This window comes from Streptomyces sp. cmx-4-9 (assembly GCF_046548835.1).
In the GTDB taxonomy this organism is placed as follows: domain Bacteria; phylum Actinomycetota; class Actinomycetes; order Streptomycetales; family Streptomycetaceae; genus Streptomyces.
On sequence record NZ_JAEBEE010000001.1, the window covers coordinates 279205 to 334899 of the forward strand.

Annotated in this window: 51 protein-coding genes (2 of these 51 cut by a window edge); 21 read left to right on the plus strand and 30 right to left on the minus strand. The window is 72.8% G+C overall.

Annotation, left to right across the window (positions count from 1 at the left end):
* The 3 genes in view from mqnP to ACLJTM_RS01400 are tightly spaced (each overlapping or abutting the next) and all read right to left on the minus strand, a layout consistent with a single transcriptional unit that may run on beyond the window.
* Positions 1-565, minus strand: the 5' portion of a protein-coding gene (mqnP, locus tag ACLJTM_RS01390) for a menaquinone biosynthesis prenyltransferase MqnP (protein WP_411102239.1). 356 nt of this gene lie to the left of the window's left edge; the window shows 565 of its 921 coding nt (coding positions 1-565); it begins with the start codon at positions 563-565; its stop codon lies beyond the left edge, outside the window.
* Positions 565-1035: a hypothetical protein gene (locus tag ACLJTM_RS01395; RefSeq protein WP_411101468.1), complete on the minus strand. Its 471-nt coding sequence runs from the start codon at positions 1033-1035 to the stop codon at positions 565-567. The genes mqnP and ACLJTM_RS01395 overlap by 1 nt, the downstream gene beginning before the upstream one ends.
* Positions 1032-2486, minus strand: a complete 1455-nt coding sequence (locus ACLJTM_RS01400) for a menaquinone biosynthesis decarboxylase (RefSeq protein ID WP_411101469.1) — start codon at positions 2484-2486, stop codon at positions 1032-1034. Before ACLJTM_RS01400 ends, ACLJTM_RS01395 begins: the two co-directional genes overlap by 4 nt.
* Before the next feature lie 88 nt (positions 2487-2574).
* Between ACLJTM_RS01400 and ACLJTM_RS01405 the strand changes: the two genes are divergently transcribed.
* Positions 2575-2895 (plus strand): PLD nuclease N-terminal domain-containing protein, encoded by a 321-nt coding sequence (locus ACLJTM_RS01405; protein ID WP_411101470.1) that lies wholly within the window; start codon positions 2575-2577, stop codon positions 2893-2895.
* Here ACLJTM_RS01405 and ACLJTM_RS01410 read toward each other — a convergent pair.
* The 8 genes from ACLJTM_RS01410 to hemL form a co-directional block, all read right to left on the minus strand.
* Positions 2892-3293: a hypothetical protein gene (locus ACLJTM_RS01410; protein ID WP_411101471.1), complete on the minus strand. Its 402-nt coding sequence runs from the start codon at positions 3291-3293 to the stop codon at positions 2892-2894. The genes ACLJTM_RS01405 and ACLJTM_RS01410 overlap by 4 nt on opposite strands.
* A gap of 143 nt (positions 3294-3436) precedes the next feature.
* On the minus strand, positions 3437-4534 hold the full coding sequence (ccsB, locus tag ACLJTM_RS01415) for a c-type cytochrome biogenesis protein CcsB (protein ID WP_411101472.1): 1098 nt from the start codon (positions 4532-4534) through the stop codon (positions 3437-3439).
* The gene (locus ACLJTM_RS01420; RefSeq protein WP_411101473.1) at positions 4531-6258 is read right to left on the minus strand and encodes a cytochrome c biogenesis protein ResB; all 1728 of its coding nucleotides are present in this window, start codon (positions 6256-6258) and stop codon (positions 4531-4533) included. The genes ccsB and ACLJTM_RS01420 overlap by 4 nt, the downstream gene beginning before the upstream one ends.
* A gap of 13 nt (positions 6259-6271) precedes the next feature.
* Positions 6272-7033, minus strand: coding sequence for a cytochrome c biogenesis CcdA family protein (locus tag ACLJTM_RS01425; RefSeq protein ID WP_411102240.1), 762 nt, complete (start codon positions 7031-7033; stop codon positions 6272-6274).
* Between the two features lie 38 nt (positions 7034-7071).
* On the minus strand, positions 7072-7716 hold the full coding sequence (locus ACLJTM_RS01430) for a TlpA family protein disulfide reductase (RefSeq protein ID WP_411101474.1): 645 nt from the start codon (positions 7714-7716) through the stop codon (positions 7072-7074).
* 134 nt (positions 7717-7850) lie between these two features.
* Positions 7851-9089, minus strand: coding sequence for a hypothetical protein (locus ACLJTM_RS01435; protein WP_411101475.1), 1239 nt, complete (start codon positions 9087-9089; stop codon positions 7851-7853).
* A gap of 216 nt (positions 9090-9305) precedes the next feature.
* Complete coding sequence (locus ACLJTM_RS01440) at positions 9306-10049, minus strand: histidine phosphatase family protein (protein ID WP_411101476.1); 744 nt, start codon at positions 10047-10049, stop codon at positions 9306-9308.
* Positions 10046-11368, minus strand: a complete 1323-nt coding sequence (gene hemL, locus ACLJTM_RS01445; protein WP_411101477.1) for a glutamate-1-semialdehyde 2,1-aminomutase — start codon at positions 11366-11368, stop codon at positions 10046-10048. The genes ACLJTM_RS01440 and hemL overlap by 4 nt, the downstream gene beginning before the upstream one ends.
* 292 nt (positions 11369-11660) lie before the next feature.
* Here hemL and ACLJTM_RS01450 point away from each other — a divergent pair, with 292 nt between their 5' ends.
* The 4 genes from ACLJTM_RS01450 to ACLJTM_RS01465 all read left to right on the plus strand — a co-directional run bounded on the left by ACLJTM_RS01450 (position 11661) and on the right by ACLJTM_RS01465 (position 14692).
* Entirely contained in the window at positions 11661-12098 is a 438-nt protein-coding gene (locus ACLJTM_RS01450) for a hypothetical protein (protein WP_362739923.1), read from the plus strand.
* 44 nt (positions 12099-12142) lie between these two features.
* Positions 12143-12730, plus strand: a complete 588-nt coding sequence (locus ACLJTM_RS01455; protein WP_411101478.1) for a GNAT family N-acetyltransferase — start codon at positions 12143-12145, stop codon at positions 12728-12730.
* Positions 12731-12933: 203 nt separating this feature from the next.
* On the plus strand, positions 12934-13695 hold the full coding sequence (locus ACLJTM_RS01460) for an SDR family oxidoreductase (RefSeq protein ID WP_411101479.1): 762 nt from the start codon (positions 12934-12936) through the stop codon (positions 13693-13695).
* Between the two features lie 220 nt (positions 13696-13915).
* Entirely contained in the window at positions 13916-14692 is a 777-nt protein-coding gene (locus ACLJTM_RS01465; RefSeq protein WP_411101480.1) for a Mut7-C RNAse domain-containing protein, read from the plus strand.
* A gap of 73 nt (positions 14693-14765) precedes the next feature.
* On the opposite strand, the gene ACLJTM_RS01470 is transcribed toward ACLJTM_RS01465, so the two are convergent.
* Positions 14766-15236 (minus strand): hypothetical protein, encoded by a 471-nt coding sequence (locus tag ACLJTM_RS01470; RefSeq protein WP_411101481.1) that lies wholly within the window; start codon positions 15234-15236, stop codon positions 14766-14768.
* 127 nt (positions 15237-15363) lie between these two features.
* Between ACLJTM_RS01470 and ACLJTM_RS01475 the strand changes: the two genes are divergently transcribed.
* Both ACLJTM_RS01475 and ACLJTM_RS01480 read left to right on the plus strand, forming a co-directional pair.
* On the plus strand, positions 15364-15699 hold the full coding sequence (locus ACLJTM_RS01475; RefSeq protein WP_411101482.1) for a YnfA family protein: 336 nt from the start codon (positions 15364-15366) through the stop codon (positions 15697-15699).
* Between the two features lie 52 nt (positions 15700-15751).
* The gene (locus ACLJTM_RS01480) at positions 15752-16516 is read left to right on the plus strand and encodes an SDR family NAD(P)-dependent oxidoreductase (protein WP_411101483.1); all 765 of its coding nucleotides are present in this window, start codon (positions 15752-15754) and stop codon (positions 16514-16516) included.
* Between the two features lie 96 nt (positions 16517-16612).
* On the opposite strand, the gene ACLJTM_RS01485 is transcribed toward ACLJTM_RS01480, so the two are convergent.
* Positions 16613-17806: an RtcB family protein gene (locus ACLJTM_RS01485; protein WP_411101484.1), complete on the minus strand. Its 1194-nt coding sequence runs from the start codon at positions 17804-17806 to the stop codon at positions 16613-16615.
* A 192-nt stretch (positions 17807-17998) separates the two neighbouring features.
* Here ACLJTM_RS01485 and ACLJTM_RS01490 point away from each other — a divergent pair, with 192 nt between their 5' ends.
* From ACLJTM_RS01490 to ACLJTM_RS01500, 3 genes are all read left to right on the plus strand, one after another.
* Entirely contained in the window at positions 17999-18892 is an 894-nt protein-coding gene (locus ACLJTM_RS01490) for a DUF3558 domain-containing protein (RefSeq protein ID WP_411101485.1), read from the plus strand.
* Positions 18893-19005: 113 nt separating this feature from the next.
* Complete coding sequence (locus ACLJTM_RS01495) at positions 19006-19797, plus strand: DUF3558 family protein (protein WP_411101486.1); 792 nt, start codon at positions 19006-19008, stop codon at positions 19795-19797.
* A 152-nt stretch (positions 19798-19949) separates the two neighbouring features.
* Entirely contained in the window at positions 19950-21497 is a 1548-nt protein-coding gene (locus ACLJTM_RS01500; protein WP_411101487.1) for a DUF2637 domain-containing protein, read from the plus strand.
* 108 nt (positions 21498-21605) lie between these two features.
* Here the strand turns inward: ACLJTM_RS01500 and lysS are convergent, their stop codons facing one another.
* Positions 21606-23336, minus strand: a complete 1731-nt coding sequence (gene lysS / locus ACLJTM_RS01505; protein WP_411101488.1) for a lysine--tRNA ligase — start codon at positions 23334-23336, stop codon at positions 21606-21608.
* Between the two features lie 177 nt (positions 23337-23513).
* Between lysS and argS the strand changes: the two genes are divergently transcribed.
* From argS to ACLJTM_RS01520, 3 genes are all read left to right on the plus strand, one after another.
* A complete protein-coding gene (gene argS, locus ACLJTM_RS01510; protein WP_411101489.1) occupies positions 23514-25286 on the plus strand; it encodes an arginine--tRNA ligase in 1773 nt (590 codons plus the stop codon).
* 310 nt (positions 25287-25596) lie between these two features.
* On the plus strand, positions 25597-27663 hold the full coding sequence (locus ACLJTM_RS01515; RefSeq protein ID WP_411101490.1) for a hypothetical protein: 2067 nt from the start codon (positions 25597-25599) through the stop codon (positions 27661-27663).
* Positions 27664-27780: 117 nt separating this feature from the next.
* Positions 27781-28578 (plus strand): VOC family protein, encoded by a 798-nt coding sequence (locus ACLJTM_RS01520; RefSeq protein WP_411102241.1) that lies wholly within the window; start codon positions 27781-27783, stop codon positions 28576-28578.
* Positions 28579-28631: 53 nt separating this feature from the next.
* Here the strand turns inward: ACLJTM_RS01520 and ACLJTM_RS01525 are convergent, their stop codons facing one another.
* Positions 28632-29033, minus strand: a complete 402-nt coding sequence (locus tag ACLJTM_RS01525) for an ATP-binding protein (protein WP_411101491.1) — start codon at positions 29031-29033, stop codon at positions 28632-28634.
* Between the two features lie 156 nt (positions 29034-29189).
* Here ACLJTM_RS01525 and ACLJTM_RS01530 point away from each other — a divergent pair, with 156 nt between their 5' ends.
* Positions 29190-29969: a helix-turn-helix domain-containing protein gene (locus tag ACLJTM_RS01530; RefSeq protein WP_411101492.1), complete on the plus strand. Its 780-nt coding sequence runs from the start codon at positions 29190-29192 to the stop codon at positions 29967-29969.
* Positions 29966-30145, plus strand: coding sequence for a DUF397 domain-containing protein (locus ACLJTM_RS01535; protein ID WP_411101493.1), 180 nt, complete (start codon positions 29966-29968; stop codon positions 30143-30145). Before ACLJTM_RS01530 ends, ACLJTM_RS01535 begins: the two co-directional genes overlap by 4 nt.
* Here ACLJTM_RS01535 and ACLJTM_RS01540 read toward each other — a convergent pair.
* Positions 30123-30890 (minus strand): TetR/AcrR family transcriptional regulator, encoded by a 768-nt coding sequence (locus ACLJTM_RS01540; RefSeq protein ID WP_411101494.1) that lies wholly within the window; start codon positions 30888-30890, stop codon positions 30123-30125. The two genes, ACLJTM_RS01535 and ACLJTM_RS01540, sit on opposite strands and share 23 nt — an antisense overlap.
* Positions 30891-30991: 101 nt before the next feature.
* Between ACLJTM_RS01540 and ACLJTM_RS01545 the strand changes: the two genes are divergently transcribed.
* Positions 30992-31918, plus strand: a complete 927-nt coding sequence (locus ACLJTM_RS01545; RefSeq protein WP_411101495.1) for an ATP-binding cassette domain-containing protein — start codon at positions 30992-30994, stop codon at positions 31916-31918.
* Positions 31915-32664, plus strand: coding sequence for an ABC transporter permease (locus ACLJTM_RS01550; RefSeq protein WP_411101496.1), 750 nt, complete (start codon positions 31915-31917; stop codon positions 32662-32664). Before ACLJTM_RS01545 ends, ACLJTM_RS01550 begins: the two co-directional genes overlap by 4 nt.
* A gap of 130 nt (positions 32665-32794) precedes the next feature.
* On the opposite strand, the gene ACLJTM_RS01555 is transcribed toward ACLJTM_RS01550, so the two are convergent.
* The 3 genes from ACLJTM_RS01555 to ACLJTM_RS01565 all read right to left on the minus strand — a co-directional run bounded on the left by ACLJTM_RS01555 (position 32795) and on the right by ACLJTM_RS01565 (position 35272).
* Positions 32795-33067: a DUF1876 domain-containing protein gene (locus tag ACLJTM_RS01555; RefSeq protein WP_411101497.1), complete on the minus strand. Its 273-nt coding sequence runs from the start codon at positions 33065-33067 to the stop codon at positions 32795-32797.
* Positions 33068-33183: 116 nt separating this feature from the next.
* On the minus strand, positions 33184-34149 hold the full coding sequence (locus ACLJTM_RS01560; protein WP_411101498.1) for an alpha/beta fold hydrolase: 966 nt from the start codon (positions 34147-34149) through the stop codon (positions 33184-33186).
* Positions 34150-34579: 430 nt separating this feature from the next.
* Positions 34580-35272: a metal-dependent transcriptional regulator gene (locus tag ACLJTM_RS01565; protein ID WP_411101499.1), complete on the minus strand. Its 693-nt coding sequence runs from the start codon at positions 35270-35272 to the stop codon at positions 34580-34582.
* A gap of 211 nt (positions 35273-35483) precedes the next feature.
* Here ACLJTM_RS01565 and ACLJTM_RS01570 point away from each other — a divergent pair, with 211 nt between their 5' ends.
* Both ACLJTM_RS01570 and ACLJTM_RS01575 read left to right on the plus strand, forming a co-directional pair.
* Positions 35484-36239, plus strand: coding sequence for an SIS domain-containing protein (locus tag ACLJTM_RS01570; protein ID WP_411101500.1), 756 nt, complete (start codon positions 35484-35486; stop codon positions 36237-36239).
* A gap of 83 nt (positions 36240-36322) precedes the next feature.
* Positions 36323-37612, plus strand: a complete 1290-nt coding sequence (locus ACLJTM_RS01575; RefSeq protein WP_411101501.1) for a serine hydrolase domain-containing protein — start codon at positions 36323-36325, stop codon at positions 37610-37612.
* A gap of 34 nt (positions 37613-37646) precedes the next feature.
* On the opposite strand, the gene ACLJTM_RS01580 is transcribed toward ACLJTM_RS01575, so the two are convergent.
* Together ACLJTM_RS01580 and pdxH are read right to left on the minus strand one after the other, a co-directional pair.
* Positions 37647-38957 (minus strand): PAS domain-containing protein, encoded by a 1311-nt coding sequence (locus ACLJTM_RS01580; RefSeq protein WP_411101502.1) that lies wholly within the window; start codon positions 38955-38957, stop codon positions 37647-37649.
* A 487-nt stretch (positions 38958-39444) separates the two neighbouring features.
* Positions 39445-40116: a pyridoxamine 5'-phosphate oxidase gene (pdxH, locus tag ACLJTM_RS01585; protein ID WP_411101503.1), complete on the minus strand. Its 672-nt coding sequence runs from the start codon at positions 40114-40116 to the stop codon at positions 39445-39447.
* 200 nt (positions 40117-40316) lie between these two features.
* On the opposite strand from pdxH, the gene ACLJTM_RS01590 reads away from it, so the two are divergent.
* Positions 40317-41423 (plus strand): citrate synthase 2, encoded by a 1107-nt coding sequence (locus ACLJTM_RS01590; RefSeq protein ID WP_411101504.1) that lies wholly within the window; start codon positions 40317-40319, stop codon positions 41421-41423.
* Positions 41424-41568: 145 nt separating this feature from the next.
* Here the strand turns inward: ACLJTM_RS01590 and ACLJTM_RS01595 are convergent, their stop codons facing one another.
* The 7 genes from ACLJTM_RS01595 to ACLJTM_RS01625 all read right to left on the minus strand — a co-directional run bounded on the left by ACLJTM_RS01595 (position 41569) and on the right by ACLJTM_RS01625 (position 51028).
* A complete protein-coding gene (locus ACLJTM_RS01595; RefSeq protein WP_411101505.1) occupies positions 41569-42162 on the minus strand; it encodes a TetR/AcrR family transcriptional regulator in 594 nt (197 codons plus the stop codon).
* Positions 42150-42893, minus strand: coding sequence for an enoyl-CoA hydratase family protein (locus ACLJTM_RS01600; RefSeq protein WP_411101506.1), 744 nt, complete (start codon positions 42891-42893; stop codon positions 42150-42152). Before ACLJTM_RS01600 ends, ACLJTM_RS01595 begins: the two co-directional genes overlap by 13 nt.
* An 885-nt stretch (positions 42894-43778) precedes the next feature.
* Positions 43779-44939: an acyl-CoA dehydrogenase family protein gene (locus tag ACLJTM_RS01605; protein WP_411101507.1), complete on the minus strand. Its 1161-nt coding sequence runs from the start codon at positions 44937-44939 to the stop codon at positions 43779-43781.
* The gene (locus ACLJTM_RS01610) at positions 44936-46861 is read right to left on the minus strand and encodes a biotin carboxylase N-terminal domain-containing protein (protein ID WP_411101508.1); all 1926 of its coding nucleotides are present in this window, start codon (positions 46859-46861) and stop codon (positions 44936-44938) included. The genes ACLJTM_RS01605 and ACLJTM_RS01610 overlap by 4 nt, the downstream gene beginning before the upstream one ends.
* An 8-nt stretch (positions 46862-46869) precedes the next feature.
* Entirely contained in the window at positions 46870-48468 is a 1599-nt protein-coding gene (locus ACLJTM_RS01615; protein WP_411101509.1) for an acyl-CoA carboxylase subunit beta, read from the minus strand.
* A complete protein-coding gene (locus ACLJTM_RS01620) occupies positions 48465-50255 on the minus strand; it encodes an acyclic terpene utilization AtuA family protein (protein ID WP_411101510.1) in 1791 nt (596 codons plus the stop codon). The genes ACLJTM_RS01615 and ACLJTM_RS01620 overlap by 4 nt, the downstream gene beginning before the upstream one ends.
* The gene (locus ACLJTM_RS01625) at positions 50252-51028 is read right to left on the minus strand and encodes a TIGR03084 family metal-binding protein (protein ID WP_411102242.1); all 777 of its coding nucleotides are present in this window, start codon (positions 51026-51028) and stop codon (positions 50252-50254) included. The genes ACLJTM_RS01620 and ACLJTM_RS01625 overlap by 4 nt, the downstream gene beginning before the upstream one ends.
* 424 nt (positions 51029-51452) lie before the next feature.
* Here ACLJTM_RS01625 and ACLJTM_RS01630 point away from each other — a divergent pair, with 424 nt between their 5' ends.
* Positions 51453-53075 carry a CocE/NonD family hydrolase gene (locus ACLJTM_RS01630; RefSeq protein WP_411101511.1) on the plus strand — a complete coding sequence of 541 codons (1623 nt, stop codon included), beginning with the start codon at positions 51453-51455 and terminating at the stop codon, positions 53073-53075.
* 738 nt (positions 53076-53813) lie between these two features.
* Here ACLJTM_RS01630 and ACLJTM_RS01635 read toward each other — a convergent pair.
* A complete protein-coding gene (locus tag ACLJTM_RS01635; RefSeq protein ID WP_411101512.1) occupies positions 53814-54755 on the minus strand; it encodes an EamA family transporter in 942 nt (313 codons plus the stop codon).
* A 58-nt stretch (positions 54756-54813) separates the two neighbouring features.
* Positions 54814-55695, minus strand: the 3' end of a protein-coding gene (locus ACLJTM_RS01640; protein WP_411102243.1) for an FAD-binding and (Fe-S)-binding domain-containing protein. It continues 2010 nt past the right edge of the window; only the last 882 of its 2892 coding nucleotides appear in the window; its start codon lies beyond the right edge, outside the window; its stop codon occupies positions 54814-54816.

The following is a 55695-nucleotide window of genomic DNA, read 5'->3' on the forward strand; positions in this document are numbered from 1 at the left end:
ACACACCGACGGCGAGCCCGAGGACCACCGCGTCCCACGACCAGGCGCCGGTGACGGCCAGCCAGGCCCCGATCGGCCCGATGGCCTGGGCCAGGCCCAGGATGGCGTGCGGGAAGTCGGTGAACCGCTTGCCGTACGGGTACACCACCATCGGCACCACGGCGAGCGGCGCCAGCGCGAAGCACAGCGGATTGAGCAGCCAGGCCGAGCCGAGGAAGAAGACGAGCGCCACCCCGGCGCCGGTCCAGGCGGTGCGCACCGACACCGCGCCGGTCACCAGTTCACGGCCCGCCGTACGGGGATTGCGGGAGTCGATCTCGCGGTCGATGATCCGGTTCGCGGCCATCGCGAAGGTCCGCAGGCCGACCATGCACACGGTGACGAGCAGCAGCGTGTCCCAGTGCACGCTCCCGTCGAGCCGGAACATGGCGGTGAGCGCGGCAATGTAGGCGAAGGGCAGCGCGAAGACGGAGTGCTCGATCATCACGAGCCGCAGGAACGCCTTCACCTTGCCGGCGGACCGGGGCGCGGGGCCGGGCCCGACCACTTCGTCGGCGGTGGTCATCATGCGAGGCTCCTGCGGAAGGCTTCGAGGTGGTCCGTCAGCTCCCCGGTGGGCACGGATCCGATCTCCAGGTCGATCGGGCGGGCCTCCTCGCCCTCCGGCGGGGTGACCCGGACCGAGAAGGCGTACCCCTCGCCGGTCGGGCGGGCGTCGAGGGCCAGGACCGAGCCCGCCTCCAGGGTGAACGGCCCGCCCGCGGCGACGGCGGCCAGCAGGCGCTCCGCGAAGTCCTCGGCCTCGGCGTCGCGCAGACCGGGCAGTTCGAAGCCGTCGCCTTCCCCGTCCTCACGGTCGACGAGCACGTTCCACACGTCGGACGGGCCCGCGAACTCCTCGGGCGAGACGCCCGCCTCCCGGGCGGCCAGCACGACCCCGGGCTGGGTGGGGTCGATGTCCGGGCGCAGGAGGGCCACGTAGGTCTCCTCGGTGCCGAGGTAGAGGGCGGGGCCGCCCACGGCGATCGGGCTCACAGGCCGTACTCCTTCCAGCGGCGGTCGACGAGGGCCGCGGTCGCGGGGTCGGACTCCACCATCTCGGGCCAGCCGCCGTCGCGGGTGTAGCCCTCCTCGGGCAGCTTCCGGGTGGCGTCGATGCCCGCCTTGCCTCCCCAGAACTGCTGGTAGGAGGCGTGGTCGAGGTGGTCCACCGGGCCCTCGACGACGGTCAGGTCCCGGGAGTAGTCGGTGTTGCCGAGGGCCCGCCAGGAGACCTCGTGCAGGTCGTGGACGTCGCAGTCCTTGTCCACCACGATGATCAGCTTGGTCAGCGACATCATGTGGGCGCCCCAGACGGCGTGCATGACCTTCTGCGCGTGCTTGGGGTACTTCTTGTCGATCGAGACGATCGCGCAGTTGTGGAAGCCGCCCGACTCCGGGAGGTGGTAGTCCACGATGTCCGGCACGATGATCTTGAGCAGCGGCAGGAAGAAGCGCTCCGTCGCGCGGCCCAGCGGTCCGTCCTCCGTCGGCGGACGGCCGACGACGATCGACTGGAGGAGCGGGCGCTTGCGCATGGTCACGCAGTCGATCGTCAGCGCGGGGAACGGCTCCTGCGGGGTGTAGAAGCCCGTGTGGTCGCCGAAGGGGCCCTCGGGGAGCATCTCGCCCGGCTCCAGCCAGCCCTCGATGACGACCTCCGCGTGCGCGGGGACCTGGAGCGGCACGGTCTTGCAGTCGACCATCTCGATCCGCTTGCCGGCGACGAACCCGGCGAAGAGGTACTCGTCGATGTCCCCCGGCAGCGGAGCGGTGGACGCGTAGGTCACGGCGGGCGGGCAGCCGAAGGCGATCGCGACCGGCAGCCGCTCGCCGCGGGCGGCGGCGACCGCGTAGTGGTTGCGGCTGTCCTTGTGGATCTGCCAGTGCATGCCGATGGTGCGCTTGTCGTGGCGCTGGAGGCGGTAGAGCCCGAGGTTGCGCACGCCGGTCTCGGGGTGCTTGGTGTGCGTCAGGCCCAGGTTGAAGAAGGAGCCGCCGTCCTTGGGCCAGGTGAAGAGGGCCGGCAGCCGGTCGAGGTCCACGTCGTCGCCGGTGAGGACGACCTCGTGGACGGGGGCGTCGCCCTTGATCTTCTTCGGGGGCACGTGGACCATCGAGCCGAGCTTGCCGAAGGCCTCGCGGACGCCGATGAAGCCCTGCGGCAGCTCCGGCTTGAGCAGGCCGCCGATCTTCTCGCTGATCTCCGCGTACGACTTCAGGCCGAGGGCCTTCAGGAGGCGCCGGTCGGTCCCGAAGACGTTCATGGCCAGCGGCATCGCCGAGCCCTTGACGTTCTCGAAGAGGAGGGCCGGGCCGTTCGCCTTGTTCACCCGGTCGACGATCTCGCCGATCTCCAGGTACGGATCGACTTCGGCCTTGATGCGCTTGAGGTCGCCCTCCCGCTCCAGAGCCCGGAGCAGCGAGCGGAGATCGTCGTAAGCCATAGGGGCCAGTATCCGTCACCAACTACGCTGGAGCCGTCACCGGGCCCCTCGCGGGCCGCCGCCACTGCCTGGGAGTCGGTCCCGCACCGTGCTGCGCTATCTGCCGTTCCTGCTGATCATCGGGCTGACCATCTACGCCTTCATCGACTGCCTGAACACGCCCGAGGACGAGGTGAAGCACCTCCCGAAGGTGGTCTGGGTGATCATCATCCTGCTCTTCTCCATCGTCGGCCCGGTCGTCTGGCTGTTCGCGGGCAAGAAGCGCCCGGTGCCCGGCGCGGGCGGCGGCTTCGCGGGCGGCGGCAGGCGCCGGACGCAGTGGGTCGCGCCCGACGACAACCCGGAGTTCCTGAAGTCCCTCAAGGACGAGCAGGACGGCAAGGACGGCGGGCGGGGCGAGCAGCCCTAGGGCATGGCGGGCTTGCCCGGGGTGTCGGGCTTGCTCGGGGTGTCGGGCGTCGTGGGCGTGCTCGGGGTGGCGGCGCCCTTGAAGCCGCTGCACTGGGTGTGCTCGTTGGCCTGGGTCACCGTGTACTGGGCGTTCTCCACGTCGGTCAGGGTGAAGCCGCCGTTCGCCGGGATGGTGATCTGTCCCCCCGCGGCCGTCGGCGAGGACAGGAAGGCGCTGCCCGGGGTGAAGCCGCCGCCGGACAGGTGCACCTTCCCGTTGGGGAAGACCCCGGAGATCGAGCAGGTGGCCGCGGGCGCGGCGGAGGCCGCGCTCCAGGTGAGGGCCGCCGGGGCGGCGAGGAGGGCGCCCGCCAGCAGCGGAGCGGCCAGGGAGAGACGTGTGCGCCGGTTCGTCATGGTTCCTCCGCGGAGGGAGTCGACGGGTGCGGTCCCTTCCATGGTCCGCCGGTCCGTGCGGCGTGTCGATCGGCGCGGGATGCGCCGATGGCACGGCTCGTCGGAGCCGTGCCATCGGTGGAGCGGTTCGGCGCTCTTGCGGGTCAGACGCCCGAGTAGGAGTGCAGGCCGTTGAGCACCATGTTCACGCCGTAGTAGTTCCAGATCCAGCAGGCGAAGGCGAAGATCGCCAGGTAGGCGGCCTTGCGTCCCTTCCAGCCGGCGGTAGCGCGGGCATGCAGGTAGCAGGCGTACGCCACCCACGTCACGAAGGACCAGACCTCCTTGGGGTCCCAGCCCCAGTAGCGGCCCCAGGCGTCGCCGGCCCAGATCGCGCCCGCGATGATCGTGAAGGTCCACAGCGGGAAGACGGCCGCGTTGATGCGGTAGGCGAACTTGTCCAGCGAGGCCGCGGAGGGCAGCCGCTCCATCACCGAGGTGCGCAGACGCCCCGGGGTGCGGCCCTGTTCGAGGTGGCTCTCGTAGGTGTCGCGGAACAGGTAGAGGACCGTGGCGGCGGCGCCGATGTAGAACACCGCACCGCAGAAGATCGCCGTGGAGACGTGGATGTACAGCCAGTACGAGTCCAGGGCGGGGACCAGCTGGTCGCTGGCCGTGTAGAGGACCTTGACGGCGATGCCCAGGTCCAGCAGGACCGTCGTGACCAAGATCAGGCCCAGCCAGCGGACGTTCTTCTTCAGGAGCAGCAGGACCAGGTACGCGCCCACGGCCACCGTGGAGAAGGTGATCGAGAACTCGTACATGTTGCCCCAGGGGGCCCGCTGCACCGACATCGCGCGGGCGACGACGCCGCCCGCCTCGATGAGGAAGCCCAGCGCGGTCAGCGAGACCGCGATCCGCCCGTACAGGTCGCCCTGCACGGTGCCGCCGGCGGCGCCCGGACCGTCCGGGACGTCCCGGCTGCCGGCCGCGGACCGGGTGACGACCCGGGGCTTGTCGAGGACGGCGGTGCTCCCCGCCGCCCCGGCCTTGCCGCGCACCTGCACGGAGGGGGTCCCGGCGGCCGCGGCGGCACCGCCGGTCAGCGCGGCGGCCGTCCGGCCCACCTTGCTGCGGCTGCCGAAGACCCATTCGGCGATGTGCGCGAGGAAGGCGAGCGTGTAGACCGCCATCGACGAATAGATCAGGTAGTTGCTGATCTCGGCCAGGTTCTCATTGGCTGCGGCTGCGAGCGGCGTCATCCGCGCTCTCCTTCTTCTGCTTCGACAGGTGGGGGCGCCGAGGGCGCCTGCTCGTGCAGCGTGGCGGAGAGCACCGCCAGCTCCTCGGGGAGTTTCGCGGACTCGCTGCGGCCGAGGCCCGCCATCTCGACGACGGTCACGCCGTCCTTGCCGGTCACCGCGCGGACCCAGATCCGGCGGCGCCGGATGAACAGGGAGGCGGACAGTCCGGCGATGGCCACGATCGCGCCGCCGAGCGCGAGGGAGTTGCCGGGCTGCTGGGACACCTGGAAGGTGGCCCACCGCTCGATGCCCTCGAACTTCACGGTGCCCGCGCCGCCGGGCAGCGTCATCGACTCGCCGGGCCGCATCTTCTGCTTGAAGAGCCCGCCGTCGGCGTCCTTGAACTCCTGCATCTTGGAGGTGTTCAGCTGGTACACGTTCTGCGGCAGGCCCGAGTCCACGCCCAGGCTGCCGTGGTAGGCGCTCAGGGCGAGCACCGGGAACTCCAGCGAGGGGAACTGCGAGAACATCGTGCCCTTGCCGTCGCCGGCGAAGGTCGGCACGAACATGGCGTTGAAGCCGAGCTGCTCCTTCTCACCGGCGGGGTTCCGGTAGCCGTCCGTCACCTTGACGGCGCCCGAGGAGCTGAGGTTGGAGTCGAAGGGCAGCATCGGCACGGCGTCCTTGTAGACGACCTTGCCGGTGGCGTCGGTCACCGAGACCACCGGCGCGTAGCCGTGGCCGAGCAGGTAGACCTTGGAGCCGTCGACCTCCAGGGGCCGGTTGACCTCGATCTCCGCCTTCTTGGCGGCGCCGTCCGGGCCCTCGCTGTAGGTGACGTACGCCTTGAACTCGCGGGCGGTGCCCTTCTGCGGGCCGGTGCGCTCGTACTCCGCGTCGAACCGGTCCAGCGTGAACGAGAAGGGCGGCAGGTCGTCCGAGTCGAAGAGGCTGCCGTACTTGAAGTCGTCGTACTGGGTCAGGGTGTTCGAGAAGCCCTTGCCGCGCAGGACGAGCTTGCCGCCCTCCGACTTGAAGAGCTGCCCGGTGGCGAAGGCCACGAGGAGCACGATCAGGGCGATGTGGAAGGCCAGGTTCCCGGCCTCGCGCAGGTAGCCCTTCTCGGCGGCGACGGAGTTCCCGGCGGCCTCGGTGCGGAAGCGGCGGCCGCCCAGCAGGGTCCTGGCGTGGGCGAGCACCTCCTCGGCGGCCTTGTCCGTACGCCACGTGGTGTAGGCGGGCAGCCGGTCCAGCCGCTTGGGGGCGCCGGGCGGGCGGCCGCTGAGCTGGCCGACGAACTGCCAGGTGCGCGGGACGATGCAGCCGATGAGCGACACGAACAGCAGGATGTAGATCGCGGAGAACCACACCGAGCTGTAGACGTCGAAGAGCTGGAGCTTCTCGGCGACGGGCACCCAGGCCTCGTGGGTGTCCTTCCACGCCTCCACCTTCATCGCGTCGACCTGGGTCTGCGGGATGAGGGAGCCGGGGATGGACCCCAGGGAGAGCAGGAAGAGCAGGATCAGCGCCACCCGCATGGAGGTGAGCTGCCGCCAGAACCACCGCGCCCAGCCGAGCACGCCGATGCCCACGGGCGCGGCCGGGCCGTCCTCCAGCGGTGCGGTCGACAGCTGGGCTCCGGCGGCGCCGTGCGCGTGCTCCTGCTCGTCCTCCCGCTGCCCTGCGGCGGGGTCCTCGGTGCGGTGCGCAGCCTCGGCGGGCGTCTTGTCTGTCGTACTCATGTCCGTTACGTCCTCAGATCCCCACCGTGAAGCCTTGGGTCCAGCTCTGCATGTCGTTGACGATGCTGCCCCACAACCCTGTGACGAGGAGCAGGCCGGTGAGGACCAGCATGCCGCCCCCGATGCGCATCACCCACGCGTAGTGCCTCTTCACCCAGCCGAACGCGCCGAGCGCCTTGCGGAAGGCGACCGCGGCCAGGACGAAGGGCAGTCCCAGGCCGAGGCAGTAGGCCACCGTCAGCAGTGCTCCGCGGCCGGCGCTGGCCTGGTCGAGGGAGAGGGTGCTGACGGCGGCGAGCGTGGGTCCCATGCAGGGGGTCCAGCCGAGGCCGAAGAGCACGCCGAGCACGGGGGCACCGACCAGGCCGGCGGTCGGCTTCCGGTGGAAGCGGAACTCGCGCATCGTCAGCCCCGGGATGGCCCCCATGAAGAAGAGGCCGAGGACGATCACCAGGCCGCCGAGGACCCGGGTGATCGTCCCCATGTTGTCCTGGAGCACCTCGCCGAAGTACCCGAAGAGCGCCCCGGTGGAGACGAAGACGGCGGTGAACCCGGCGATGAACAGGCTCGCGCCCGCCACCATCCGGCCGCGCCGGGCCTCGGCGAGGTCGGCTCCGCTGATGCCGGTGACGTACGAGAGGTAGCCGGGGACCAGGGGGAGCACGCAGGGCGAGAAGAAGGAGAGCAGCCCGGCGAGCACGGAGATGGGCAGGGCCAGCAGCAGGGCGCCGCTCAGGACGGTGCTGTTCACCCCGGTCGCCTCGGCGGCGAGCAGGACGTCGGGGACCGCGGGGGCAGCGGCGAGCACGCGGGTCACTTCTCCGCGAGGAGGGGGTCGATCATCGAGCGCAGCTGCTGGTCGTCGATCGCGACGAGCGCGCGGGCGGCGATCCGGCCCTCCTTGTCGAGGACGATCGTGGAGGGGATCGCCTTCGGGTTCAGGGTGCCCTTGGGGAAGCGGAGCATCAGCTTGCCGTCGGGGTCGTAGAGGCTCGGGTAGGTGATCCCGTAGTTCTCCTCGAAGGCGGTCGCGTTCTGCTTGCTGTTGTCACGGGTGTTGATCCCGACGAAGGAGACGTCCTGGCCGCCGTCGGCCAGCTCCTTGGAGACCTGCGCGAAGTATTTGGCCTCGTTGCGGCACGGCGGGCACCAGGAGCCCCACACGTTGAGGACGACGACCTTGCCCTTGAGGGCGGTGGTGTCGAGCGTCTTGCCGTCGACGGTCTCGCCGTCGAGCCTGGGGGCCTCGGTGCGTTCGCCGCGGGCGACGGTCGAGATGCCGCTCGCGCCCGTCACGTAGTTGCCGCCGCCGCTGCCGGAGACCTTGTCGCCGTCGTCCGATCCGATGCAGGACGTCAGCGTCAGCGCACCCGCAGCGGTCACCGCGGTCAGCAGGAGGGTGCGGCCGCGGTTCGAGCGGCGGCTACTTCGGCGGACACCCGCGCGGCTAAGGCTCATGTGAAAAGTTTCGCATGTGCGGTTTGTGGATGTACCCCGCCCCCCGGAGGCTCGCGAAGAACCTGGTCAGGACCTGGTCGGGACCTGGCCGGCACCTGCTCGGGCGACGGTGGAGCCGGGTCGCCGCCCGGGGGTCAGGTTGCCGCGAGGTAGGCGGACCAGCCGCCGGCCGGCGCCTCGCCGGGGGCGAGGGCGCGCAGCCGGGCGAGCAGGTTGGCGTCCTGGACGTCCAGCCAGTCGGTGAACTGGCGGAAGGATACGAGACGTACGTCCTTTTTGTCCGACATGCCCTTGAGGGCTTCCTCGACGGCATCCATGTAGATGCCGCCGTTCCACTCCTCGAAGTGGTTGCCGATGAAGAGCGGTGCGCGGTTGGTCTCATAGGCCCGCCGGAACCCGCCGAGGTAGGTGGCGGTCGCCTGGGTGCGCCAGCCCGGATAGTTGGCGGGCATGCCCCGGGTGCTGTTCTTCGACTGGTTGGCGAGGATGTTGTAGTCCATGCTCAGCACCTCGAAGGAGTGCCCGGGGAAGGGCAGGGACTGCAGTGGCAAATCCCATACGCCCGATTTGCGCACCGGCCAGACCTGGAGGCCGCCCGGTGAGCTGGAGTCGTAGCGCCAGCCCAGGTCCCGCGCCGTCGGCAGCAGGTTCTCCTGGCCCAGCAGGCAGGGCGTACGGGCGCCGACCAGCTCCTTGCGGTAGTCGAAGGGCAGCGGTTCGAGGTCGGTGAAGCCGGTGTGCGTGCGCCAGTTGGTGACGAACGACACAGCTTGGTCGATCTCGCTGTGCCAGTCCTGCGGCGTCCACTTCCCGACGGAGCCGGCGCCCCCGCAGAAGTGCCCGTTGAAGTGGGTCCCCATCTCGTGGCCGTCCAGCCACGCCTGGCGGACGTGCCCGAGGGTGGCGCGGATGTTCTCGTCCTTGAGGTAGCCGATGTCCGAGGCCCCGACGGGGTTGTTCGGCGGCCGGTACAGGCTCTGCTTCGACTCGGGCAGCAGGTAGAGGCCCGACAGGAAGAAGGTCATGGCCGCGCCGTGGTCCTTGGCCAGTTTGAGGAAGCGCGGGAAGAGGCCGTTGCCGACCTCCCCCGCGCCGTCCCAGCTGAAGACGACGAACTGCGGCGGGGTCTCGCCCGGCTGGAGCGGCACGGGCTTGTCCGGCTGGTGGGGCTGCGGTCCGGTGTCGGCGGTGGAACCGTCGCCGATCGGCTTGGCCGCCGGAGCACCGGGCCTGGTGGGATCCACCGGGCCGGGGTTGCCGGGGCCGGCGCCACCCGAGCCGGCCCCGCAGCCCGCCAGGCCGGCCCCGGCAGCGGCCGCCGCGGCCGCCCCGAGTCCCAGACCGAGGACTCCCCTTCGACTGAAGTCGTGCATGTCACCGTCCCGTCGTCCCTCGCGCAGCGCATGTCGAAATCCATATAAACGGACAATCGGACATAACTCGCGGCACTGGAACGGTGATTCCCGCGCAGCTTGTATTTATTTAGGTAAAGCTGTAACGGTTCGTCACCACCGGTGCACCGGTGGACCTCACCGGGGGAGGAACCGGGCGTGCCGACGGCTGCGGGGGGCGGCGCGAGGCCGCCGCCCTCAGGCCCCGAAGGCCTTCGACTTCCCCTTCACCGGCTTCGCCCCGGCCAGCAGGTGCGCCGGGACCAGGTCCCGGGCCGGCTCGCTGTAGCCCACCGACACCAGCTGGTCGCCCTGGTACGTGAACGACGTCAGCGAGGCCAGCGTGCACTGACGGCGCCTCGGGTCGTGCCACAGCCGCCGCTTCTCCGCGAAACTGCGCACGATCCAGATCGGCAGCTGGTGGCTGACCGCCACGGCCTCGTGCCCGCGGGCCGCGTCGCGCGCCGCCTCCAGCGCGCCCATCATCCGCACGACCTGCTCGACGTACGGCTCGCCCCAGGACGGCTTGAACGGGTTCGTCAGGTGCTTCCAGTTGGCCGGCTTGCGCAGCGCGCCGTCGCCCACGCCGAAGGTCTTGCCCTCGAAGACGTTCTCCGCCTCCAGCAGCCGCCGGTCCGTGGCCAGGTCCAGCCCGTGGCTCTTGGCGACCGGCGCGGCCGTCTCCTGCGCCCGCTCCAGTGGGGAGGAGACCACGTGCGTGATGTCGCGACTCTCCAGGTGCTCGGCCACCCGGTCCGCCATCTGCCGGCCCAGCTCGGAGAGGTGGTAGCCCTCGCGGCGCCCGTAGAGGACCCCGTCCGGATTGTGCACCTCACCGTGCCTCAGCAGGTGGACGACGGTGATCTCGGCGGCCGCCGGGGCGCCCGCATCGGCGGGCACGCCCGGAACGACCGGGATGCCCGGGATGTCACTGCTGCTCATGCGGTGGCCTCCGCGGCCGCTCGGGCGGCGGCCGGCAGGGCCGCCGCGATGCGCTCGATCGCCCGCTCGTCGTGGGCGGTGGACACGAACCAGGACTCGAACGCCGAAGGCGGCAGGTAGACGCCCTGGGACAGCATCGAGTGGAAGAAGCCGTTGAAGCGGAAGCTCTCCTGCTTCTTGGCGTCGTCGTAGTTCTTCACCTCGTCCTCCGTGAAGAACACGGAGAACATGTTGGACGCGGTCTGCAGCCGGTGCGCCACACCCTCCTTGCGCAGCGCGCCGGTGACCAGGCCCTGGATCTCGGCCGACACCGCGTCGACCTTCTCGTACGCCGCCTCGTCCAGCAGGCGCAGCTGCGCGAGGCCGGCCGCGGTGGCCACGGGGTTACCGGAGAGCGTGCCGGCCTGGTAGACCGGGCCGGCGGGCGCGAGGTGGCCCATGACGTCGGCGCGGCCCCCGAAGGCCGCCGCCGGGAAACCGCCGCCCATGACCTTGCCGAAGGTCATCAGGTCGGGCTCCACCCCGTCGACGCCGTACCAGCCGGCGCGGGAGGTGCGGAAACCCGTCATGACCTCGTCGGAGATGTAGAGCGCACCGTTCTCCCGGCACACGTCCGCGAGGCCCTGGTTGAACCCGGGCGCCGGGGTGACGACGCCCATGTTGCCGGGCGCCGCCTCGGTGATCACACAGGCGATCTCGCCGGGGTGCGCGGCGAAGGCCGCGCGCACCGCTTCGAGGTCGTTGTAGGGGAGCACGATCGTGTCCCCGGCCTGCGCACCGGTCACGCCGGGGGTGTCGGGCAGGGCGAAGGTCGCCAGTCCGGAACCGGCGGCGGCCAGCAGCGCGTCCACATGGCCGTGGTAGCAACCCGCGAACTTCACCACCTTGGCGCGGCCCGTGAAGCCGCGCGCCAGGCGGATCGCCGACATGGTGGCCTCCGTCCCGGACGAGACGAGCCTCACCTGCTCGACGGGCCCGATACGCGCCACGATCTCCTCGCCGAGCGCGACCTCGCCCTCGCCGGGAGTGCCGAAGGACGTGCCGCGGGCGACCGCGGCCTGGACGGCCTCGATCACGGCGGGGTGGGAATGGCCGAGGATCATCGGTCCCCAGGAGCACACGAGGTCGACGTACTCCCGGCCGTCGGCGTCGGTGAGGTACGGACCGGTGCCGGACACCATGAACCGGGGCGTACCGCCCACGGCGCGGAAGGCGCGCACCGGAGAGTTCACGCCGCCGGGGGTCACGAGGGAAGCGCGCTCGAAGAGCGTCTGCGAAACTGGGGCTTCATACGGGTACGGGTAGCTCACATCAGCCATGGTCTCAGAGGCCGCGACAGACTTGCGGACGGGCGTTTCACCACGCTGCCGCGGGGGAGGTCACTGCCATGATGATCAGGCTGCGTCGCGGGGGCAGCGTGGCCGGGGCAGGCAAGACCAGTCGGGTGGAGATATGCAACGCGGTGGTGGACCGGGCGAGGGTACGGACGGGCTGGACCCGCAGCGTGCCCGCGAGTCCCGCCGCCGGGGCAGGCACCGGCGCGCAGCCGAGGCGGCCGACGCGGTGCCGATGCCCGCACAGCCGCCGGACGGACTCCCCCGGGGACGCGGCATGGGAGTGACGTACAAGTACTTCGGCGCCCCCGACGGCGCGACGGCGGCCCGGGTCCCGGTCACGATGCGGCCCGAGGAGCTCGGCGGCGACGAGCTGGGCATGGGCGGGATGTTCACCAAGATCAAGCCGGAGACGGTGGCCGCGATGGTCCTGACCGGCATCGAGGGCATACCCCTCCACAAGGTGCCCCCGCTGGAACTGGTCGTCCTGCACCCCGACTACGCCGTGGTCAAACTCCCGATGACGGTCGTCGACCCGCTCCGCGGGATCGGCGAGGAATCCGTGGGCGCCGCCGCCTTCATCTGGTCCACGGTCCCCGACCGCGGCGGACCCCGCGACGCGTTCAACGTCTACCAGCTGCTCCACGAGTGGCAGGACTTCTCCAACCGCCTCCACGAGGCGGGCCACCAGCCGTACTGCCTGGTCTGGCCCTGAGTCCCGTCCCGCCCGCGCGCCACCCCGGCACTAGGCTCGCGGCCATGGTGGAGCGCAAGCGTGCGGTACGGCTGACGGCCTGGTCGGCGGCGGACTTCTGGCTGCTGGTCCGGTGCAACGAGCCGGAGATGACCCGGTACCTGGGCGGCCCCGAGTCGCAGGAGCGGCTCGCCGCCCGCCAGCAGCGGTACGAGGCCCTGAGCACACGGGAGCCGGCCGCCGGACGGATCTTCCGGATCGACCTGCTGGGACCGGGCGAGCCGGGCCGGTCGATCCAGCCGGGCCAGCCGGGCCGGTCGGGCGGCGGCGGGGCCGAGGGGGAGGTCCGGGCCGCCGGATCCATCGGGTTCTGGGAGCGGGAGTGGCGCGGCGGACCGGTGTACGAGACCGGCTGGGCGGTGCTCCCCGAGTTCCAGGGCCGCGGACTGGCGGCGGCCGCCCTGGAGGAACTGCTGGCCCACATCCGGGCCCACGGCGACCGGGACGCCGTCCACGCCTTCCCCGGGACGGACCACCCCGCCTCCAACGGGGTCTGCCGCCGCGCGGGCTTCGAATGCCTCGGGCGGATCGAGTTCGAGTACCCGGCCGGGGTCCCGCACCCGAGCTTCGACTGGCGCCTGCCGCTGCGCTGACCGGGCGCCCCGGGCCGTCGGCCCGCCTGAGGCCGGCCCGCCGGGCCGGGCCCGCCTGAGACCGGGCTCCGTACGCTCGAACACGAATTCGATGTCCGATGCCGGTCACATTCCCCGCACCCCCGGCGTCAGGGAGGCAGAACAGCAGAACGGCTGATGCGACCGGGGCACCCCCGGTCCTCACACTCAGGGGAGAAGAAGCCATGACCTCACCCATCCTGGTCACCGGTGGCACGGGCAACCTCGGCAAGCACGTCGTCCCGCTCCTGCGGGCCGCCGGCCGCGACGTACGCATCGTGGCGCGGACCCCGCGCGAGAACACCCCCGGCATCGAGTACTTCTCCGTCGACCTGATGAACGGCGACGGCCTCGACACCGCCCTCAAGGGCATCGACACCGTCCTGCACCTCGCCGGCGGCACCAAGGGCGACGACAAGGTCACCCAGAACGTCGTCGACGCCGCCAAGCGCGCCGGAGTCAAGCACCTCGTCTACATCTCCGTCATCGGCGCCGACACCATGCCCCTCGGCTGGTTCAAGACCCAGCTCGACGCCGAGAACGCCGTCACCGGCTCCGGCATCCCCTGGACCATGCTCCGCGCCGCCCAGTTCCACGACATCGTCCTCATGATGGGCGAGAAGATGGCCAAGATGCCCATCGTCCCCGCCCCCGGCGGCCTCCAGTTCCAGCCCGTCGACTCCCGCGAAGTCGCCGCCCGCCTCGTCGAACTCACCCTCGGCCAGCCCGCCGGCCGCGTCGCCGACATCGCCGGCCCCAAGGTCTACCCCCTCGGCGACCTCCTGCGCAGCTACCTCGCCGCCACCGGCAAGCGCCGCCCCCTGCTGCCCATCCGGATGCCCGGAAAGGCCGGCAAGGCCTACCGCGCCGGCGACAACCTCGCCCTCACCGGCACCCAGGTCGGCACCCGCACCTGGGAGGCCTTCCTCGCCGAGCGGGTCGGCTAGGCCGCCGAACGCCCGCAGGTGCGCGCTCCAGCCGATGCGATCGGCGCAGCAGCAGCAGCCGGCGGGGCCGGTGCGGCACACCGCCCCGGCCCCGCAACGGGGCGGCCCGGAACCACTGCGCCGAGGCCGGCCGCGCGACCGGCGGCACGGCAGGCGGCACGGCCGCGCAGGCCCCGTAAACCGGCCGCGGACACCCGGCCCCCGATGGCATGCTGACAGGGTGAACGGACCCTGCATCCAGCTGACTCTCGCCCCCGAACTGCGCCTGTTCGCCTCGCCGAGCCGGCGCGCCGAACGCGTACCGACGGCCACCGACGGCGCCTCCAGCCTCGGCCACGTCGTCGAATCGGCAGGCGTGCCGCTCACCGAGGTCGGCCGCCTCCTCGTCGACGGGCGCGAGGTCCCCGTCTCCTACGTGCCCCGGGACGGCCAGTCCGTCGAGGTGCTCGGTGTCGAACGGCCCCAACCCGTCCCCGGAGCCCCGCTGCGCTTCCTCCTCGACGTGCACCTCGGCACCCTCGCCCGCCGCCTGCGGCTGCTCGGCGTCGACGCCGCCTACGAGAACGAGGACATCGGCGACCCGGCGCTCGCCACCCGCTCCGCCGCCGAGCAGCGCGTCCTGCTCTCCCGCGACCGCGGACTGCTGCGCCGCCGCGAACTCTTCGCCGGGGCCTACGTCTACAGCGACAACCCCGACGAGCAGGTCCGCGACGTCCTCGGCCGCTTCGCCCCCGCCCTCGCCCCGTGGAGCCGCTGCACCGCCTGCAACGGCCGCCTCCACCAAGCCGACAAGGACAGCGTCGGCGACCGCCTCGAACACGGCACGCAGCGCTCCTACGACGTCTTCGCCCAGTGCGGCGACTGCGACCGCGTCTACTGGCGCGGCGCCCACCACGCCCGCCTGGAGCAGATCGTGGACGAGGCCGTCGCCGCTTTCGGCACCGCCGCAGACCGCCCGGCCACGCCCGACTCCGCCGGCAGGACCCGTACGCCCTGACGCCCTGCGCCGCGCCCTGACGCCCTGCGCCCGCGCCCTCCTGTGCCGTCGGCTGGCATCGGCTGGCATCGGCTCAGAAGGCGTAGGTGTCGCCCGTGTCCAGGGCCAGCACCACGTGCTCGTTGTTCGTCAGGTCGCGGTCGGTCGCCCCGCCGTTCCACCAGGTGTCCACCCTGACCTCCACCTCCGCCGCCGGCTCCCGCAGCTCCAGTGCCAGCCCGATGTGACGACCCCGCCCGTGCAGCGGCAGCGGTCCCGTCTCGCACACCACCTCGCGCAGGCCGGCCCGGGCGCAGCCCCCCGCCAGGTCCTGCCGGTCGGCGAGGTCGGCCGACAGGCGCACCCGGACGGTCGCGTTGGGCAGCGGCGCGGGCCCGTCGTTCTCCGGTACCAGCCAGACCCGCAGGTGCCCCTGGGACAGGGCCACCCGGCCGTGGTACGCCACGTCCGCCTCCGGGTCGGCCGTGGCCGCCCGCGCCTGCCCGACCGCACCCAGGACGAGTACCCCGGCCACCACCACACTTCGCACGGCACCACGGCGCACCGACACCACCTCCTCGCGCGAACGCTAACCAGCCGCGGGAGCGGCCGGTCGGACCATCACACGAACGAGGGCGCGCCTGCCCCATCTGCCCCGGCCCCCGCCCCACCGCGCTGCGTACCTTTGGGCCATGCAGATCGCCCGCTCCGCCGCCCTCTTCTGCCTCGCCGCCCTCCTGGAGATCGGCGGCGCCTGGCTCGTCTGGCAGGGCGTCCGGGGGCACCGGGGCTGGGCCTGGGCCGGCGCCGGGGCCCTCGCCCTCGGCCTCTACGGCTTCGTCGCCACCCTCCAGCCCGAGGGGGACTTCGCCCGCGTCCTCGCCGCGTACGGCGGGGTGTTCGTCGCCGGCTCCCTGGTCTGGGGAGCCGTGGCCGACGGGTACCGCCCCGACCGCTGGGACATCGCCGGCGCACTCGTCTGCCTGGCCGGCATGGCCCTGATCATGTACGCCCCGCGCGGCCGCTGAGCCGCGCCTATGCTGGCGGGTATTCGTCCGTACGAACGACCGAGGAGCCCGCATGAGCACGGCCGCCACCCGAACCGCCGTAGTCACCGGCGCGAGCAGCGGCATCGGCGCGGCCACCGCCCGGCAGCTCGCCGCGGCCGGCTACCACGTCGTCCTCACCGCCCGCCGCAAGGACCGGATCGAGGCCCTCGCCGCGGAGATCACCGACGCGGGCCACTCCGCTGCGGCGCACGCCCTCGACGTCACCGACCGGGCCGCCGTGGACGCCTTCGCCGCCGCCCTCGACCGGTGCGACGTCCTCGTCAACAACGCGGGCGGCGCCCTCGGCGCCGAACCCGTCGCCACCGGCGACCCCGCCGACTGGCGCACGATGTACGAGGTCAACGTCATCGGCACGCTCCACGTCACCCAGGCCCTGCTCCCGGCGCTCACCGCCTCCGGCGACGGCACGGTGGTCGTGCTGTCCTCCACCGCGGGCCACTCCACCTATGAGGGCGGGGCGGGGTACGTCGCCGCCAAGAACGGCGCCCGCGTCCTTGCCGAGACCCTCCGCCTGGAGATCGTCGGCCAGCCGGTCCGCGTCATCGAGATCGCCCCCGGCATGGTCAAGACCGAGGAGTTCGCCACCACCCGCTTCCGCGGCGACACCGAGAAGGCCGCCAAGGTGTACGCGGGCGTCGCGGACCCCCTGTCGGCCGACGACGTGGCCGACACCATCACCTGGGCGGTGACCCGCCCCAGCCACGTCAACATCGACCTGCTGGTGGTCCGCCCCCGCGCCCAGGCCTCGAACACCAAGGTCCACCGGGAGCTGTAGGCCTGCGGCGACGAGCCTGCGCAGACCCGGACCGGGCGGACCGGTCCGGGCCTGCGCCCTCCCCCGAGGCCTGCGCGGGCACGGTCTGCGCGGACGTCAGCCCTTGATGCAGATGACCTGCTTGAGCTTGGCCACGACCTCGACCAGGTCGGTCTGCTGGTCGATGACCTGCTCGATCGACTTGTACGCGCCCGGGATCTCGTCCACGACGCCCGCGTCCTTGCGGCACTCCACGCCCTGGGTCTGCTCCGCCAGGTCGCGCGCCGAGAACCGCTTCTTCGCCGCCGTCCGGCTCATCTTCCGGCCGGCGCCGTGCGAAGCCGAGTTGAAGGACTTCTCGTTGCCGAGGCCCTTCACGATGTACGAGCCCGTTCCCATGGAGCCCGGGATGATCCCGTAGTCGCCGCTGCCCGCGCGGATCGCGCCCTTGCGGGTCACCAGCAGGTCCATGCCGTCGTACCGCTCCTCCGCCACGTAGTTGTGGTGGCAGCTGATCTCGCGGTCGAAGGAGACCTTCGCCTTGCGGAACTCCTTGCGGACGACCTCCTTGAACAGGCTCATCATCGCGGCGCGGTTGTACTTCGCGTACTCCTGCGCCCAGAAGAGGTCGTTGCGGTACGCCTCCATCTCGGGCGTGGCCGCCAGGAACACCGCCAGGTCCCGGTCCACCAGGTTCTGATTGTGTGCGAGGCCACGGGCCACGCCGATGTGGTGCGCGGCGAGCTCGTTGCCGATGTTCCGCGAACCTGAGTGCAGCATCAGCCAGACCGACCCCGCCTCGTCGATGCAGAACTCGATGAAGTGATTTCCGGAGCCAAGGGTTCCGGTTTGCTTCAGGGCCCGGTCACGCCGGAACTTCACCGCGTCCGCGAGGTGGTCGAAGCGCTTCCAGAGGTCGTCATACCCCTGCACCGAGAAGCCGTACAACCGCTCCGGGTCCACGGGCTCCTTGTGCAGGCCCATGCCCACCGGAATGGCCTGCTCGATCTTCGACCGCAGCTTCGACAGGTCCCCCGGCAGGTCGTTCGCCGTCAGGGAGGTCTTCACCGCCGACATGCCGCAGCCGATGTCCACGCCCACCGCCGCCGGGCAGACCGCGTCCTTCATGGCGATGACCGAGCCGACCGTGGCGCCCTTGCCGTAGTGGACGTCCGGCATCACGGCCAGGCCCTTGATCCACGGCAGGGTGGCGACGTTGTGCAACTGCTGCATCGCGCCGGCCTCCACCGACGCCGGATCCGTCCACATCCGGATGGGAACCTGCGCCCCGGGCACCTCTACGTACGACATGCAGCCTCAATCCCCCGAAAGCCAAAGAAAATTCACTAAACGCAAAAAGCCTCGCTCTTGGTCCCAAATGCGACAGAGGACCGGCGCCAGCACCAGCGTGTGCGATAGACATTGTGTCCATCCGCGCCCGAGCCGCGGCAACGCAATTTCCTGACCGCCGGGCATCCGGCCGGTCGAAGGGAGCCATGGGACGTGCAGCGCAAGGCGGTACGGGGAGTCCTGCCAGGCATCGTGATGGTCGGCGCACTCGTGGCCGGCGCGGCCGGCCTGGCCGCGTGCACCGGCAGTGACGGCAACGGCAGCACCGGCGACTCGAAGGCGGGCGGCAGTACGGCCCCGCCCCCGGCCCCGCCGGGGAAGTACCGCAGCCTGCCCCAGCCCTGCAAGGCCGCCGACCCCAAGCGGGTCCGGGCCATGCTGCCGGCCGCCGACTCCCTCACCGAGGAGCAGCGGACTCAGCTGTACGCGGGCACCGCGGCCGCCTCCTTCGACGGGGACCGGCGCGTCGGCTGCCGCTGGAGCGTGCAGTCCCCGCAGGACACCCGGCTGCTGTCCGTCGACTTCGAGCGCGTGGTCTCCTACGACCGCGGCGTCGCCAGCGACGACGACAAGGCGCGGCAGGTCTACGTGCGCCAGCTCACCGACGCGCACCTGCCCTTCCCGGGGCCCACGGCGAGCGCGACGCCGGGCACGGCTTCTCCGGGCACGGCCGCCCCGGGTTCGGCGCCCGCGCCGTCCGGGACGCAGGCGCCCGGGGGGCCGGCCGCGGGCCCGGCTCCGAGCGGCAGCGCCGGCGGCAGCCCCTCGCCCTCCGGTTCGCCCTCGGCCTCGGCCCCGCCCGAGCTCGGCTCGCGGGTCCTGGAGGGGCTCGGCAACGACGCCTTCCTGGACGACAAGCTGAGCCCCGCCGGGGCCACCGCGGCCCAGTCGCGGACCGTGCGGATTGTGTTCCGCACCTCGAATGTCATCGTCACGGTCGAGTACAGCGTGCAGCCCGCACTGCCCGGCACGGTGCCTGCGAGCGCCGAAATCCAGTCCGGGGCAAGGGAGTTGGCGCAGGCACTCGTCGAGCGGTTCAACGAGTGAGCGGTGTGCTCCCGAGCCGGGCGTGACGCCGCGCACAGCAGGCGGACTCCGGGTCGGGCTACCGTTGCCGGGGTTCCGCGCCCGAAGAAGACCACGAAGCCACTGAAGGAAACATGCACCGATCAGCCTCGCGCCTCACTCGCGTCCTCGCCTGCGCAGCCGTCCCGGTGATCCTCACCGTCGCCGGGTGCTCGTCCGATTCGGGCAAGGCCTCCTCGGGTTCGGACAGCGGCAAGAAGTCCGGTTCCTCTGCTTCCGCCAAGCCGAGTGCGAAGCCGTCGCCCACGCTGGAGAAGGCCGCGTTCGCCGCGCTGCCCGACCCGTGCAAGGCCGTCCAGACGAAGACCATCGAGACGCTGGTACCGGAGGCCAAGGACAAGAACGGCAGCGCGACCAAGTCGAACGACCTGGCCAGCCGCGCCAGCTGCTCCTGGAACGGCCTGGACGAGGACGGCCTGAAGGGCTCGCAGTACCGCTGGCTCTCGATCTCCCTCTTCCGCTACGACTCGCACGCCTCGCTGGGCGCCGCGAACAAGCGGGCCGAGGAGCAGTACACCAAGCAGGTCGAGGCGGCGAAGGCCACCGAGGGCGCGCAGAACGTGAAGGCGGAGCCGGCCGGCGGCATCGGCGACCAGGGGACCTCGGTCACGTACGGCGTGAAGAAGGACGTGGACTTCCTCAACACCACGGTCGTCGCCCGCACGCAGAACGTGGTCGTCACCCTCGACTACAACGGCGCCGCGTACGAGGGCGCCGGCGCCCCGGACCAGGCGAAGCTGCTCCAGGACGCCATTGCGGCGGCCAAGGAGGCGGTCGCCTCGGTGGACACCGCCAACCAGCAGCAGTCCTCGCAGCAGCCGTCGCAGGAGGCCTCGCAGCAGCAGTCGGCGCAGCCCCAGCAGTAGGGGCGGCGGCGGGTCCCGGCGGGGAGCCGGGGGCCTACCGGAGCGCTGACATCCAGTCACCCGTACGCTGTGCCTGCCGCAGCCCGGTAAAGGCTCGGTAAGGACCTGGCGGGGGACCCGGCCAGGGGACCCGACAAGGGAGGGGATCGCGGGTGGCCGCGATGGAGCTGTCTCGTACGCACCGGATACTCATCGGCATCGTGGTCGCGGGAGCCGTGGTCATCGCCGGCATCGGTTTCGCGGGCTCGTACGCCGCCGTGCGGACCCTCGCCGTGCAGAAAGGGTTCGGCAGCTTCTCGCTGGTGTTCCCCATCGGCATCGACGCGGGCATCTGCGTCCTGCTCGCCCTGGACCTGCTGCTGACCTGGCTCCGTATCCCCTTCCCGCTGCTGCGCCAGACGGCCTGGCTGCTGACGGCGGCGACGATCGCCTTCAACGGGGCGGCCTCCTGGCCCGATCCGCTGGGCGTCGGCATGCACGCCGTCATCCCGATCCTCTTCGTGGTGACGGTGGAGGCGGCCCGGCACGCGGTCGGCCGGATCGCGGACATCACCGCGGACCGGCACATGGAGGGCGTGCGCATCACGCGGTGGCTGCTGTCCCCGGTGCCCACCTTCAAGCTGTGGCGCCGGATGAAGCTGTGGGAGCTGCGCTCCTACGAGCAGGCGGTCGGCATGGAGCAGGACCGGCTGATCTACCAGGCGCGGTTGCAGGCCCGGTACGGGCGCGCGTGGCGGCGCAAGGCCCCGGTGGCGGCCCTGATGCCGCTGCGGCTGGCGCGGATCGGCGTGCCGCTGGCGCAGACGGCCCCGGAGGGGCTGGCGGCGGCGGGCATCGACCCGGCGCTGCTGCCCCCGGGGTCCGCGGCCCCGGCTCCGGTGCTGGAGGCGGCGGCCCCGGGCGGTGTCCCGCACGGCGTCCCGCAGCTGCTCCCCGAGGCGGCCGGGCCGACGGCCCTCGTCCCGGCGACGGCGGCGACGGAGGAGGAGACGACCCTGGCCACGGCGGACGGGGCCACGGCGGACGGGCCGATGCCGGAGACCGGGGTGACGGCGGACGGGCCGGGCCGGCAGCCGGGGCAGGTACCGGGGCAGGTACCGGGCCGGGCGCAGGGCTCCGCGGCCGGTTCCGTGCAGGGCCCGGTGCAAGGGCCCGGGCCGGTGGAGGCCGGGCAGCAGCAGGCCCCCCAGGCCCCCGTCCCGCAGGGCGCCTCCGCTCCCCCGCCGTTCGCGGTGGAGCCGACGGCCATGCCCGCGGCCCACAACAGCGCCTGGTTCGCGGCCCCGCTGGCCCCGCAGGCGGCGTACGAAGGGGGCTACAACCCGCAGTACGTGGAGGGGCTGGAGCCGATTCCGGTCATGCCTCCGGCGGGCCCGGAGGAGCAGCAGGGCCGCCGGCCGGACCTGCCGGTCCCGGCGCCCCGCCCGGAAGGCGCGCAGGACGGCCGGGGCGAGCGGCCCGGGCCGCTGCCGGACCCGGCGGACACCCCGGACGAGGCGGAGTTCGCCGAGTCCGCGTACAAGGTGTTCCGTGCGCTGGTCGACGAGCAGAACGACTTCCCGACCGCCGAGGCCCTCGACATACACCTCTCGGACGGTTACGGCGTGACCCACCCGCGCAGCGGTTCGCTGCTGCGCCGGATGATCCCCGCCTTCAAGCAGCGCTACCAGAAGGACCTGGAGAACGAGCACATCGCGTAGCCCGCACCCGCACCCGGGCGTCCGCCGACGGCCGCGGCACCGGCCGCCCGCGGACGGCAGAAGGGCCCGCACCCCGAGGGGTGCGGGCCCTTCGTGCAGTGCGGGGGCTCAGACGGTGAGCAGCCTGCGCACCCGGTCGGCGCCCACCGCCAGCAGCAGCGTGGGCAGGCGCGGTCCGGTCTCCCGGGTCACGAGGAGCCGGTAGAGGAGCGCGAAGAAGGTCCGCTGGGCGACCTTGAGCTCCGGCGTCGGCTTGGCATCGGGCTCCAGGCCGGCCATCACCTTCGGGACGCCGTAGACGAGCGTGGTCAGCCCGTCGAGGGACCAGTGCGTGTCCAGGCCCTCCAGCAGCAGCCGCAGCGACTCGCGGCCGTCGGCGTCCAGGGAGGACAGGAGCTCCGTGTCGGGCTCCTCGCGCACCAGGGTCCGCTGGTCGGCCGGGACCTGCGTGGTGATCCAGTTCTCGGCGCGGTCCAGGCGCGGCCGTACCTCGTCGAGCGAGGTGAGCGGCTGCTCCGGGTCCAGGTCGCTCAGGATGCGCAGGGTCTGCTCGTCGTGGCCGGCGGTGACGTCGACGACGGATGCGAGCGTCCGGTACGGCATCGGCCGCGGGGTGCGCGGCAGTTCGGCGGCGGCGGTGCGCACGGCGCGGGTGTGCGCGGCGGCGTCGGCGGGCAGCACGGAGCCGTCGGCGACCTTGGCCTCCAGCTTGTCCCACTCGTCGTAGAGCCGCTGGATCTCCTGGTCGAAGGCGATCTTGAAGGACTGGTTCGGGCGGCGGCGGGCGTACAGCCAGCGCAGCAGCTGCGGCTCCATGATCTTCAGCGCGTCGGCCGGGGTGGGGACCCCTCCCTTGCTGGAGGACATCTTGGCCATGCCACTGATGCCGACGAACGCGTACATCGGCCCGATCGGCTGCTCGCCGCCGAAGATGTGCACGATCTGGCCGCCGACCTGGAAGGACGAGCCGGGCGAGGAGTGGTCGACGCCGGAGGGCTCGAAGACCACGCCCTCGAAGGCCCAGCGCATCGGCCAGTCGACCTTCCAGACCAGCTTGCCGCGGTTGAACTCGCTGAGCTTGACCGTCTCGGTGAAGGCGTCCTCGGTGCAGACGTAGGTCAGCTCGGTGGTCTCGTCGTCGTACGAGGTGACCTTCGTGAAGTCCTTGCCGCACTCGGCGCAGTACGGCTTGTACGGGAAGTACCCGCCCTCGGCGCTGCTGCCGTCGTCCTCGGCGGCGGCGCCTGAGCCCTCGGCGGCCTCCAGCTCGGCCTCGTCGACCTGCTTCTGCTGGGGCTTCTTGCCGCCCGGCTTCTGCTTGGTGCGGTACTGGTCGAGGACGGCGTCGATGTCGCCGCGGTGCTTCATCGCGTGCAGCACCTGCTCGCGGTACACGCCCGAGGTGTACTGCTCGGTCTGGCTGATCGGGTCGTACTCGACGCCCAGCTCGGCCAGCGCCTCGACCATGGCGGCCTTGAAGTGCTCGGCCCAGCTCGCGTACGGGGACCCGGCGGGCGCCGGGACGGCCGTCAGCGGGCGGCCGATGTACTGGCCGTAGGTCTCCTCGTCCACGCCCGGGATGCCCTTGGGCACCTTGCGGTAGCGGTCGTAGTCGTCCCAGGAGATCAGGTGCCGGACCTCGTGGCCGCGGCGGCGGATCTCGTCGGCGACCAGGTGCGGGGTCATGACCTCGCGCAGGTTGCCCAGGTGGATCGGGCCGGAAGGGGAGAGTCCGGACGCGACGACGACAGGTTTGCCGGGTGCTCGGCGCTCCGCCTCGGCGATGACCTCGTCCGCGAAACGGGAGACCCAGTCGGTCTCGGTGCTGCTCTGAGCCACGACACGTCCTTCTACTCGAATGCTGGCTCCGGCCATTCTCCCAGACGGATCGGGCCGCTCCGGGGTTGCTCCGCGGCCGCATATCCAGAAGAACCGGCAGCGGCCGCGTGGGATACTCGGCACTTGTCGGAACACCCAAGTGCACCCACCGGCACAACCTCACAGGAACGGCAGCTCATGGCCTCGGTCCCTTCCCTCGCTTCTTCCGTCAATCAGCGCGTCGCGGACGCCCTCGCGGCGGCGCTGCCGGAGGCCGGTGGCGTCGACCCCCTGCTGCGACGAAGCGACCGGGCCGACTTCCAGGCCAACGGGATCCTGGCCCTCGCGAAGAAGGCCAAGGCCAACCCGCGCGAGCTGGCCACCACCGTGGTCGAGGGCCTCCCGACCGGTGACCTGATCCAGGAGATCGAGGTCTCCGGCCCCGGCTTCCTCAACATCACGATCACCGACCGGGCGATCATCGAGACCCTCGCCCTGCGGGCGGCCGACGACCGCCTCGGCGTCCCGCTCACCGGGAACCCCGGCACCACGGTGATCGACTACGCCCAGCCGAACGTCGCCAAGGAGATGCACGTCGGGCACCTGCGCTCCGCCGTGATCGGCGCCGCGATGGTCGAGATCCTGGAGTTCACCGGCGAGAAGGTCATCCGCCGCCACCACATCGGCGACTGGGGCACCCAGTTCGGCATGCTCATCCAGTACCTGCTGGAGCACCCGCACGAGCTGGACCACAAGTCCGATGAGGAGGTCTCCGGCGAGGAGGCCATGTCCAACCTCAACCGCCTCTACAAGGCCTCGCGGACGCTCTTCGACTCCGACGAGGAGTTCAAGACCCGCGCCCGGGCCCGGGTGGTGGACCTCCAGGCCGGCGAGCCCGAGACCCTGGCGCTGTGGCAGCGGTTCGTGGACGAGTCGAAGATCTACTTCTACTCCGTCTTCACCAAGCTGGACATGGACATCCAGGACCCCGACGTGGTCGGCGAGTCCGGGTACAACGACATGCTCGCCGAGACCTGCGCGCTGCTGGAGGAGTCGGGCGTCGCCGTCCGCTCCAACGGCGCGCTGTGCGTGTTCTTCGACGACGTCAAGGGCCCGGACGGCAACCCGACCCCGCTGATCGTGCAGAAGTCGGACGGCGGCTTCGGCTACGCCGCCACCGACCTCTCCGCCATCCGCAACCGGGTGGGCGAGCTGGGCGCGACCACCCTGATCTACGTGGTGGACGCGCGGCAGTCCCTGCACTTCAGGATGGTCTTCGAGACGGCCCGCCGCGCGGGCTGGCTGACCGAGGGCACCGAGGCCGTACAGCTGGCCTTCGGCACGGTCCTCGGCAAGGACGGCAAGCCGTTCAAGACCCGTGAGGGCGAGACGGTCCGGCTGGTGGACCTGCTGGACGAGGCCGTGGAGCGGGCCACGGCCGTGGTCCGGGACAAGGACAAGGAGCGCGGTCTGCTCACCGAGCAGGAGATCGTGGAGAACGGCCTCCAGGTCGGCATCGGCGCGGTCAAGTACGCCGACCTGTCCACCTCGGCGGCCCGCGACTACAAGTTCGACCTGGACCAGATGGTGTCCCTCACCGGTGACACGTCCGTGTACCTCCAGTACGCGTACGCCCGGATCCGGTCGATCCTGCGCAATGCGGGCGACCGCTCCCCGGCCGCCCACCCCGAGCTCGCCCTGGCCCCCGCCGAGCGGGCGCTGGGCCTGCACCTGGACCAGTTCGGCGCCCTGATCGAGGAGGCGGCCGCGGAGTACGCCCCGCACAAGCTGGCCGCGTACCTCTACCAGCTGTCCTCGCTGTTCACGACGTTCTACACCGAGTGCCCGGTGGTGAAGCCGCAGCCGGAGCTGGTCGTGGGCGAGAACCGCCTGTTCCTGTGCGACCTGACCGCCCGCACCCTGAGCAAGGGCATGGCCCTCCTGGGCATCCGCACCCCCGAAAAGCTCTGACCACCCCGCCGCCCGACGGCCCCTCCCCCACCCGGGGGCAGGGGCCGTCGGCCGTGCACCGGCACCGGCACCGGCACCGCATCCGGCCATGGGTCCGCCGCAGCGGAATCCGGCCCGGCCACCACGGGGCCCTTGGGGCGGAGGGGTGAGTTCCGTTCACTCGTACGGGCCCGGCTGGTGTGGTCGGGACCGTACGAATGTCGCAATCCTGTAGCCCTCTGCAAGCTCCCTCCGTCTCACTAGCCTTGGCGCCTTCCAAGGGGTTTGGGGTGGATCCGGACAGTGTCCGGAACCCGGGGAGGGAAAGATCATGCAGTTCACGCGCATGGCCGTCGTGGCAGCAGCCGCGGTGGCCGGCCAGACGCTCCTGATGGCCGCACCGGCGGTGGCCGAGGAGCAGCCCGCGGTGTCCGTGCCGGACACGGCACCGGCGGACAGTTCCGAGGCCGCCGCGACGCCCGCCACGGCGGAGGCACCGGCACCGGCACCGGCCAAGGGGAAGAGCGGGGCGCAGGCCAAGTCCGGGACCAAGCCCGGGGTGACGTCCCGGGGGCAGTCCGAGACCAAGTCCGAGGCGCAGGGCCCGGCGAGGGCCGGAGCGAAGGGTGCGGAGGGGGCCGGGGGCACGGCGGAGGACGGGAGCACGGGGCCGCTGCAGGCCGCCGCCCCGGCCGTGGCCGCGCCCGCCCTGCCCGAGGCGCCTGCGCCCGCACCGGCGCCCGCACCGGCGCAGGCCGAAGTTCCTGCACAGGCTGTGGAGGACGGTCAGGACTCCGGGTCCGACCGCCTCCTGATGGGGCCCGAGGTCACCGTCCAGGGCATCCCCGCGGGGGGCTTCAAGGCCGACGGCAGCTGGACCCCGCTCACGGTGACGGTGGACAACGCGGGCCACGTCGCCGTACCCGCCTACACGCCCGTACTGGGCGTCTCCCAGGCCGGCGGGCAGTTCCAGGCAGCCCACGTCGCGGTCGAGTACCGGCCGGCCGGCGGGTCGTGGACGGCCGCCGCTCCGGTGCAGCGCCAGGCTTCGGCCCCCGCGCTGGGGTACGCGCTCGGCCCGGCCGCCACCGTCGCCTCCGGCCAGGTCCGGACGATCGAGGTACGGATCAGCTTCGCGCCCGACACCCCCGTGGTGCCGTTCGACCTGACCGCGGACGGCGTCAGCAGGGTCGGCAGCTCCACCGGCACCTCCCCCGCGTCCTCGTACGCGACCCGGATCGCCGGAGCACCCGGCGGTGACGAGGACCCGCTCTTCACCGAGGGCCCGGCCCTGGCGGTGAGCGGGGTGCCGGAGTCGCTCCGGGCGGGCGGCGACTGGACGAACCTGTCGGTACGGGTGGACAACGCGGGCAAGGGCGCGCTGAACGCCTTCAGCGTGGGACTGGTCCTGGCCCGGCCCGACTTCGTGTCCATGCAGGCCGTGCAGATCACCGTAGAGGTCCTGCGGACCGGCGCGGACGGCCAGGCGGCGGCCTGGCAGCCGGTGGAGATCACCTCGGACGAGGAGGGCTACTTCTTCGCGGGCGGCCTCGTCAGCGGCCCGATCGCCGCCGGTGACGCCTTCGACGTCCCGGTCCGCGTCCGTTTCGCCGCGGACACCCCGACCGGCGCCGTGTCCTTCTTCTCCTGGGGCACGTCCCAGGTCGACGCGGAAACCCCCCCGCCGTGGGCCGGCTCCCGCTCACCCCGCCACCTGACCACCCTCCTCACCCCGGCCCCCGCCCCAGACGGCGAAACCCCCGACGGGGAGACCCCGGGCGGCGGAACCCCGGGTGGCGGGACCCCTGGTGGGGAGACCCCTGGTGGGGAGACCCCGGGTGGCGGGACGCCCGGCGGGGAGACCCCGGTGGGCGGGACCCCGGGTGGCGGGACGCCCGGCGGGGAGACCCCCGGTGGCGGTACGCCCGGTGGGGAGGCCCCGGGGGGCGGAACCCCGGGTGAGGAGACCCCTGGCGGCGGAACCCCTGGTGGCGGGACGCCCGGCGGGGAGACCCCGGGCGGCGGAACCCCCGGTGGCGGTACGCCCGGCGGGGAGACCCCGGGGGGCGGGGCCCCTGGTGGCGGAACCGCCGGTGGCGGAACGCCCGGTGGGGAGACCCCGGGCGGCGGAACCCCCGGTGGCGGCGGGCCGAAGCCGAACGGCGGTACCGGCACCACCCCGATCCACACCGGCACGGGCATCGGCACCACCCCGATCCACACCGGCACGGGCACGGGCACGGGCACCGTCACCGCGACCACCGGCGGCGGGCTCGCCGCCACCGGGGGTGACCCGGCCACCAGCTGGGCGCTCGGCGGCTCCGGAACGGCCTTGGTCCTGGGCGCCGCGCTGATCGCCGGCACCGGACGCCACCGCCGCCGCCGCACCACGGCCTGAGCCGCCCGCCTTTCCGCTACCCCGACGTCACCCGTACGGCCCGGTTCGGGCCGTACGGGCCGGGTAGGGGACGGCCCGTCCCACCCCCACCCTCCCCCGGAGGCCTCCGTGCCCGACATGAACGGCCCCTACAAGCCCGGCACTCCGTGCTGGATCGACCTGTTCGTCCCCGACCAGCAGGCGGCCCTGGACTTCTACTGCGACCTCTTCGGCTGGCAGGGCGAGGTCGGCCCGGCCGAGCAGGGCGGCTACTCCGTCTGCACCCTCAAGGGCCGCCCCGTCGCCGGCATCATGAAGGCGATGAACCCGGACGGTTCCGTGCCCGACCCGATGCCCCCGACCGCGTGGACGACGTACCTGGCCACCGACGGCATCGACGCCACCCTCAAGGCGGTCTCCGACGCCCGCGGCCGAATCCTGGTGGGCCCGATGGACGTCATGGACCTCGGGCGGATGGCGGTCGTCGCCGACCCGACCGGCGCCGTCTTCGGCCTGTGGGAGGCGCGCGCCTTCGACGGCGCGGGCATCGTCAACGAGCACGGCGCCCTGATCTGGAACGAACTGAGCACCGCGGACGTACCGGCCGCCGCCGCGTTCTACTCGGCCGTGCTGCCCGTCACCACGGCCAACTCCACGATGCCGGGCACCGAGGGGTACACGGAGTTCAAGGTCGGCGACCGGGCCGTCGGCGGCATGCTGGGCCTCGACAAGCTGCCGCCGGGCACCCCGCCCAACTGGCTCCCGTACTTCCAGGTCGACGACGTCGACAGCATCCAGGCGGCCGCCACCCGCGCCGGGGGCAACGTCCTCGCCCCCGCCTTCGACATGCCGGTGGGCCGCATGGCCGTCCTCACCGACCCGCAGGGCGGACCCTTCGCCGTGATCACCGCCCAGGCTCCGGAAGACCCGGCCTGACCCCTCCCCGCGTTCGGCTCCGCCCGGGCCCCCGCCCGGCCGGAGCCCGCGGCTCAACGGAACTCGCACCAGACCACCTTGCCGGGCGTACGGGGCAGCACCCCCCAGGCGTCCGCGAACGCGGCCACGAGGTGCAGTCCGCGCCCTCCCTGGGCGCCGCCCGACCCGCGCTGCTCGATCCGGGAGCGCCCGGGCCCGCTGTCGTGGACCTCGATGCGGACGGTGGTGTCCTCGAAGGCGAGCAACCGCAGCCGGTACCCCCGTCCGGCGGGCACGCCGTGCCGCAGCGCGTTGGTCGCCAGTTCGCTCACGCAGAGCAACATCTCGTCCTGCCGCGAGGCCACTCCCCAGGCGTGCAAGGTGTCACGCGTGAAGTGTCGCGCGGCAGCGACGGTCCGGGGACAACGCAGGTAGAGGCGGTCGCGCACCAGGGCCGCCTGCATGTTGAGGTTCACCGGACCATCGTGGCGTTCCGTGACTAGCGTTGAGCAGTGCCGAGACCCGTACCCGCATCCAGTACGGGTCGACACGGATATGTCGCTGGCGCAGATGGGGAGTTCACGTTCATGCCACCAAGGAAGCGGGCACGGCCCAACTCGACAGCGATGAGGATGGTCGGCGAGCAGGTCGCCGTCTGTCGCCTCGCCAAAGGACTGACCCAGAAAGAGCTAGGCAAGCGCGTGGGCCTCCAGGAGGAGAGCGTCGCCTCCATCGAACAGGGCCGACGGCCCCTGATGCCGGACGTGGCCGAGCTGATGGACCAGGAGCTCGGGCTCCCCGGAGTGCTGACTGTCGCCGCGCACAAGATGCCGCAAATGGACGTGATCCCCCCATGGGCGGAGCCGCTGATCAACCTGGAGCAAAAGGCCGCGGCTCTGTCCTCGTACGAGAACCAGGTCGTACCGGGCCTGTTGCAGACGAAGGCCTATGCAGAGGCGGTCTTCCGCAGCCGCGTCCCGCTCTATGCCGACGGGGAGATCGCGGACCAGACAGCGGCTCGCCTCGACCGCCAGAGCATCCTGCGGCGCGAGAAGCCGATGCTGGCCAGCTTCGTCATCTGGGAACCGGCCCTTACCTGCCCGCTAGGTGGCCGGCCGGTCCTCAGCGAGCAGCTGCGACACCTGCTGATGTGCTCGGAGATGACCGGCGTTTCCATTCAGGTGCTGCCACTGGACCGCGTCCGCCATCCGGCCTTGGACGGCCCTTTCGTCCTGTTGGAAACCCCTGAGCACCAGCACATCGCATACCTCGAAACGCAGCGCGGCAGCCTGGTCGTCTCCCACCTCGACGAGGTCAGCATCCTGTCCATGAAGTATGCGATGCTGCGGACACAGGCCCTCAACCCCGAGGAAACCAGGGACCTGTTGAAACGGCTGCTAGGAGATCCATGAGCACCCAACTCACGTGGTTCAAGTCCAGCTACAGCGCCAGCGAGGGCGGCAACTGCGTCGAGGTCGCCACCTGCCCGGGGAGGGTCCACGTCCGGGACTCGAAGGTTCCCGGCGGCCCCGTGCTGGACCTGGCCCCCTCCGCCTGGGCCGCCCTTACGGAGTGGACCGCGAGCTGATCAGCTCGGCCAGGCCGTCCAGGATGCGGTTCAGGCCGAAGCCGAACTGGAAGTCCGGCTCGTCGGAGCCCGCGAACGCGTCGGACTCCAGGAGCCGCGTCACCGCCGGGTGCGTGTCCGGGCCGGTCATCAGGCGCAGGGTCTGCACGTACTGGGCCATCACCCGGTCCGGTGCGACCCCGGACTTCACGATGGCGTCCATCATGTCGGCGGCCATCACGGCCTCGTTCCGCACCAGCCCGCCGACCAGGACGATGGCCGAGACCTTCTCGCTCTCCCGCAGGCCGGTGTCGGCCAGCGCGGCGAGCCCGCGTTCCATCCAGGCGAGCTGGTTCGGGCTGACCGGGGCCCCGGTGAGGGGGATGCGCAGGATCCAGGTGTTGGCCATGAGGACGGCCCGCTGCGCGTACGCCCAGTCCGCAAGCCGTTCCCGCCAGCCGCGTTCCTCCCCGTCGGCCGGCACCGGCGGGGGCGTGCCCACGCCGGCGTCCGCCATCAGGATGTAGAGCTCTTCCTTCGCCGTGACGTACCGGTAGAGGGACATGGTCGAGACGCCGAGTTCCTTGGCCACGCGGCCCATGGAGACGGCCTCGATGCCCTCCGCCGCCGCGAGGGCGACGGCGGCGTCCACGATCCGCGGGAGCGTCAGGGTCGGGCGGGGGCCCTTGCCGGGGCGGTCGCGCAGGCCCCAGGCCATTTCCAGGCTCGCCGGGAGTCCCGTCTCGCCCGCCGGTTCCTTCACCATCGCCGCCTCCTCCCTCGTACGCCGTTGACCCACATCCTAGTTCTGTGTATTACTTACACAGAAGCGCGTACCGCATACGCAGAAGAAGGGACGGCTCCTCGATGACCCCGAACGAGCCCGGTATCCACGCCCTCGGCCTGACCAAGTCCTACGGGGACCTCCCGGTCCTCGACGGCATCGACCTGGCCGTCCCGCGCGGCAGCGTCCTCGCCCTCCTCGGCCCCAACGGCGCGGGCAAGACCACCACGGTCCGGATCCTGGCCACCCTCACCGCCGCCGACTCCGGCACCGCCCGCGTCGCCGGGCACGACGTCACCACCGCACGCACCCGGGTGCGCGAACGCATCAGCCTGACCGGCCAGTTCGCGGCCGTCGACGACCTCCAGACCGGCACCGAGATGCTCCGCATGACCGGCCGCCTCGCCGGTCTGTCCGCCCGCGAGGCCCGCACCCGGGCCGACTCGCTGCTCGACCGCTTCGGGCTCACCGAGGCCGCCGGGCGCACCGCGAAGACGTACTCGGGCGGCATGCGCCGCCGCCTCGACCTCGCCGCGAGCCTGGTCACCCGTCCCGAGGTGCTCTTCCTCGACGAGCCCACCGCCGGCCTGGACCCGCGCAGCCGCCAGGACCTGTGGGACCTCGTACGGGAGCTGCGCGCCGACGGCACGACCGTGCTGCTCACCACCCAGTACCTGGAGGAGGCCGATCAGCTCGCCGACCGGGTCGCCGTGCTGGCCGCGGGACGGATCGCCGCCGAGGGCACCCCGGCCGCCCTGAAGTCACGCGTCGCAGGTCACCGGCTCGACCTGACCCTGACCAGCAACGACGCCTACGAAGCTCTCGCCGCACGGGCGGTGCACCACCTGCCGGGGGAACTCGTCCTCGGCCTCACCACCGACGGCAGCGCCGCCCACGTACGGGCGCTGCTCGACGAGATCGACCCGGACCGCACCCGCGTGGACCGCTTCACACTCCGCAGCGCCACCCTCGACGACGTGTTCCTCACCCTGACGGGAGCCGCCACATGACCACCGCCGCCCTCACCCTCGCCGGACGCAGCCTGCGCATCAGCCGCCGCCGGCCGGACGCACTGATCACCGCACTGATGCTGCCGGTCATGCTGATGCTGATCTTCGTCTACTTCTTCGGCGGGGCCATCGACACCGGAACGACGTACGTGACGTACGTGGTCCCCGGCGCCATGCTGCTGTGCGCGGGCTTCGGTGCGGCGAGCACCGCGGTGAGCGTGGCCGACGACATGGGCAACGGCGTCGTCGACCGCCTGCGTTCCCTGGACGTCGGCGGCGTCCCGATCCTCGCCGGCCACGTGACGGCCTCGGTCCTGCGCAACCTGCTGTCGACCGGCCTGGTGCTGGCGGTCGCCCTCGCCATCGGCTTCCGCCCGCAGGCCTCCGGGGCCGCCTTCCTGGCCGCTGCCGGACTCCTCACCCTGTACATCACGGCCATCTCGTGGCTGGCCGCCGCGCTCGGACTGCTCGCCAAGTCGCCGGAGGCGGCGGGCGGGTTCACCTTCCTGATGATGTTCCTGCCGTACCCCTCCAGCGCCTTCGTCCCCGTCGAGACCATGCCCGGCTGGCTGCACGGCTTCGCCGACCACCAGCCGCTGACCCCGGTGATCGAGTCCCTGCGCGCCCTGCTCCTGGCCCAGCCCGCCGGGAACGCCCCCTGGGTGGCCGTGGGTTGGTGCGTCGCCCTGATGGCGGTGGCGGTCTCGCTGGCGGGCCTGCTGTTCCGCCGCCGGACCGCCGCCTGAAACCGAGGCGCCACCGCCGGCGCCTCCACCGCCGGCCCCGGTACGGGGGTCCGGGCCCGGCGGCGGGAGCGGAGGCCGGCGCGCCGCGGTTCAGCGGTTCAGCGGTTCAGCGGTTCTGCGGTGCAGCGGTTCAGCGGTTCAGCGGGTAGGAGTGGCGGCCGGTCGCCTCGTCGATCTCCTGGTGCGCCTTCTGCAACATCTGGGACGCGAGATCCATCAGCGCGCGAGCGCCCGCGATCTCTTCACCGACCCGCAGCTGCTCCGGATCGGAGGGGTGGCGCATGGCATAGCCGTGCGCCCTGAACTCGGAGCCGTCCCCGAGCCTGACCAGGGCCGCCGCACTGGTGCGGTGGCCTTCCTCGGTGAACTCGAGCTCCACGTGCCACCCGACGAGCGTGGACATGGTTCATCACCTCCACAGGGGGTCACCTCCCTCCAGGGTGCGCCCGCCCCGAACCCGACGCGAACCGGTTCGCCCGGCGGCGGCCTGCCGGGGGCGGCCGGGGGCGGCCGGCGGGGTCAGGTACGGGTTGCCCTGATGCCGTTCAGGAAGGGTTCCACCGCCGCGCGCCAGGCCGCCGGCTGGTCGTAGTGGAGGTAGTGGCCCGCGTCGGGGATCTCCGCGTACCGGCCCGCCGGGAGGACGCGGACCATTTCCTGGGCCTCGGCCCGGCCCAGCTCCCCGTCGAGCCCGCGGACCACCAGGGTCGGGCAGCGGACCTGGGCCAGCTCCTCCCAGTGGGCGTCGTGGACCCAGGTCTCCCGGGCCGTGAGCATCTGGCGGCGGGAGAAGAGCGGGCGCCAGCCGTCCGCGGCCTGGTGCATGACCTCGGCGAAGAAGGCACCGCGGCCCGGGTCGGGGCGCTCCACCCGGGGGTCGTCCTCGCCGAACCAGCGGCGGGCGGCGTCCTGGGTGGGGAAGGGCAGGGGCCAGCGGTGGAACCACTCCTCCCACTCCTGCTGGGAGGCCTCGCCGAGCGCGGAGGCCCGCATGTCGCAGATCACCAGCGCCTCGACCAGGTCGGGGCGGCGCGCCGCGAGCTGCCAGGCGGTGAGGGCTCCCATGGAGTGGCCGATGAGGGTCACGGGGGCGAGGCCGAGCTGCTCGACCGCGGCTTCGGCGTCGGCCACGAAGGCTTCGCGGCCCAGGGAGCTCAGGATGCCGGGGCCCGGGGGCGGGCGGTCGCTCTGGCCGTGGCCGCGCTGGTCCAGGGCCACGACCCGGCGGTGCTCGGAAAGCCAGCGGGCGGTACCGGCCCAGTGGAAGGCCCGGCCCATCAGCCCGTGGAGTAACAGGACGCCGGGCCGCTGCGGCCCACCGGAACCGGCGGCGGAACCGGCGCCCGACCCGGCGCCCGACCCGGCGGCGGAACCGGAGGCCGCTGCGGCGCTCCCGGCGGCCTCGGGCTCCGCAGCGGCCTCGCGGAACTCCCAGGCGGCCAGGCGCACTCCGTCGGCTGCCGTCACATCGATGCGCTGTACCACCGCAGATGCACCCCCTTCGCTCCCGGCCAGACTATCGAACCCGTATTCGAAAATAGGGCTCCCGCCGACAACACCGCTCTTTCGAGTGACCTTGCTCAAGGATTGGCCGCCGCTGCCGATGGAGATCCTTTCCACAGGGAGGCGGGCCGCTCGGGGAAGACGGTCCGAAGGGGATGACCTTGAGAGCTCGGGGCTCCAGGTCATGAGGGGAAGGCCGGTCCCGGCGCCGCGAGGCGCCGGGACCGGCCACCCCCCTCACACACCCCGCCCCACCACCTGATGCCACGACCCGAGCCACGACCCGAGCCACGGCGTGCGCCACGACCGACACCACAGTGCTACCAGGCTCACGGGCCGCGACGGGCCCGTACGGACGAATCAGCGGCGGCGATCCGCCCGCAGTGGCCGCGGCCCGATCCCGAAACGCAGCTCAGCGCTTCGCGACGAACACGTGCGAGGCGACCTCGTCGTCCAGCTCGGCGGCCTCGCCGCCGCTGCCGACCAGCACCCCGCCCGCCGACTCGGTCACACTCACCACCGACCCGGGCTGCACGCCCGCGCGGCGCAGCGTGTACATCAGCTGGGCATCCGTCTGGATCGGCTCGCCGATACGGCGCACCACCACGGTCTTGCCCTCGCTGCCCGGGTCCAGCTCCGCCAGGCTGATCATGCCGTCGGCCAGGAACGGGTCGGCCTCGGCCTTCTCCCCCAGCTCCTCCAGGCCCGGGATCGGGTTCCCGTACGGCGACTCGGTCGGGTGCCGCAGCAGTTCCAGCACCCGGCGCTCCACCGCCTCGCTCATCACGTGCTCCCACCGGCAGGCCTCGGCGTGCACCTGCTCCCACTCCAGGCCGATCACGTCGACGAGGAGGCACTCGGCGAGACGGTGCTTGCGCATCACGCGCGTCGCCAGCTTGCGGCCCTCGTCGGTCAGTTCCAGATGGCGGTCGCTGGCGACGGCCACCAGGCCGTCCCGCTCCATGCGCGCCACCGTCTGGCTCACCGTCGGACCGCTCTGGTCGAGCCGCTCGGCGATACGGGCGCGCATGGGGACCACGCCTTCCTCTTCCAGCTCGAGGATGGTGCGGAGATACATCTCCGTGGTATCGATCAGTCCGGACATTCGTGCCCCTCGGATTGCGTGCGCTGGCCCTGCACCCAATTCTGACGCATCGGGCGGACAACCGTCCCGTGCCGACGGCAAGGCCTTGGCCGGACATCCCGTGCGGGGCCTTTCGGACCGCGGTTGACGTTCGTATTGACACACCCTTGGTCCAGACCGCACGGTGACGGCGGACACACAAGCCCCCCCACCCCCGGAAGGCCATCGGCGTATGAGCGAGAGCAAGCTGGCCGGTCAGTTCTTCGACGCGGCCATCGGCCTGCTGGAGCGGGTCCGGGACGAGGAGGCCGCGCACATCGCCGAGGCCGGGACCCTCGTCGCGGACGCGGTCGCGGGCGGCAACCGGCTGTTCGCCTTCGGCGCCGGGCACTCCTCGCTCCCCGCCCAGGACGTGGTGTACCGGGCGGGCGGGCTCGCCCTGATGAACTTCCTCGCCGTACCGGGCACGGCCGGCATCGACGTGATGCCCGCGACGCTGGGCAGCGCCCTGGAGCGGGTCGACGGCCTGGCCGGCGCCGTCCTCGACAGCAGCCCCGCCTCCTCGGGGGACGTCCTCGTGATCATCTCCCTCTCCGGGCGCAACGCCCTGCCGGTGGAGATGGCCATGAACGCCCGCGCCATCGGCCTGAAGGTGATCGGTGTGACCTCGGTGGCGTATGCGACCGGCACCCGGTCCCGGCACGTCTCCGGGACCTTCCTCAAGGACCACTGCGACGTGGTCCTCGACAGCAAGATCGCCGTCGGTGACGCCGAACTCACCCTCGACGGCATCGACGCCCCCTTCGCCCCCGCCTCCACCGTCGTGACCAGCGCCATCATGCAGGCCGTCATGGCGGCGGCCGCCGGCGAGCTCGCCGGCCGCGGGGTGGAGCCCCCGCTGCTGCGCTCGGGCAACGTCGACGGCGGCCACGAGTGGAACGGCCGCGTCATGCAGGAGTACGGGGACCGGATCTTCTTCCGCCACTGACCCGGCCGGTCGCCGGACGGGCACCCCGTTCCTACCATGGGGGGAACGGCACTCGGGGCTCCGCACACCAGAGGTGACCGGGCATGTCCTCCCTCCCCGCCCCGCGGCCGCAGCCCCGCCGACGCCCTCCGCGCGCCCGTCGCCGCGCCCTCGGAGCCGGCGCGGCGGCGCTCCTGCTGTCCCTCACGGGCGTGGCCGCCGCCCCCGCCGCCGCCCCCGCCGCCGCCTCCGCCGCCGCGCAGGACTCCGTCCGGCAGGACTCCGTACGGCAAGCCTCCGGGCAGCCGGGCCTCGTACAGGGGGACGTCGACCCGGCGCTGGCCGCCCGGCTCGATGCGGCGATCACCGCGGCCATGAAGAAGGCCGGCATGCCGGGTGTGACCGTCGGCCTGTGGACGGCGGGCCGCGGCGACTACGTGAAGAGCTTCGGCCTCGCCGACACGAAGTCCGGCACCCCCATGAAGACGGACCTCTACACCCGCATCGGCAGCGTGACGAAGACCTTCACCGTCACCGCCGTCCTCCAGCTCGTCGACGAGGGCCGCGTCAGACTCGACGACCCGATCTCCCAGTACGTGGACGGCGTGCCCGGCGGCGCCGGGATCACCGTGCGGCAGCTGGCCTCCATGCGCAGCGGCCTCTACAACTACACCGAGGACAAGAAGTTCCTGGACGCCCTGCGCGCCGACCCGCAGCGCGAGTACACCCCGCAGCAGCTCCTCGACTTCGCCTTCGCGCACCCCGCCAACTTCCCGCCGGGGACCGCGTGGGAATACAGCAACACCAACACGATCCTCCTCGGCCTGCTCATCGAGCAGATGAGCGGGCAGCCCCTGGACGGCTACCTGCGCCACCACGTCCTCGACCCGCTGAAACTGACCGACACCGCCCTTCCGAGCGCCGACCGGTTCCCCGAACCGCACGCCCAGGGCTACACGAACTTCACCCCGGACGGCTCGGTGACCACCGCCACCGGCTGGAACCCCTCCTGGGCCTGGGCCGCCGGAGGGATCACCTCCACCCTTGAGGACCTGCACACCTGGGCCCCGGCCCTGGCCGAGGGCCGACTGCTGTCCCCCGCCACGCAGGCGCAGCGGCTGCGCATGCGGCCCGTCGGCGCGCCCGGGGTCTCCTACGGCCTCGGCATCCTCCAGATCAACGGCTGGCTCGGGCACAACGGTGAGCTGCCCGGCTACGAGACGATCGCCGCGCACCTGCCGCAGGAGAAGGCCACGCGGGTCGTCCTGGTCAACTCCGACGCCGACGACGGGAACTCGTACAGCACCCTCATCGGGAAGGCCGTCACCGAGATCGCCACCCCCGCCCACGTCTGGGAACTGCCCGCCCCGCCGCAGGTCGGCGAGAACCACTGACGGCCGGTACACCGGGCGTCGGCGGTGTGCCGAACTAGCGGCTGTACGCCGCCGCGAGGTCCAGGTCGGCGGCGATCCGGGCGGCGACCTCTTCCGCGTACTCCGCGTCGGCCCGTTCGAAGGCCGGCCGGGAGGGCCCGCGCAGGAAGGTCAGCGCCCCCACCGTCCGGCCGCGGCTGCGCAGCACCGTGCACAGGGCGTGCACCGCGTCCTCCGGCCACTGGCGTTCCCTGGCCCACGGCGCATCGGCCTCGCCGCGGGGGGCCGAGGCCCGTACCGAACCGATCCGGTCCAGCGCCTGGAGCGCCGGGTGCCCGGCCCCGTACCGCACGGGGAGCGACCCGGGCCCGGGCAGTACCGGCGGGGACGCCGCCGACCGCACGAGGCGGCGCCGGCCCGGCTCGGGCGACTGCCCCAGGACGTCCAGCAGCGCATGCTCGGCGAAACCCGCCAGGGCGAAGTCCAGGCGCACGCCAGCCGCTTCCACCGGGTCCTCGCACTCGGCGGCGACCCGCCCCGACCGGTGCAGCTGCTGGGAGCGGAACCGCAGCTGCGCCGTGTCGAGCTGGGCCTGCCGGGCCTCGGTGACGTCCTGGAACAGCCAGCCCACCCCGAGCGGCACGGGCTCCTCCGCCAGCGGCGACGCCAGCCGCAGGAACCCGCACCGCCAGCACCGCCGCCGCACCCCCTCCGCGGTGCGCACCGACACCCACAGTTCCACCGGCGCGGGCGGGGCCCCTTCCGCCAGGACGTGCTGCAAGGCGCCCTCCAGCTCCTCCACGCCCTGGGTGAGGAGCTCCCCGAGCGGCCGGCCGAGCAGGGCGGTGCGGCCGGTGCCGAAGGCCCGCGCGGCGTGCGCGTTGACCACGGCGGGCCGCAGGTCGACATCGACGAGGACCACGCCCCACGAGGCGTCGTCCATCAGGGCCTCGCTGAGCGCGATGGAGCGTTCCAGGTCGATCTGGGCGTGCACCTCGCTGAACGCGCAGTACACCCCGGACGGTTTCCCGTCGGCGCCCGGCACCCCGGCGGACTGGGTCCGTACCAGGACCCGTCCGCCGTCCTTGGTCAGCAGCGCGAACTCGTGCACCTGCCGCCCCGGCACGTCCTGGGCCGCCATCAGCCGGTCCTGGACGTCCTGCGCGTCGGCGGCCCGTACCGCCCACCCGGCGAAGCCCTTGCGCCCCACCGCCTCGGCGGCGGACCAGCCGAGGATCCGCTCGGCTTCCCGGTTCCAGTGCGTGATCACGCCGTCGGCGTCGAACGCGCACAGGGCTGCGTCCATCCCGTCGAGCAGCGCTGCGAGCAGATCGTCGGTGGTCTCACCACGTCCGAAGGCACTCACCTGGCACCCCCTGCAGGTGTTCGTGTGTGCGGCACGTCAGATCATTGAACTGGAACGTGACGCACCCCACACCCCGTTCCCCTGAATGTCCCGAAATGATCGGCTGGAGGTGCCGGAGAGCAGAAGGGGAGCGGGAGGAGAGCGGACAGGGAGCGGCCGGGGAAATAAACGGTTGTGCCCTGCCGGACAGGCTCCTAGGCTCTGCTGTACACGAGAAGGGAGGTGGTTCCGGAAATGTACGGTAACCGGACGCGTGAGGTGACTGCGGGCTAAGCGCCCGTCGTCGCACGCACCCAGTGCGGTGCCCGGCGGGTTCGCCAGGCGCCAATCCCCAGCAGTCACCCGACCCGTGGGCTCGCCGGTACGTCCGGCCGGCTCCTCTCACTGCAGGAGAGGATCCCGAGCCCACGGGTCGTCTGCATGTCCGGGGCCCTGCATGTCCGGGGCCCTGCATGTCCGGCAGCCTGCGTGTCCCGGGCCCACCCCGTCAGGGGCAGAGGCGCTCCACGTGCCAGGTGCCGGGCCGGCCGTCCTCCAGGACGTAGCGCAGGCGGTCGTGCAGCCGGTTCTCGTGGCCCTGCCAGAACTCCACGGCGTCCGGCGTGACGCGCAGCCCGCCCCACTGCGGCGGGACCGGGACCTGTTCGCCTTCCGGGTAGCGGGCCTCAAGCTCCGCGTAGCGCCGGTCCAGCTCGCCGCGGGAGGCGATCACCGAGGACTGCTCGCTCGCCCAGGCACCCAGCTGGGAGCCGTGCGGCCGGGAGCGGAAGTACGCCGCCGTCTCGTCGCGGCCGATCCGGGCCGCCGTACCGGTGACGATCACCTGCCGGGCGATGGGGTGCCACGGGAAGAGCAGGCAGACGTGCGGATTCGCGTCGATCTCGCGCCCCTTGCGGGAGCCGTAGTTGGTGAAGAAGACGAAGCCCCGCTCGTCGAACTGCTTCAGCAGCACGGTGCGGGTGCTGGGGCGGCCGTCCTCGGTCGCCGTGGAGACGACCATCGCGTTCGGCTCGAAGAGGTTCGCGTCGGCGGCCTGCCGGAACCACCGCGCGAACTGCCGCATCGGGTCCTCGGCGAGGCTCTCCTCCGTGACGATCTGCGAGCGGTACTGCTTGCGCATGACGGCAGGATCAAGGTCGTGGTCGGTCACGCGTGCCATCCTGCCCCAGTACGACTGCCCGAGGTGTGCCGGACGTCACGCTTCCGCACACCATCCCGAGCGGACAAAATCTTGGGGCCGGTCCGGACGTCCCCGTGCGGGTGACCTCCGGCCGCGCCGGGCATCAACGGGGATGACCGCGCCGGACCGCGAATCACGCCGGGAGCCGCGCGTGTTCGCACTATCTGAGGAGCCGCCTGATGTCCGACTTCGTACCCGGGCTCGAAGGTGTCGTCGCGTTCGAAACGGAGATCGCCGAGCCCGACAAGGAAGGCGGATCCCTCCGCTACCGGGGCGTCGACATCGAAGACCTCGTCGGTCACGTCTCGTTCGGGAACGTATGGGGCCTGCTGGTCGACGGTGCCTTCAACCCCGGCCTGCCGGCCGCCGAGCCCTTCCCCATCCCGGTCCACTCCGGTGACATCCGGGTCGACGTACAGTCCGCCCTGGCCATGCTGGCCCCCGTGTGGGGCCTCAAACCGCTCCTGGACATCGACGAGCGGACCGCCCGCGACGACCTGGCGCGCGCCGCCGTCATGGCCCTGTCGTACGTCGCCCAGTCCGCCCGCGGCCAGGGCCGCGCGATGGTGCCCCAGCGGGAGATCGACAAGGCCGAGTCCGTGGTCGAACGGTTCATGATCCGCTGGCGCGGCGAGCCCGACCCGCGGCACGTCAAGGCCGTCGACGCGTACTGGACCTCGGCCGCCGAGCACGGCATGAACGCCTCCACCTTCACCGCCCGCGTCATCGCCTCCACCGGCGCGGACGTGGCGGCCGCCCTGTCCGGGGCGGTCGGGGCGATGTCCGGGCCGCTGCACGGCGGGGCCCCGTCCCGCGTCCTCGGCATGATCGAGGAGATCGAGCGCACCGGTGACGCCGTCGCCTACGTGAAGAAGGCCCTCGACAAGGGCGAGCGCCTGATGGGCTTCGGGCACCGCGTGTACCGCGCCGAGGACCCCCGGGCGCGCGTCCTGCGCCGCACCGCCAAGGAGCTCGACGCACCGCGCTACGAGGTGGCCGCGGCCCTGGAGAAGGCCGCACTCGAAGAGCTGCACGCACGCCGCCCCGACCGGGTGCTCGCCACGAACGTGGAGTTCTGGGCCGCGATCATGCTGGACTTCGCGGAGGTCCCGGCGCACATGTTCACCTCGATGTTCACCTGCGCCCGTACCGCCGGCTGGTCGGCGCACATCCTGGAGCAGAAGCGCACCGGCCGCCTGGTGAGGCCCTCGGCCCGCTACACCGGACCGGGCCAGCGCGACCCGCGCGACATCGAGGGGTACGCGGACATCGCCGAGACCGCCTGACCGGCCCCCGGCACCGCCCCCCTGGGCGCCGCGCCCCGGCCCCCTCCGGGGCGCGGCGCCCCCGTGCGTACGGGCGGCCGGCGCCGGGGGGCCGGCCCGGGGGCGTGGTCCGGCCCGGGGGGGCCGGTCCGCCCCGGGGGCGGGCTCAGCCCAGGGCCGCGTCCAGGATGCGGGACCACTGGGCGACCACCCGGGCACGGCGGGCCGTGTCGTCGGTGAGGACGTTGGCCAGGCCGAGGCCGCGGGCCATGTCCAGGAGGCCCTGCACCGTCTCCCGCACCCCGGGCTCGGACTCGTCCGCGCCGAGCAGCTCCACGGCGATCCGGTGGGTCTCGCGGCCGACCCGCGCCTCCAGTTCGGTGACGCGGGGGCGCAACTGCTCCTCGTTGGAGGCCGCCACCCACAGCTGCAGCGCGGCCCGGAACAAGGCGCCCGTGTACAGGTCGACCAAGACCCCGACCACGGTGGGGCGGGCGGCCGGGGCGGTGTGGAAGAGCTCCCGCAGGGCCGTCGACCGCTCCTCCGCCACGTACTCGACGGCCGCCGTGAAGAGGTCCTCACGGGTCGGGAAGTGGTGCTGGGCCGCGCCGCGGGACACGCCGGCGCGTTCGGCGACCACGGCGACGGTGGAACCGGCCCAGCCGTGCTCGGCCAGACAGGAGACGGCCGCCTCCAAGAGGTGGCGGCGGGTGACGCGGCTGCGCGCCTGCTTGGGGCCGGCCCCGGTCACAGCGCCCATGACGGGTCCCGCCGCTCGAAACGGGCGGTGATGCCCTCACGGGCCTCGGCGGAGGCGAAGTGGCGGGCGGAGAGCTCCGCGAGCGCGGCCCCGTCGCGCTCCAGGGCGGTGCGCAGCCCGGCGGTCACCAGCCTCTTGGTGGCGGCGAGGGCCTCCGGGCCGGCCTTGCGCAGCCCCGCGAGCACGGGGGCCAGTACCTCGTCCACGTCGTCCCCGTGCAGGGTGAGCAGACCGATCCGGGCGGCCTCGGCGGCGTCGAAGGCCTCGGCGGTCAGCAGGTAGCGGGACGCGGCGCGCGGGTCGAGGAGCGCCAGCATCGGCGCGGAGATGACGGCCGGGACCACGCCCAGGTGCGTCTCGGTGAAGGCGTACGTGGATCCCGCCCCGGCGGCCGCGATGTCGCAGACCCCGAGCAGGCCGAGGCCGCCGGCCCGGACGTGGCCGGTGACGCGGCCGACGACGGGCTTGGACAGTGCGGCGATCTCGCGGAGCAGGGCCAGGAAGTCGGCCGGGTCGCAGGGCGACTTGAGGTCGGCGCCGGCGCAGAAGGTGGTGCCGGTGTGGGTGAGGACCACGGTCCGGGTGCCGGGGTCCGCGGCGGCCGCGGCGAGCGCGGCCCGCAGCTCGGCCACGAGGCCGGCGGAGAGCGCGTTGCGGTTGGCCGGGGAGTCCAGGGTGAGGGTGGTGACGCCGGGCGGTTGTGCGTGGGCGGTGTGGACGAGTGTGGCCATGGCTCCTCCGGAGGGGGTGGGCGGCGGGGTGGGTCTCCCGGGTCGTTCCGGGAGCGTACGTGCGGATGTCCCTGCGGGGCTTGGCGGTATCCCGCTGAGCCGGGGCCCTGCCGGTCCGGGCCGGGGCCCTGCCGGTCCGGGCCGGGCTGCGCCCCAGCTCTTCGCCTCAAGCGCCGGCGGGGCTGGATTTGCGGGCCGGGGCCCTGCCTGTTCGGGCCTGGCTGCGCCCGAGGCTTTCGCCTCAAGCGCCGGCGGGGCTTGGGGGGCCGGGTCGGGGGTGGTGGGGCGGTGCCCCTCCGGAGGGTCCTCCTCGGCTCGCGCACCGAGCTCTGGCTGCGAGGGCTGGTCCGGGGTTGCGCGCTCGTCCTGCGGGAACCCTCCTGCACGTCCCCACCCCACCGCTCGGGCGTTGACGGGCCAGGGGTGCCTCCGCATGACGAGCACGCAACCACCTTGATGACGTGCGGTCAGGCTCAGTGCGCAAGCCGAGGAGGACACCGCGGTTGGGCGCCCCACCCCAACCCCCGCCCAACCACCATCAGCCCCGCCGGCGCTTGAGGCGACAGCCCGGGCGCAGCCCAGGCCCGGCAGCCAAGGCCCGGGCTCTGGCGTCCCAGCCCAGCCGGCGCTTGAGGCGACAGCTGGGGCGCAGCCCCGGCTCGGCCGCCAAGGCCCGGCCTCCGCCATCCCAGCCCAGCCGGCGCTTGAGGCGACAGCCCGGGCGCAGCCCCGGCCCGGCAGCCAAGGCCCGGGCTCCGGCGTCCCAGCCCAGCCGGCGCTTGAGGCGACGGCCCGGGCGCAGCCCCAGCCCAGCCGCCAAGGCCCAGGCCCGGCCGCCAAGGCCCCGGTCCCGGCTCCGGCGGTAAGGGGTGGCTCTGGTGGGGGTCAGTAGGACTTGGGGAGGTGCAGGGTTTGGTGGGATATGAAGTTGAGGATCATCTCGCGGCTGACCGGGGCTATGCGGGCCACCCGGGAGGCCGTGATCAGGGAGGCCAGCCCGTACTCACGGGTGAGGCCGTTGCCGCCGAGGGTGTGGACCGACTGGTCCACCGCACGCACACAGGCCTCCCCGGCCGCGTACTTGGCCATGTTCGCCGCCTCACCGGCCCCCATGTCGTCACCCGCGTCATACAGCGCGGCAGCCCTCTGCATCATCAGCCGGGCCAGTTCCAGCTCGATGTGGGCCTGGGCGAGCGGGTGGGCGACGGCCTGGTGCGCGCCGATGGGCTCCTTCCACACCTGCCGGGTCCGGGCGTAGTCCACGGCCGTGGCGAGGGCGTAGCGGCCCATGCCGATCGCGAAGGCGGCGGTCATGGTCCGTTCGGGGTTGAGCCCGGCGAACAGCTGGAGCAGGCCGGCGTCCTCGTCGCCGACGAGGGCGTCCGCGGGCAGCCGGACCTCGTCCAGGACCAGCTCGAACTGCTTCTCTGCGGCCTGGAGTTCCATGTCGATGACGGTGCGGGAGAAGCCGGGGGCCTCGCGCGGCACGATGAACAGGCAGGGCTTGAGGCGCCCGCTCCGGGCGTCCTCGGTGCGTCCCACGATGAGGGTGGCGTCGGCGATGTCCACGCCGGAGATGAACACCTTGCGGCCGGTGAGGATCCAGTCGTCCCCGTCGCGGCGGGCGGTGGTGGTGATGCGGTGCGAGTTGGATCCGGCGTCGGGCTCGGTGATGCCGAAGGCCATGGTGCGGGTGCCGTCGGCCAGGCCCGGCAGCCAGGCCCGCTTCTGCTCCGGGGTGCCGAAGCGGGAGATCACGGTGCCGCAGATGGCGGGTGACACGACCATCATGAGCAGCGGGCAGCCTGCGGCCCCGAGTTCTTCGAGGACGATGGAGAGTTCGGCGATGCCACCGCCTCCGCCGCCGTACTCCTCCGGCAGGCTGACGCCGAGGTAGCCGAGCTGGGCGGCGTCCGCCCACAGCTCGTCCGGGTGGCCGCCCTCGCGGGCGACGCGGGACAGGTAGTCCCGGCCGTACTTGCGTCCCAATGCGGCGACGGCGGCGCGCAGGGCCTTGTGCTCTTGGGTCTCGATGGCGGAGCTCATGACTGCGGTTCCTCCTGGACTACGGCGAGCAGGGCGCCGAACTCGACCTGTTGGCCGGTGGCGGCGTGGAGCGCGGTGAGCGTGCCGGAGGCGGGCGCGAGGATGCGGTGTTCCATCTTCATGGCCTCCAGCCAGAGCAGGGGCTGCCCGGCGGTGACGGGGGTGCCGGGGGCGAGGCCCTCGGCGACACGGACGACGGTGCCGGGCATGGGGGCCAGCAGGGAGCCCGGTTCGGTGCGGTCCTGGGGGTCCGCGAACCGGGGGACGGGGACGAAGGTGTGGGAGCCGAGCGCGGAGTCGACGTACACCTCCGACGTGTTCGCATGTCGTTTCACGTGGAACAGGCGCCGGATGCCGTCGACTTCGAGCGTGACGAGGTCGGGGGTGGCGGCCAGTACCCGCACGCCGGGATGGTCCACGGGCTCGTACTGGACCGTGTACTCGGTGGCCCCGGCGGCCGCCGTGTACCGGCGGGTCCGTGGCTGGGAGCGCAGGTTGCGCCAGCCGCCCAGGCGGGCGGCGAGCGGGGCGTGCGGGCCCGGGGCCGCGTCGGCGAGGGCCGCGGCCAGCGCGGCCGGGCCGGCGTCGGGAGCGTCCCCGGTCAGCGCGGCGAGGTGGCGCCCGTAGAAGCCGGTGTCGGCCTGCCCGGAGGCGAACTCGGGGTGGCGCAGGGACCGTACGAGGAGGTCCCGGTTGGTGGTGAGTCCGTGGATGCGGGCTGCGGCCAGGGCGTGGGCGAGGACCCGGACCGCCTCGGCGCGGGTCGGGGCGTGCGCGACGACCTTGGCGAGCATCGGGTCGTAGTGGACGCCGACCGGGTCGCCGCCGGCGAAGCCGGTGTCCACCCGGACGGTGCCGGGGACGTCGAGGGTGTGCAGGACACCGGCTTGCGGCCGCCAGTCCTGCGCCGGGTCCTCGGCGTACAGGCGGGCCTCGACGGCGTGCCCGGCGGGCTGCGGGGGCTCCGGCGGCAGGGCCGCGCCCTCGGCGGTGCGCAGCTGGAGGGCGACGAGGTCCAGGCCGAAGACGGCTTCGGTGACGGGGTGTTCGACCTGGAGGCGGGTGTTCATCTCCAGGAAGCAGGCCCGGCCGTCGTCGGTGACCAGGAACTCGACGGTGCCCGCACCCCGGTAGGAGACGGCCCGGGCGGCGGCGACGGCGGCGGTGTGCAGGGTTTCGCGCAGGGAGTCCGGCAGGCCGGGGGCGGGAGCCTCCTCAATGACTTTCTGGTGGCGGCGCTGCAGGGAGCAGTCGCGGGTGCCGAGGGCCCAGACCGTGCCGTGGGCGTCGGCGAGGACCTGCACCTCGACGTGGCGCGCCCGCTCCACGTAGGGCTCGGCGAAGACCTCGCCGTCGCCGAAGGCGGACCGGGCCTCGGCCACGGCGCCCTCCAGGTCCTCCTTGAGGGTGTCGAGGTCGCGCACCACGCGCATCCCCCGCCCCCCGCCGCCCGCGGCGGCCTTGAGCAGCAGCGGCAGGTCGGCGGCGGTCGCGGCGGCCGGGTCGACGGGCTCCAGCAGGGGCACCCCGGCGGCGCGCATCAGCTCCTTCGCCCGGGTCTTGGAGGCCATGGCCTCGATGGCGTCGGGGGGCGGACCGATCCAGGTCAGGCCGGCGGCCTGGACCGCGCGGGCGAAACCGGCGTTCTCGGAGAGGAACCCGTAGCCGGGGTGGACGGCGTCGGCGCCCGCGGCGAGGGCGGCCCGGATGACCAGGTCGCCCCGCAGGTAGGTGTCGGCGGGGGCCGCGCCGGGCAGACGCACGGCCGCGTCGGCGCAGCGGACGTGGAGGGCGTCGGCGTCCGGATCGGAATGGACGGCGACCGTGTCCAGGCCCAGGGCGCGGGCCGTACGGAAGATCCGTACGGCGATCTCGCCGCGGTTGGCGACGAGCAGGGAAGTGATCGACTGGGTCATGGTCATCTGCGGGCTCACATCCGGAAGACGCCGAAGCCGCCGCGGACGCCCTCGACGGGGGCGTTGTGGACGGCCGACAGGCACAGGCCGAGGACGGTGCGGGTGTCGCGCGGGTCGATGACCCCGTCGTCGTACAGCCGCCCCGACAGGAACATGGGCAGGGATTCGGACTCGATCTGCGCCTCGACGAAGGCCCGCATCCCGGCGTCCTGCTCCTCGTCGTAGGGGAGCCCCTTCGCGGCGGCGGACTGCCGGGACACGATGGAGAGCACCCCGGCGAGCTGCTGGGGGCCCATGACCGCGGACTTGGCCCCGGGCCACGCGAAGAGGAAACGAGGCTCGAAGGCACGTCCGCACATGCCGTAGTGCCCGGCGCCGTAGGAGGCGCCGACGAGGACGGACAGGTGGGGGACCTTCGAGTTCGACACCGCATTGATCATCATCGAGCCGTGCTTGATGATGCCGCCCTGCTCGTACTCCTTGCCGACCATGTAGCCGGTGGTGTTGTGCAGGAAGAGCAGCGGGATGTCGCGCTGGTTGGCGAGCTGGATGAACTGGGCGGCCTTCTGCGATTCGGCGCTGAACAGCACGCCCTGCGCATTGGCGAGGATGCCGACCGGGTAGCCGTGCAGGGTGGCCCAGCCGGTGACCAGGCTGGTGCCGTAGAGCGGCTTGAACTCGTCGAAGTCGGAGGCGTCGACGAGGCGGGCGATGACCTCGCGGGGGTCGAAGGGCGTCTTCAGGTCGGGCGGGACGATCCCCAGGAGCTCTTCCGGGTCGTACAGGGGCTCCTCGGCCCGTGGCGGCTCCGCGTACGGCCTGCGGTGGTTGAGCCGGGCCACGATGCGGCGGGCCTGGCGGATGGCGTCGTACTCGTCGAGGGCGTAGTGGTCGGCGAGGCCGGAGGTGCGGGCGTGCATGTCGGCCCCGCCGAGGGACTCGTCGTCGCTCTCCTCGCCGGTGGCCATCTTGACCAGCGGCGGGCCCCCCAGGAACACCTTCGACCGGTCCTTGATCATGACGGTGTGGTCGGACATCCCGGGGATGTACGCACCGCCGGCCGTCGAGTTCCCGAAGACCACGGCCACGCTCGGGATGCCCTCGGCCGACAGCCGGGTGATGTCCCGGAAGATCGCCCCGCCCGGGATGAAGATCTCCTTCTGGGACGGGAGGTCGGCCCCGCCGGACTCGACCAGGCTGATGCAGGGCAGCCGGTTCTGACGGGCGATCTCGTTGGCCCGCAGGGCTTTCTTCAGCGTCCACGGGTTGCTGGCGCCGCCCCGTACGGTGGGGTCGTTGGCGGTGACCAGGCAGGTGACGCCCTCGACCGTGCCGATCCCGGTGACCATGGAAGCGCCCACGGGGTGGTCGCTGCCCCAGGCGGCCAGCGGGGACAGCTCCAGGAAGGGCGTGTCCGGGTCGAGGAGCAGCTCGACCCGCTCACGGGCGAGGAGCTTGCCGCGCCCCCGGTGCCGCTCGGTGTACTTCTCGCCGCCGCCCGCGAGGGCCTTGGCGTGCTCGGTGTCGAGCGCGGCCAGACGTTCCAGGGCCGCGGTACGGGCCTGCGCGTACTCGGGGGTGCGGGGGTCGACGGTGGTGCCGAGGCGGGTCATGGGCCGCTCACTTCCGGTGCGGGCAGCAGGTGGGCCGGGATGTCGAGGTGGCGGGCGCGCAGCCATTCGCCGAGGGCTTTGCCCTGGGCGTCGAAGCGGTGCCCGGAGGCGACCCCGTCGCCGAGGATGCCGCCGACGGTGAAGTTCAGGGCGCGCAGGTTCGCAAGGACGTGCCGGGTGACGGTGAGGCCCGCGGTCTCGGGGAGCAGGGCCCGGAACGCGTCCACGGTGAGGGCGCGGTGCAGCCAGTGCCATGCGTCGGCGGAGCCCACCCAGACGCCGACGTTGGCGTCGCCGCCCTTGTCCCCGCTGCGGGCCCCGGCCACGGCACCGAGCGGCGCCCGCACGGTGGGTACGGCAGGGACCGGGTCCGCCGCCGGTTCCGGAGCAGGGGGTGTCGTCGGGGGCGTCGTGGGCGTCGTCGGGGTCGTGGTCCGCGGCGGGGCCAGGTCCAGGCGGCTGCCGTCGGGGAGGACGGCCGTGTGCGGGACGGCGTCGGCGGGGACCAGGGCCGAGGTGAACACCCCGTACGGCTGGGCCGGGCCCGGAGGCGCCGTCACGTGGAAGCCGGGGTAGCTGCCGAGGGCGAGCTCCACGGCCGCCGAGGTCAGGCTGCGCCCGACACGGTCCGGGGACGGGTCGCGCACGACCAGCCGCAGCAGGGCGCTGGCCGTCTCCTGCGTCGCCGCGTCCTCGTGGTCCGTACGGGCCAGGGTCCAGACGGCGTCAGCCACCCCGGCCAGGGGGCCCGCCAGCTGCTCGCGGACCAGGGACGCCTTCGCCTCGATGTCCAAGCCGGTCAGGACGAACACCACCTCGTTGCGCCAGCCGCCGATGCGGGTGACGCCCGCCTTCAGCGTGGGCGGCGGCGCCTCACCGAGGACACCCGAGACGCGGACCCGGTCGGGCCCCACCGCGGTCAGCCGGACCGTGTCCAGCCGGGCCGTCACATCGGGGCCGAGGTAGCGCACCCCCTGGGTCTCGTACAGGAGTTGGGCGGTGACCGTACCGAGGGTGACGGCTCCGCCCGTGCCCGGGTGCTTGGTGATCACCGACGAGCCGTCCGCGGAGACCTCCGCGAGGGGAAATCCCGGGCGGCGGACGTCGTGGCCGGTGAAGAAGGAGTAGTTGCCGCCGGTGGCCTGCGTACCGCACTCCAGGACATGGCCCGCGACCACCGCCCCCGCCAGCCGGTCGTAGGCGTCGGGCGCCCAGTCGAACCACCAGGCCGCCGGACCGCTGACCAGCGCCGCGTCGGTGACCCGGCCGGTCACCACCACATCCGCGCCCGCCCGCAGGCAGGCCGTGATGCCGGCGCCCCCGAGGTAGGCGTTGGCCGTGAGGGCGTCCTCGTGGGGCATCAGGTCGTCGCCCTCGACGTACGCGACGGTGACGGGCACGCCCACCTCCGCCGCCAGCGCGCGGACCGCGGCGGCGAGCCCGGCCGGGTTGAGGCCGCCTGCGTTCGTGACGATCCGGACACCCCGCTCACGGGCCAGCCCGAGCCCTTCCTCCATCTGCCGCAGGAAGGTCTTCGCATAGCCGAGGCCCGGGTTCTTCAGGCGGTCGCGGCCGAGGATGAGCATGGTCAGCTCGGCCAGGTAGTCCCCGGTCACCACGTCCAGCGGGCCGCCGGTGAGCATCTCGCGCAGGGCGTCGAAACGGTCCCCGTAGAACCCGGAGGCGTTGCCGATGCGCAACGGCCGCCGGACGGGACCCCGGCGGCCCGCGGGGCCGCCGGGTATGCCGGGTCCGGGGCCGGCGGTTCCTCCGCCGGTGCCGCTCATTGCGCGTCCCGCGGTGCGCGCCCCGGCCCGGCCGGGCCGGCGAAAGCCTGCGCGGTGTCCAGCCACCGGTCCGCGTCCGGGCCGGTCGCGGTCAGCGCGAGATCGGCCCGGTGGGCCCGCCGGGTCACCAGCAGGCAGAAGTCCAGCGCCGGCCCGCTGACCCGCTGCTCGGCGCCGGGAGGCCCGTACGCCCATACCCCGGCCCCGTCCGGAGCCGTCAGCTCCACCCGGAACTCCCCCACCGGGGACGGCAGTCCGCGGACGGCATGGGCGTAGTCCCGGGCCCGTACGCCGATCCGGGCCACGTGCCGCAGCCGCGCGGTCGGAACACGCCGCACCCCGAGGGCGTCGGCGACGTCCTGCCCGTGCGCCCAGGTCTCCATCAGCCGGGCGCCAGCCGTCGAGGCCACCTTCATCGGGGGCCCGTACCAGGGGAAGCGAACGTCCGGGGAGGCCTGCGCCAGGGCCGCCCCGAGGGCGGCGCGGCCGGCCCGCCAACGGGCCAGCAGCTCGGCGGGCGCCAGCGCGGCCCCCTCCTCGGCGCCCTCGTCGACGAAGGAGTCGGGAGCCTTCAGGGCCTCCTCGACCAGGGCGCCGAAGGCGTCGGCGTCGGTCAGCGAGAGCAGCGCGGCCCGGTCGGTCCAGTGCAGGTGCGCGATCTGGTGAGCGATGGTCCAGCCCGGCGCGGGAGTGGCCCGCGCCCAGTCGGCCGCGGTCAACCCGCCGACCAGCTGGTCGAGTTCGGCGCCTTCCGCCCCGAGGTCGGCGAACACGGCAGCCGAGGAGGCGGAGACCCGGTTCGGGGGCGCCGCCGCCCCTGGGAGGTCGGCTGCGGCATCTGGTGCGGCATCTCCTGCGGCGGCGGACGGATCGGGCACGGTGCGCTCCCCTCTCGGCGTGAGGGGAAGCGTGGCAGGCCGCAAGAAAACAATCAAGCATGCTTGCATGATTCAGTCGCGATCCGGCGCGTTCCCGCCAGCCCCCTCAACCGCCCCCCGTCAAAGCCGACTTGGCGCAACGCAACGCCGTTCGCAGGTCCTGCGCCGGCGCGGACCCCCGCACGGACGGGGCGATTCAGGCCGGAACCGGCAACTCGCGCCAGATCCCCGGATGTCCCGTCGATACTGGACGTTCCGCTCCGGGCCCGGGCGCGCACACCACCACGTTCATGTCACTCGACACAGAGGATGAACCGACGTGACTGCAGCCGGACGAACCCCCTTCTCCCTCCTCCCCGAACTCGACCCGACCACCCTCTCCGCCTTCGTCGGCGCACTGGAGAGCGGCGATGTCACCGGCCTCTCCCCCGCCCGCGCCACCGAGGTCGCACAGGCCCGCTCCCTCGCCGTCTTCACCCGCGGCAAGGTGACCGGAGCCGACGGCGACCTGCTCGACGCCGCACTCTGGCGGCACACCGGCGTACAGCCCCGGCCGGTGATCGTGATGCCCTCCCCCTGGACCGACCTGGGCTGGCTCGCGTACGCCGTCCAGGCCACCCTCTTCGCGGCCCGCGGCTACGACGTCCTCGCCTACACCACCCGCGGCTTCGCCGCCTCCGAAGGCCGCGTCGAGGTCGCGGGCCCGCTCGACGTCGCCGACGGCAGCCACGCCCTCGACCACCTCATCGAGCGCAGCACCGGCCCCGTGACGAAGATCGGCTTCCTCGGGGACTCCTACGGCTCCGGCATCAGCCAGCTCGTCGCCGCGCACGACACCCGCGTCGATGCCGTGGTCGCACTGAGCACCTGGGGCGACCTCGGGGAGGCGTTCTACGAGAACTCCACCCGCCACGTCGCGGCCGTACGGGCACTGCTCGACGCCGCCGCGAAGGCCCGCCTGAGCCCGCAGACGCAGAGCGTCTTCGACAACGTACTGGCCGACCGCGACATCCACGGGACCCTGCGGTGGGCGGAGCCCCGCTCGCCCTTCACCCACATCAAGGAACTCAACCGCCGCCAGGTGCCCGTGCTCTTCGCGCACGCCTGGCACGAGACGCTCTTCCCCTCCCACCAGACCCTGAAGATGTTCAACGAACTGACCGGCCCCAAACGCCTCCTCCTCTCCATCGGCGACCACTCAGGCCCGGAATCCTCGGGCATGCTGGGCCTGCCGAACCGCATCTGGACGGACGCCCACCGCTGGTTCGACCGCCACCTCAAGGGCGTCGACAACGGCATCGACGCCGAGGGGCAGGTCCTCAACGAGGTCATGTGGAGCAAAACCCTCGAACCCCGTCCCACCTGGGCCTCCGTCACCGAGGAAGTACACCGGCTGCACCTGGCGGGCAGCGGGGAGCTCACCGAGGAGGCGGAGGCCGGCTGGACGGCGGGCGTGCTGTGCGGGGCGGACACCCCGGCCACCGTCGCCGACTCTCTCGTCCTGTCCGGCTACCAGGAGATGGCCGGACGCCCGAAGGTCTACCCGGCCGGCGAACTCGACCGCTCCGTGGCGGCGGTCTGGACCGCGGCCCCGGCCCGCGAGACCACCCGGCTGCGCGGAACACCCCGCCTGCGCGTCACCTACCGCGCGGCGAACCCGGGCTCCACTTTCGTCGCGTACCTGCTGGACGTGGCGCCCGACGACACCGCCCACCTCATCACGCACGCCCCGTACACCGACCTGGACTCCCCGCCCGACAGCCTGATCAGCGCGGACATCGACCTCCAGGCCACCGCGTACGACGTCCCCCGCGGCCACCGCCTCATGCTGGTCATCGACGCCCGCGACCCCTTCTACGGCGACGCCAACCTCCCCCGCGCCACCCTGTCCTTCACCTCCCCGGAACCCACCCCGTCGTACGTGGACCTGCCTCTGGGGTGAGGGGGCGGTACCGGCGCGGCGGGGGCCGCCGCGGGGCGGGTTCCGGGGTGACCGGCTCACCCCAAACCCCAGACGGCCGACAGCGGCCAAACCGGGCGCCGGAGGCAGCGGAGAGTCCACGGCTCACCCCAAGCCCCCCCAAGCCACAGACGGCCGATGGCCGCCCACCCGGGCGCCGGAGGGCGCCGGAGGGCGGCGGAGGGCGGCGGAGGGCGCCGAAGAGCGGCGGAGGGCGGCAGAGGGCGGCGGAGGGCGGCGGAGGGCGCCGGAGGGCAGCGGAGGACTTGCGCGGCTCATCCCAAGCCCCCAAGCCCCCAAGCCACAGACGGGTGGCAGCCGCCAAACCGAGCGCCGGGGGCAGCGGAGAGCCCGCGGCTCACCCCAAGCCCCCAAGCCACAGACGGGTGGCAGCCGCCGAGCCACAGACGGGTGGCGGCCGCCGAGCAGCGCGGCAGGGGTTACGAGCTGGTGCGCGGGGGCTTCGCCCGCGCCTCACTGGCCGTCCCGAGGGCTATGGGCCCCCGGTGAGCGTCCTTCTGGGGGGTTCCCGACAGTCCTTGTCTTTCCGGGGCGGGACGGCCGGTCAAGGGTGGCCGCAGGCCATCGCGTAGCGACGCGACGAAGGAGCGCCCTTGAGGGGACGGCCCGACCCGGAAGGACCCTGGGACTGACGGGAAACCCCCACACCACCCCGACACCGCCCAGGCGGCACACAGCCCCCGAAGCCCCCACCCCCCCTCATCCCCCGGTCGGGCGCCGGCGGATCTGGGAGCGGACCGCGCCCATGCTGGCGGCGATCACCAGGGCGATGGCCAGGGCGTCCAGGGCTGACAAAGCCTGGTGGAGGACGAGGAAGCCCGCGGTGGCGGCGATGGCCGGTTCCAGGCTCATCAGGATCGCGAAGGTGGGGGCGGGCATGCGGCGCAGGGCCAGGAGTTCCAGGGTGTACGGGAGCACCGAGGACAGTACGGCCACGCCCGCGCCGAGCGCGAGGGTGCTCGGGACGAGCAGGTCGGCGCCGGCTTCGACGACGCCCAGGGGGAGGGAGACGACCGCGGCCACCGCCATGGCGAGGGCCAGGCCGTCGGCTTGCGGGAAGCGGCGGCCGGTCCGTGCGCTGAAGACGATGTACGCGGCCCACATCGCGCCCGCGCCGAGTGCGAAGGCCGCGCCGGCCGGGTCGAGGGAGCCGAAGCCGGACCCGCCGCCGTGCCCGGAGAGCAGGGCCACGCCGGCCAGGGCCAGTCCGGCCCAGAGCAGGTTGACCAGGCGCCGCGAGACGATGACCGACAGGGCGAGCGGGCCGAGGACCTCCAGGGTGACGGCCGGGCCGAGCGGGATCCGGTCCACGGCCTGGTAGAAGAGGCCGTTCATGCCCGCCATGGTGAGGCCGAAGGTGAGGACGGTGCCCCAGTCGGCGCGGGAGTAGCCGCGGACCTTGGGCCGGCACAGCAGGAGCAGGACGAGCGCGGCGGCGGCAAGGCGCAGCGTGACCACGCCGGCGGCTCCGGCCCTCGGCATGATCGTGACGGCGAGGGCGGCGCCGAACTGTACGGAGATGCCCGCCGAGATGACCAGGGCGACCGGTCCGAGGGCGCGGCCGCCTTCCGCAGGGAGCGGAAGAGCGGCTTCCGCGCTGGGGGCGGCGGTGGTCGACGGTGAGGGGGAGGGAGCGGGCATCCCTCCAGATTACGCGCTCGGTAAGGCCCGTATCTGCAGGTTTTTCCTTACAGCTTCACTACGGCGGTGTGTCCGGTCCGGCCGGGGACCCCTCCCCCGAGCCCTCCCCCGAGCCCTCCCCCGAACCCGCTGCCAGGCCTTCCCCCGGGCCCTCCCCCAGGCCCTCTGCCAGGAGCTCCGCCAGGTGCCGGGCCCGGAAGGCGCCGCCGCCCAGCTGGGCGATCTGGGTGCGGCAGGAGTAGCCGTCGGCCTGGACCAGGGTGTCGGGGGCGGCCGTGCGCAGGGACGGCAGCAGCTGTTCCTCGGCGCAGGCCACGGACACCTCGTGGTGGCCCGGCTCGAAGCCGAAGTTGCCCGCCAGGCCGCAGCAGCCGCCGCTGAGCCCGCCGGTCAGCCCGGCCCGCTCGCGCAGCCGCCGGTCGGGGCCGTCACCCAGGACGGCGTGCTGGTGGCAGTGGGTCTGGCCGGCGACGGGCCGGTCCAGGCGCGGCGGCTGCCAGGCCGGCGCGTACTCCTCCAGGGTTTCCGCGAAGGTCCGTACCGCTGCCGCGAGGCGGTGGGCGCGGGGGTCGTCCGGGAGCAGGGCGGGGAGGTCGGCGCGCAGGGCCGCGGCGCAGCTCGGTTCCAGGACGACGACGGGGCCGCGGGGCTCCCCCAGGGCGTCCAGGGTGCGGCGGGCGACGGTGCGGGCCCGGTCGAGCCGGCCGGTGGAGACGTAGGTCAGGCCGCAGCACACCCGGGCGGCGGGGACTTCGACGTGCAGGCCGGCGGCGCGCAGGACCCGTACCGCGGCCCGGCCCGCCGCGGGGTGCAGGTACTCGGTGAAGGTGTCGGGCCACAGCGTGACCGCGGTCGGCGGCGCGAACCCGGACCCGGACCCGGACGCGAACCCGGATCCGGACCCGCACCCGCACCCGCACCCGAACCCGGACCCGCACTC

Excerpts from the sequence above, each read along its gene's own strand:
- ACLJTM_RS01605 (WP_411101507.1), bottom strand. The coding sequence starts at position 44,939 with ATGAGCTCCGCCATCGAGACCCAAGAGCACAAGGCCCTGCGCGCCGCC.
- ACLJTM_RS01520 (WP_411102241.1), top strand. The coding sequence starts at position 27,781 with ATGAACGGCCCCTACAAGCCCGGCACTCCGTGCTGGATCGACCTGTTC.
- ACLJTM_RS01565 (WP_411101499.1), bottom strand. The coding sequence starts at position 35,272 with ATGTCCGGACTGATCGATACCACGGAGATGTATCTCCGCACCATCCTC.
- ACLJTM_RS01495 (WP_411101486.1), top strand. The coding sequence starts at position 19,006 with ATGCACCGATCAGCCTCGCGCCTCACTCGCGTCCTCGCCTGCGCAGCC.
- ACLJTM_RS01420 (WP_411101473.1), bottom strand. The coding sequence starts at position 6,258 with ATGAGTACGACAGACAAGACGCCCGCCGAGGCTGCGCACCGCACCGAG.
- ACLJTM_RS01515 (WP_411101490.1), top strand. The coding sequence starts at position 25,597 with ATGCAGTTCACGCGCATGGCCGTCGTGGCAGCAGCCGCGGTGGCCGGC.
- ACLJTM_RS01540 (WP_411101494.1), bottom strand. The coding sequence starts at position 30,890 with ATGGTGAAGGAACCGGCGGGCGAGACGGGACTCCCGGCGAGCCTGGAA.
- ACLJTM_RS01570 (WP_411101500.1), top strand. The coding sequence starts at position 35,484 with ATGAGCGAGAGCAAGCTGGCCGGTCAGTTCTTCGACGCGGCCATCGGC.
- ACLJTM_RS01440 (WP_411101476.1), bottom strand. The coding sequence starts at position 10,049 with ATGAGCAGCAGTGACATCCCGGGCATCCCGGTCGTTCCGGGCGTGCCC.
- ACLJTM_RS01600 (WP_411101506.1), bottom strand. The coding sequence starts at position 42,893 with ATGGCCACACTCGTCCACACCGCCCACGCACAACCGCCCGGCGTCACC.
- ACLJTM_RS01455 (WP_411101478.1), top strand. The coding sequence starts at position 12,143 with ATGGTGGAGCGCAAGCGTGCGGTACGGCTGACGGCCTGGTCGGCGGCG.
- ACLJTM_RS01480 (WP_411101483.1), top strand. The coding sequence starts at position 15,752 with ATGAGCACGGCCGCCACCCGAACCGCCGTAGTCACCGGCGCGAGCAGC.
- ACLJTM_RS01400 (WP_411101469.1), bottom strand. The coding sequence starts at position 2,486 with ATGGCTTACGACGATCTCCGCTCGCTGCTCCGGGCTCTGGAGCGGGAG.
- ACLJTM_RS01575 (WP_411101501.1), top strand. The coding sequence starts at position 36,323 with ATGTCCTCCCTCCCCGCCCCGCGGCCGCAGCCCCGCCGACGCCCTCCG.
- hemL (WP_411101477.1), bottom strand. The coding sequence starts at position 11,368 with ATGGCTGATGTGAGCTACCCGTACCCGTATGAAGCCCCAGTTTCGCAG.
- ACLJTM_RS01450 (WP_362739923.1), top strand. The coding sequence starts at position 11,661 with ATGGGAGTGACGTACAAGTACTTCGGCGCCCCCGACGGCGCGACGGCG.
- ACLJTM_RS01460 (WP_411101479.1), top strand. The coding sequence starts at position 12,934 with ATGACCTCACCCATCCTGGTCACCGGTGGCACGGGCAACCTCGGCAAG.
- ACLJTM_RS01615 (WP_411101509.1), bottom strand. The coding sequence starts at position 48,468 with ATGACCCGCCTCGGCACCACCGTCGACCCCCGCACCCCCGAGTACGCG.
- ACLJTM_RS01530 (WP_411101492.1), top strand. The coding sequence starts at position 29,190 with ATGGTCGGCGAGCAGGTCGCCGTCTGTCGCCTCGCCAAAGGACTGACC.
- ACLJTM_RS01410 (WP_411101471.1), bottom strand. The coding sequence starts at position 3,293 with ATGACGAACCGGCGCACACGTCTCTCCCTGGCCGCTCCGCTGCTGGCG.
- ACLJTM_RS01485 (WP_411101484.1), bottom strand. The coding sequence starts at position 17,806 with ATGTCGTACGTAGAGGTGCCCGGGGCGCAGGTTCCCATCCGGATGTGG.
- ACLJTM_RS01550 (WP_411101496.1), top strand. The coding sequence starts at position 31,915 with ATGACCACCGCCGCCCTCACCCTCGCCGGACGCAGCCTGCGCATCAGC.
- ACLJTM_RS01590 (WP_411101504.1), top strand. The coding sequence starts at position 40,317 with ATGTCCGACTTCGTACCCGGGCTCGAAGGTGTCGTCGCGTTCGAAACG.
- argS (WP_411101489.1), top strand. The coding sequence starts at position 23,514 with ATGGCCTCGGTCCCTTCCCTCGCTTCTTCCGTCAATCAGCGCGTCGCG.
- ACLJTM_RS01475 (WP_411101482.1), top strand. The coding sequence starts at position 15,364 with ATGCAGATCGCCCGCTCCGCCGCCCTCTTCTGCCTCGCCGCCCTCCTG.
- ACLJTM_RS01535 (WP_411101493.1), top strand. The coding sequence starts at position 29,966 with ATGAGCACCCAACTCACGTGGTTCAAGTCCAGCTACAGCGCCAGCGAG.
- ACLJTM_RS01595 (WP_411101505.1), bottom strand. The coding sequence starts at position 42,162 with ATGGGCGCTGTGACCGGGGCCGGCCCCAAGCAGGCGCGCAGCCGCGTC.
- ACLJTM_RS01635 (WP_411101512.1), bottom strand. The coding sequence starts at position 54,755 with ATGCCCGCTCCCTCCCCCTCACCGTCGACCACCGCCGCCCCCAGCGCG.
- ACLJTM_RS01430 (WP_411101474.1), bottom strand. The coding sequence starts at position 7,716 with ATGAGCCTTAGCCGCGCGGGTGTCCGCCGAAGTAGCCGCCGCTCGAAC.
- ccsB (WP_411101472.1), bottom strand. The coding sequence starts at position 4,534 with ATGACGCCGCTCGCAGCCGCAGCCAATGAGAACCTGGCCGAGATCAGC.
- pdxH (WP_411101503.1), bottom strand. The coding sequence starts at position 40,116 with ATGGCACGCGTGACCGACCACGACCTTGATCCTGCCGTCATGCGCAAG.
- ACLJTM_RS01555 (WP_411101497.1), bottom strand. The coding sequence starts at position 33,067 with ATGTCCACGCTCGTCGGGTGGCACGTGGAGCTCGAGTTCACCGAGGAA.
- ACLJTM_RS01620 (WP_411101510.1), bottom strand. The coding sequence starts at position 50,255 with ATGAGCGGCACCGGCGGAGGAACCGCCGGCCCCGGACCCGGCATACCC.
- ACLJTM_RS01545 (WP_411101495.1), top strand. The coding sequence starts at position 30,992 with ATGACCCCGAACGAGCCCGGTATCCACGCCCTCGGCCTGACCAAGTCC.
- ACLJTM_RS01435 (WP_411101475.1), bottom strand. The coding sequence starts at position 9,089 with ATGCACGACTTCAGTCGAAGGGGAGTCCTCGGTCTGGGACTCGGGGCG.
- ACLJTM_RS01610 (WP_411101508.1), bottom strand. The coding sequence starts at position 46,861 with ATGACCATGACCCAGTCGATCACTTCCCTGCTCGTCGCCAACCGCGGC.